This window comes from Novosphingobium clariflavum (genome assembly GCF_026420865.1).
Lineage (GTDB): Bacteria > Pseudomonadota > Alphaproteobacteria > Sphingomonadales > Sphingomonadaceae > Novosphingobium > Novosphingobium clariflavum.
In genome coordinates this window covers 1-57671 of the sequence record NZ_JAPCWC010000019.1, presented here as the reverse complement: position 1 = coordinate 57671, position 57671 = coordinate 1, and the positions used below count along the sequence as shown (strand labels likewise).

At 65.5% G+C, this 57671-nt stretch carries 51 protein-coding genes and 1 tRNA gene (1 of these 52 running past the window's edge); 28 read left to right on the top strand and 24 right to left on the bottom strand.

Annotated features, from left to right (window positions below):
* Nucleotides 1-579, bottom strand: the beginning of a protein-coding gene (locus tag OKA11_RS18520; RefSeq protein ID WP_267223031.1) for an O-antigen ligase family protein. Its footprint begins 741 nt before the window's first position; the window shows 579 of its 1320 coding nt (coding positions 1-579); its start codon is at nucleotides 577-579; its stop codon lies beyond the left edge, outside the window.
* 366 nt (nucleotides 580-945) lie between these two features.
* On the bottom strand, nucleotides 946-1209 hold the full coding sequence (locus OKA11_RS18515; protein ID WP_267223029.1) for a hypothetical protein: 264 nt from the start codon (nucleotides 1207-1209) through the stop codon (nucleotides 946-948).
* Nucleotides 1210-1271: 62 nt separating this feature from the next.
* Between OKA11_RS18515 and OKA11_RS18510 the strand changes: the two genes are divergently transcribed.
* Both OKA11_RS18510 and OKA11_RS18505 read left to right on the top strand, forming a co-directional pair.
* Nucleotides 1272-2231 carry a M48 family metallopeptidase gene (locus OKA11_RS18510; protein ID WP_267223027.1) on the top strand — a complete coding sequence of 320 codons (960 nt, stop codon included), beginning with the start codon at nucleotides 1272-1274 and terminating at the stop codon, nucleotides 2229-2231.
* A 148-nt stretch (nucleotides 2232-2379) separates the two neighbouring features.
* Entirely contained in the window at nucleotides 2380-3087 is a 708-nt protein-coding gene (locus tag OKA11_RS18505) for a polysaccharide biosynthesis/export family protein (RefSeq protein ID WP_267223025.1), read from the top strand.
* 272 nt (nucleotides 3088-3359) lie between these two features.
* Here the strand turns inward: OKA11_RS18505 and OKA11_RS18500 are convergent, their stop codons facing one another.
* Entirely contained in the window at nucleotides 3360-4367 is a 1008-nt protein-coding gene (locus OKA11_RS18500; protein ID WP_267223024.1) for an SDR family NAD(P)-dependent oxidoreductase, read from the bottom strand.
* A 278-nt stretch (nucleotides 4368-4645) separates the two neighbouring features.
* On the opposite strand from OKA11_RS18500, the gene galE reads away from it, so the two are divergent.
* Nucleotides 4646-5656, top strand: coding sequence for a UDP-glucose 4-epimerase GalE (gene galE / locus OKA11_RS18495; RefSeq protein ID WP_267223023.1), 1011 nt, complete (start codon nucleotides 4646-4648; stop codon nucleotides 5654-5656).
* Nucleotides 5657-5768: 112 nt separating this feature from the next.
* On the opposite strand, the gene OKA11_RS18490 is transcribed toward galE, so the two are convergent.
* The 3 genes from OKA11_RS18490 to OKA11_RS18480 form a co-directional block, all read right to left on the bottom strand.
* Nucleotides 5769-8903 (bottom strand): autotransporter outer membrane beta-barrel domain-containing protein, encoded by a 3135-nt coding sequence (locus OKA11_RS18490; RefSeq protein WP_267223022.1) that lies wholly within the window; start codon nucleotides 8901-8903, stop codon nucleotides 5769-5771.
* A 50-nt stretch (nucleotides 8904-8953) separates the two neighbouring features.
* Nucleotides 8954-9919, bottom strand: a complete 966-nt coding sequence (locus tag OKA11_RS18485; protein WP_323748331.1) for an intradiol ring-cleavage dioxygenase — start codon at nucleotides 9917-9919, stop codon at nucleotides 8954-8956.
* 136 nt (nucleotides 9920-10055) lie between these two features.
* On the bottom strand, nucleotides 10056-10850 hold the full coding sequence (locus OKA11_RS18480; RefSeq protein ID WP_267223019.1) for a response regulator: 795 nt from the start codon (nucleotides 10848-10850) through the stop codon (nucleotides 10056-10058).
* Between the two features lie 743 nt (nucleotides 10851-11593).
* On the opposite strand from OKA11_RS18480, the gene OKA11_RS18475 reads away from it, so the two are divergent.
* The 6 genes from OKA11_RS18475 to OKA11_RS18450 all read left to right on the top strand — a co-directional run bounded on the left by OKA11_RS18475 (nucleotide 11594) and on the right by OKA11_RS18450 (nucleotide 17934).
* A complete protein-coding gene (locus OKA11_RS18475) occupies nucleotides 11594-13741 on the top strand; it encodes an ATP-binding protein (RefSeq protein ID WP_267223017.1) in 2148 nt (715 codons plus the stop codon).
* Nucleotides 13741-14751, top strand: a complete 1011-nt coding sequence (locus tag OKA11_RS18470; protein ID WP_267223015.1) for an autotransporter domain-containing protein — start codon at nucleotides 13741-13743, stop codon at nucleotides 14749-14751. Before OKA11_RS18475 ends, OKA11_RS18470 begins: the two co-directional genes overlap by 1 nt.
* Before the next feature lie 95 nt (nucleotides 14752-14846).
* Nucleotides 14847-15821 (top strand): right-handed parallel beta-helix repeat-containing protein, encoded by a 975-nt coding sequence (locus OKA11_RS18465; protein ID WP_267223013.1) that lies wholly within the window; start codon nucleotides 14847-14849, stop codon nucleotides 15819-15821.
* 254 nt (nucleotides 15822-16075) lie between these two features.
* A complete protein-coding gene (locus tag OKA11_RS18460) occupies nucleotides 16076-17098 on the top strand; it encodes a zinc-dependent alcohol dehydrogenase (RefSeq protein ID WP_142632284.1) in 1023 nt (340 codons plus the stop codon).
* Between the two features lie 124 nt (nucleotides 17099-17222).
* Entirely contained in the window at nucleotides 17223-17582 is a 360-nt protein-coding gene (locus OKA11_RS18455) for a hypothetical protein (RefSeq protein ID WP_267223009.1), read from the top strand.
* A gap of 64 nt (nucleotides 17583-17646) precedes the next feature.
* The gene (locus tag OKA11_RS18450; protein ID WP_267223007.1) at nucleotides 17647-17934 is read left to right on the top strand and encodes a hypothetical protein; all 288 of its coding nucleotides are present in this window, start codon (nucleotides 17647-17649) and stop codon (nucleotides 17932-17934) included.
* A 58-nt stretch (nucleotides 17935-17992) separates the two neighbouring features.
* Here the strand turns inward: OKA11_RS18450 and ribA are convergent, their stop codons facing one another.
* The 6 genes from ribA to OKA11_RS18420 form a co-directional block, all read right to left on the bottom strand.
* A complete protein-coding gene (ribA, locus tag OKA11_RS18445; RefSeq protein WP_267223005.1) occupies nucleotides 17993-19027 on the bottom strand; it encodes a GTP cyclohydrolase II in 1035 nt (344 codons plus the stop codon).
* A gap of 23 nt (nucleotides 19028-19050) precedes the next feature.
* A complete protein-coding gene (gene xth / locus OKA11_RS18440; RefSeq protein ID WP_267223003.1) occupies nucleotides 19051-19839 on the bottom strand; it encodes an exodeoxyribonuclease III in 789 nt (262 codons plus the stop codon).
* Between the two features lie 611 nt (nucleotides 19840-20450).
* On the bottom strand, nucleotides 20451-21122 hold the full coding sequence (locus OKA11_RS18435; RefSeq protein WP_267223001.1) for a LolA family protein: 672 nt from the start codon (nucleotides 21120-21122) through the stop codon (nucleotides 20451-20453).
* Nucleotides 21123-21197: 75 nt separating this feature from the next.
* Nucleotides 21198-21365 carry a 50S ribosomal protein L33 gene (rpmG, locus tag OKA11_RS18430; protein ID WP_021232219.1) on the bottom strand — a complete coding sequence of 56 codons (168 nt, stop codon included), beginning with the start codon at nucleotides 21363-21365 and terminating at the stop codon, nucleotides 21198-21200.
* Between the two features lie 145 nt (nucleotides 21366-21510).
* Complete coding sequence (ppk2, locus tag OKA11_RS18425) at nucleotides 21511-22308, bottom strand: polyphosphate kinase 2 (protein ID WP_267222998.1); 798 nt, start codon at nucleotides 22306-22308, stop codon at nucleotides 21511-21513.
* 17 nt (nucleotides 22309-22325) lie between these two features.
* On the bottom strand, nucleotides 22326-23138 hold the full coding sequence (locus tag OKA11_RS18420; RefSeq protein WP_267222996.1) for an undecaprenyl-diphosphate phosphatase: 813 nt from the start codon (nucleotides 23136-23138) through the stop codon (nucleotides 22326-22328).
* Nucleotides 23139-23625: 487 nt separating this feature from the next.
* Between OKA11_RS18420 and OKA11_RS18415 the strand changes: the two genes are divergently transcribed.
* Entirely contained in the window at nucleotides 23626-24213 is a 588-nt protein-coding gene (locus OKA11_RS18415) for a lipid-binding SYLF domain-containing protein (protein WP_267222994.1), read from the top strand.
* A gap of 219 nt (nucleotides 24214-24432) precedes the next feature.
* Here the strand turns inward: OKA11_RS18415 and OKA11_RS18410 are convergent, their stop codons facing one another.
* The gene (locus tag OKA11_RS18410; protein WP_267222992.1) at nucleotides 24433-26589 is read right to left on the bottom strand and encodes a M13 family metallopeptidase; all 2157 of its coding nucleotides are present in this window, start codon (nucleotides 26587-26589) and stop codon (nucleotides 24433-24435) included.
* Between the two features lie 167 nt (nucleotides 26590-26756).
* Nucleotides 26757-28553, bottom strand: a complete 1797-nt coding sequence (locus tag OKA11_RS18405) for an ABC transporter transmembrane domain-containing protein (RefSeq protein ID WP_267223056.1) — start codon at nucleotides 28551-28553, stop codon at nucleotides 26757-26759.
* A 287-nt stretch (nucleotides 28554-28840) separates the two neighbouring features.
* On the opposite strand from OKA11_RS18405, the gene OKA11_RS18400 reads away from it, so the two are divergent.
* The 5 genes from OKA11_RS18400 (at nucleotide 28841) to OKA11_RS18380 (ending at nucleotide 33344) form a co-directional block, all read left to right on the top strand.
* Nucleotides 28841-30085: a polyhydroxyalkanoate depolymerase gene (locus OKA11_RS18400; protein WP_267222990.1), complete on the top strand. Its 1245-nt coding sequence runs from the start codon at nucleotides 28841-28843 to the stop codon at nucleotides 30083-30085.
* Nucleotides 30086-30310: 225 nt separating this feature from the next.
* Entirely contained in the window at nucleotides 30311-30970 is a 660-nt protein-coding gene (locus OKA11_RS18395; RefSeq protein ID WP_267222988.1) for a murein L,D-transpeptidase catalytic domain-containing protein, read from the top strand.
* 142 nt (nucleotides 30971-31112) lie between these two features.
* Nucleotides 31113-31721, top strand: a complete 609-nt coding sequence (locus OKA11_RS18390; RefSeq protein ID WP_267222986.1) for a TetR/AcrR family transcriptional regulator — start codon at nucleotides 31113-31115, stop codon at nucleotides 31719-31721.
* The gene (locus tag OKA11_RS18385; RefSeq protein WP_267222984.1) at nucleotides 31711-32775 is read left to right on the top strand and encodes an XdhC family protein; all 1065 of its coding nucleotides are present in this window, start codon (nucleotides 31711-31713) and stop codon (nucleotides 32773-32775) included. The genes OKA11_RS18390 and OKA11_RS18385 overlap by 11 nt, the downstream gene beginning before the upstream one ends.
* Nucleotides 32772-33344 carry a nucleotidyltransferase family protein gene (locus tag OKA11_RS18380; protein WP_267222982.1) on the top strand — a complete coding sequence of 191 codons (573 nt, stop codon included), beginning with the start codon at nucleotides 32772-32774 and terminating at the stop codon, nucleotides 33342-33344. Before OKA11_RS18385 ends, OKA11_RS18380 begins: the two co-directional genes overlap by 4 nt.
* A 17-nt stretch (nucleotides 33345-33361) precedes the next feature.
* Here OKA11_RS18380 and OKA11_RS18375 read toward each other — a convergent pair whose 3' ends face one another.
* Nucleotides 33362-33961, bottom strand: a complete 600-nt coding sequence (locus tag OKA11_RS18375) for a YqgE/AlgH family protein (RefSeq protein WP_267223054.1) — start codon at nucleotides 33959-33961, stop codon at nucleotides 33362-33364.
* A 77-nt stretch (nucleotides 33962-34038) separates the two neighbouring features.
* Here OKA11_RS18375 and OKA11_RS18370 point away from each other — a divergent pair, with 77 nt between their 5' ends.
* The 5 genes from OKA11_RS18370 to OKA11_RS18350 all read left to right on the top strand — a co-directional run bounded on the left by OKA11_RS18370 (nucleotide 34039) and on the right by OKA11_RS18350 (nucleotide 38430).
* Complete coding sequence (locus OKA11_RS18370) at nucleotides 34039-34731, top strand: fumarylacetoacetate hydrolase family protein (protein ID WP_267222980.1); 693 nt, start codon at nucleotides 34039-34041, stop codon at nucleotides 34729-34731.
* Between the two features lie 4 nt (nucleotides 34732-34735).
* The gene (locus OKA11_RS18365) at nucleotides 34736-36736 is read left to right on the top strand and encodes a TonB-dependent receptor (RefSeq protein WP_267222978.1); all 2001 of its coding nucleotides are present in this window, start codon (nucleotides 34736-34738) and stop codon (nucleotides 36734-36736) included.
* 53 nt (nucleotides 36737-36789) lie between these two features.
* Complete coding sequence (locus OKA11_RS18360) at nucleotides 36790-37338, top strand: (2Fe-2S)-binding protein (RefSeq protein WP_267222976.1); 549 nt, start codon at nucleotides 36790-36792, stop codon at nucleotides 37336-37338.
* 12 nt (nucleotides 37339-37350) lie between these two features.
* Entirely contained in the window at nucleotides 37351-37695 is a 345-nt protein-coding gene (locus tag OKA11_RS18355) for an ArsC/Spx/MgsR family protein (RefSeq protein WP_267222974.1), read from the top strand.
* Between the two features lie 102 nt (nucleotides 37696-37797).
* On the top strand, nucleotides 37798-38430 hold the full coding sequence (locus tag OKA11_RS18350; protein ID WP_142632266.1) for a class I SAM-dependent methyltransferase: 633 nt from the start codon (nucleotides 37798-37800) through the stop codon (nucleotides 38428-38430).
* 142 nt (nucleotides 38431-38572) lie between these two features.
* On the opposite strand, the gene OKA11_RS18345 is transcribed toward OKA11_RS18350, so the two are convergent.
* Entirely contained in the window at nucleotides 38573-39385 is an 813-nt protein-coding gene (locus tag OKA11_RS18345; RefSeq protein ID WP_267222972.1) for a hypothetical protein, read from the bottom strand.
* An 82-nt stretch (nucleotides 39386-39467) separates the two neighbouring features.
* Here OKA11_RS18345 and lipB point away from each other — a divergent pair, with 82 nt between their 5' ends.
* Both lipB and OKA11_RS18335 read left to right on the top strand, forming a co-directional pair.
* Complete coding sequence (gene lipB / locus OKA11_RS18340) at nucleotides 39468-40166, top strand: lipoyl(octanoyl) transferase LipB (protein ID WP_267222970.1); 699 nt, start codon at nucleotides 39468-39470, stop codon at nucleotides 40164-40166.
* Entirely contained in the window at nucleotides 40163-40492 is a 330-nt protein-coding gene (locus OKA11_RS18335; protein WP_267222968.1) for a hypothetical protein, read from the top strand. The genes lipB and OKA11_RS18335 overlap by 4 nt, the downstream gene beginning before the upstream one ends.
* On the opposite strand, the gene OKA11_RS18330 is transcribed toward OKA11_RS18335, so the two are convergent.
* Together OKA11_RS18330 and OKA11_RS18325 are read right to left on the bottom strand one after the other, a co-directional pair.
* The gene (locus OKA11_RS18330; RefSeq protein ID WP_267222966.1) at nucleotides 40473-41411 is read right to left on the bottom strand and encodes an HpcH/HpaI aldolase/citrate lyase family protein; all 939 of its coding nucleotides are present in this window, start codon (nucleotides 41409-41411) and stop codon (nucleotides 40473-40475) included. The genes OKA11_RS18335 and OKA11_RS18330 overlap by 20 nt on opposite strands.
* Nucleotides 41412-41659: 248 nt before the next feature.
* Nucleotides 41660-42844 carry a GNAT family N-acetyltransferase gene (locus OKA11_RS18325; RefSeq protein WP_267222964.1) on the bottom strand — a complete coding sequence of 395 codons (1185 nt, stop codon included), beginning with the start codon at nucleotides 42842-42844 and terminating at the stop codon, nucleotides 41660-41662.
* Nucleotides 42845-42993: 149 nt separating this feature from the next.
* Between OKA11_RS18325 and OKA11_RS18320 the strand changes: the two genes are divergently transcribed.
* Entirely contained in the window at nucleotides 42994-44085 is a 1092-nt protein-coding gene (locus OKA11_RS18320; RefSeq protein WP_267222961.1) for a fatty acid desaturase family protein, read from the top strand.
* Nucleotides 44086-44193: 108 nt separating this feature from the next.
* Here the strand turns inward: OKA11_RS18320 and lptG are convergent, their stop codons facing one another.
* Both lptG and lptF read right to left on the bottom strand, forming a co-directional pair.
* Nucleotides 44194-45291: an LPS export ABC transporter permease LptG gene (gene lptG / locus OKA11_RS18315; RefSeq protein WP_267223052.1), complete on the bottom strand. Its 1098-nt coding sequence runs from the start codon at nucleotides 45289-45291 to the stop codon at nucleotides 44194-44196.
* 6 nt (nucleotides 45292-45297) lie between these two features.
* The gene (lptF, locus tag OKA11_RS18310; RefSeq protein WP_142632258.1) at nucleotides 45298-46530 is read right to left on the bottom strand and encodes an LPS export ABC transporter permease LptF; all 1233 of its coding nucleotides are present in this window, start codon (nucleotides 46528-46530) and stop codon (nucleotides 45298-45300) included.
* A 292-nt stretch (nucleotides 46531-46822) separates the two neighbouring features.
* Between lptF and OKA11_RS18305 the strand changes: the two genes are divergently transcribed.
* Entirely contained in the window at nucleotides 46823-47410 is a 588-nt protein-coding gene (locus OKA11_RS18305) for a hypothetical protein (protein WP_267222957.1), read from the top strand.
* A 91-nt stretch (nucleotides 47411-47501) separates the two neighbouring features.
* Here OKA11_RS18305 and clpS read toward each other — a convergent pair whose 3' ends face one another.
* The 3 genes from clpS to OKA11_RS18290 form a co-directional block, all read right to left on the bottom strand.
* Complete coding sequence (clpS, locus tag OKA11_RS18300; RefSeq protein WP_267222954.1) at nucleotides 47502-47921, bottom strand: ATP-dependent Clp protease adapter ClpS; 420 nt, start codon at nucleotides 47919-47921, stop codon at nucleotides 47502-47504.
* A 378-nt stretch (nucleotides 47922-48299) separates the two neighbouring features.
* Entirely contained in the window at nucleotides 48300-49391 is a 1092-nt protein-coding gene (locus OKA11_RS18295; protein WP_267222952.1) for a phasin family protein, read from the bottom strand.
* 646 nt (nucleotides 49392-50037) lie between these two features.
* Nucleotides 50038-51945, bottom strand: a complete 1908-nt coding sequence (locus OKA11_RS18290; RefSeq protein ID WP_267222950.1) for a PHA/PHB synthase family protein — start codon at nucleotides 51943-51945, stop codon at nucleotides 50038-50040.
* A gap of 214 nt (nucleotides 51946-52159) precedes the next feature.
* On the opposite strand from OKA11_RS18290, the gene OKA11_RS18285 reads away from it, so the two are divergent.
* Nucleotides 52160-53359: an LL-diaminopimelate aminotransferase gene (locus OKA11_RS18285; RefSeq protein WP_142632254.1), complete on the top strand. Its 1200-nt coding sequence runs from the start codon at nucleotides 52160-52162 to the stop codon at nucleotides 53357-53359.
* Nucleotides 53360-53752: 393 nt separating this feature from the next.
* A complete protein-coding gene (locus OKA11_RS18280; protein ID WP_267222947.1) occupies nucleotides 53753-54337 on the top strand; it encodes a winged helix-turn-helix domain-containing protein in 585 nt (194 codons plus the stop codon).
* Nucleotides 54338-54399: 62 nt separating this feature from the next.
* Here OKA11_RS18280 and mobA read toward each other — a convergent pair whose 3' ends face one another.
* A complete protein-coding gene (gene mobA / locus OKA11_RS18275; RefSeq protein WP_267222945.1) occupies nucleotides 54400-54924 on the bottom strand; it encodes a molybdenum cofactor guanylyltransferase in 525 nt (174 codons plus the stop codon).
* A gap of 209 nt (nucleotides 54925-55133) precedes the next feature.
* Between mobA and OKA11_RS18270 the strand changes: the two genes are divergently transcribed.
* Nucleotides 55134-55207, top strand: a tRNA-Cys gene (locus OKA11_RS18270).
* A gap of 286 nt (nucleotides 55208-55493) precedes the next feature.
* A partial coding sequence (locus OKA11_RS18265) for a DNA-directed RNA polymerase (protein WP_267222943.1) occupies nucleotides 55494-57671 on the top strand: 2178 nt, incomplete at its 3' end.

The following is a 57671-nucleotide window of genomic DNA, read 5'->3' as shown; positions in this document are numbered from 1 at the left end:
AATAAGGGCAACCAAGGCAATGTCCAGGAACAGTCCGGTGGTGTTGTGATTTGCAAAGGTGCCCTGCAACTCACGCGACCCGGCCACCTCGGGGAACATCACGAAGAGGTTGTTGCCGGTAGCGAGTTGCGGCAACCCGATCAGCACGCTGAGCAGGCCGGCAAGCGCAATGAGCCACAGAAACAGCTGACGCTGCTTTGCCGAGGGACCGTGCGCAAGCACGATGATGGTCAAAGGCGGCAGCATCGCCAGGAAAGCCACGGCGGTCCGACGCATGTCGAGCGAGAACGGGAACCATTCATCCTGACGCCCGATCAGCGTCAGGGATTGCTCCACCATCTCGCGACCAGGCAGCGCCCGCCAGATCGACGGCGGCAGCGGTACGATCTGCAACAACGGCAGAAGCAAGGTCGCGGCCACCAGCACCACAAAATACCGTGGCGAACCGCGCAGAAAATCCACAAAAGCCGAAGCATTCACCGCGATCAACGCGATGGCAGCAAGCTGGACAAGGAGATTGTAAAGGCCTGCACCGCCGCCCCCGCCGCCAAAGATCACGCCCACCAGGACAAGCGCCATGGCCTGCGTTACGCGGCGCCCCTGCGCTTGCGACGACGCCCCCGCCAAGCCCGGAACGCGCCCGACAGCAGGACGGTTTTGCCTCCCACTAACAATTGGTGACCCGGACAGAGCTTCACCTCGAAAGTTGGAAAAATCGGCAGATCAGGGAGATCAGGTCGGAATCGCCACCATAACGGTTCCGACCTGATATCTCATCAACACGCGAAAGAAAAAATCTGGCTAAACCGAAGGAGCAAACAGGCAAGAGCCGAATGCACTTCAGAATAACGAAACACCCGATTCGCTCAGCAAATCCAAAGGCGTCATGTAAAAAGCCCTGCCCTCGAAAAATCGGGGGCAGGACCTTTCAAAAAGTCAAAGCGATCAGGCGCCGTTCGACTTGTTGTCGCTCTTGGTCGCCTCGACGATACCCCAGGTCGCAAGACCCACAGCAACCGCGCCGAGAACGAACACGCCCGGAGCAGCCTTCTGCTTGGCCTGAACCGGAGCCGAGCTACGCACGCCAACGCCCGAAAGGCTTGCAGCCTTGGGCAGCGCAGCCGAAGCAGCGGTACCGGCCTGAGCCGCGATCGGAGCAAAAAGGAGACCGGCAGCAGCCACTACCGGCATGACATTCTTGAGCTTCATGAAACCTCCATGACGTTACGTACTATAGACTAATAGCGTTTAATCCTATACCGCAGCGCACAATGCAACGCAATATAATACCGACATTATTCAAGACCTCAGCGACGTTGGTCGCATTCTTGGCGCTCTTCGTCGCACCGATCGCCGAGGCAGCCGAGTCCCACCCGTGGCCGGTCACGCTGCGCGAACAGATGGCTCGAATCGCCGATATCGGCTTTCGCCTCGACCTTGCGGCGGCCCCGCTATGTCACTCTACAATGTCGGGAATCGGCCTCACTCTCGACCATATCGGCGCTTATCAAAAGAGCGATCAAGTCGCCGTCGCACAATTGCTCGGAATGACCGATTCACCGCAGATTGCCGCCATCGCGAGCGGCAGCCCGGCGGATCTGGCCGGCCTGCGCGTCGGCGACGATCTTGTCGCTATCGATGGCGTGTCCACAGCGTCACTCTTCGCGGTCACGCCGAATCAATCTTTGTTTGCCGACGCCCTGGAAGAACGCCTCGGGGCCATGCCCCCCGGCCGCGCGATTCTTCTGCGCCTGCGCCGCGGCGGTCAGGAACGCGAGGCCACGGTACAGCCCATTCCGATCTGCAGCGCCCGCTTCCTGATAAAGACAAACAAGGGCATAGATGCCTTCAGCGACAGCAAGAACGTTGCCATTTCCAGTAGCCTGATAGAATTTGCACAAAACGACGACGAATTGGCCCTCGTTGCCGGGCATGAATTGGGACACGTCGTCAATCAGGATGGTGACGCAAAGGGACTGAGCGACCGCCGCCGCATGGAAGATCGTGCCGACCTGCTCGGCGCCGGACTGGCCCGCTGCGCGGGCTACAACCCCGCCCGCGGGGTCGAATTCTGGTTGCGCTACAATGCCCAGGACTGGCTGCGCCTGTTCCGATCCCCCAGTCATCGATCGCCGAAATCACGAGTGAAACTGATGCGCGAATATGCCCTGAACGGCCCCTGCCCTCCGACCGTCGGACTTGTCGGACAGGTCGCCGGTAACGGACGCTGACCGCTTGGCAGTCCTCGGCAAGATGTCTAGTCAGGGTATCCGACAAGTTCGGAAGCCGAATTGGACGCTCCCTCACACCTTTATCAACCGGGCACACCGTGGCAGCCCGGTTCCGAAAATCCGCTTACGGTCATGGAGACACCCGAAAGTGCACAGTTCACCCAAGTCCCTCGGCCTCGCCGTGCTGCTCGCCGGCACATTCCTGTCAGGCTGCACGTCAACAACACACAATGCGAACCTCCCCCGGGGCGCGGCGGCCTACGAGGTCATTCCGCCAACGCTCAGCCAGCCGACCACCTACAGCATCGTGCCGGCCGATACCCTGCAAGTGCGTGTTGTCGGCGAACCCGATCTTTCGGTCGAGAAGGCCCTGGTCGATGACGCCGGCTTCATCCACGTGCCCGTGGCCGGGGAAATCAAGGCAGCCGGACGAAGCGCCCCCGAAGTCGCCAACGACATCACCGAGCGACTGCGCCGCAAGTACTTGCGCGATCCGCAAGTCGCCGTTTCGGTCGATGAACTGGCACTGCGCTACGTCTCGGTGGAAGGCGAGGTCAACAAGCCCGGCGTCTATGAACTGTCGAAGAATGCCACATTGCTGTCGGCGATCGCACGAGCAGAAAGTCCGCTGGTCACCGCCAAGCTCGACGAAGTGGTGATTTTCCGCACGATCAACGGCCAGCGCATGGCCGCACGCTTCAACCTCAAGGACATCCGCACCGGCGTTGCGCCCGATCCCGTCATTCTGGATGGCGACGTCGTGATGATCGGCAACTCCGTCATCAAGGGCCTGTGGCAGGACTTCCTGAAGGCCGCGCCGGTGTTCAACGCCTTTGCGGTCATCAGCCGCAACTAAAGCCCTGTTCAAGCAGGTGCGATCACCTTGTGCTTCGGACAGCGTGCAAAGCCAGAGTCCCGAAGCCGTCGATCCGAGGACATGAGACCGTTGATCCGATGCGTTCGGATCAACGGTTTAGAGCGTTTTCCGATCTGATTGAATCAGATCGGGCTCTACAGATTCTTTGTTTTCCGCGTTTTTCCGAGTCACTGCGTGTTCCACTCCGTTCGAAAAACGCTCCAGCCTCCCTTACCCGGGCGGCGCCCCATTGCGCCGCAGGCGTTCGTCCTTCAGATGCCCGTGTAATCGCGATACCATGCCACGAACCGCGGCACTCCGATTTCGATGGGCGTTGACGGCGCATAGCCAGTGTCGTGCGTGAGCGCGGCAATGTCCGCAAATGTGGCATGAACGTCGCCCGGCTGCATCGGCAGCAGATCAAGCACGGCCTTCACGCCGCAGGCCTCCTCCAGCACTTCGATCAGCCGCATCAGATGCTCGCTGCGGTTGTTGCCGATGTTGTAAAGCGCATGCGGCTTGACGCTGCCGCCAGCCTTGGGCGCTCCATCATCGACGGGAGGCCGCTCCAGGCAGGCCAGCACGCCGGCCACGATGTCATCGATATAGGTGAAGTCCCGATACATCTCGCCGTTGTTGAAGATCTCGATCGGACGCGCGGACAGCATGCGCTCGGTAAACTTCCAAAGCGCCATGTCGGGCCGCCCCCAGGGGCCGTAGACCGTGAAGAAGCGAAGCCCCGTCAAGGGGATACGGAACAGGTGCGCATATGTCTCGCTCATCAGTTCATCGGCCTTCTTGGTGGCCGCATAGAGCGAAACCGGATGATCGGCCCGGTCCTCGACCGCAAAGGGCAGCTTTGCGTTGCCACCGTAGACCGAACTCGAACTGGCATAGACCATGTGCTCGACCTTTCGGGCGCGGGCGATCTCCAGCATATTGACATGGCCGGCCAGGTTCGACGCCACGTAGGCCTGCGGGTTTTCCAGCGAGTAGCGCACGCCCGCCTGCGCGCCGAGATGGACGATCCGGTCGAAGCGATGCGGCTCAAGCGCCCTTACCAGCGTGTCCATGTCGGCAAAATCGAGCGAGAGGAACGTGAACAGGTTGCCGTGACGGGCATGCAACCGGTCGCGCCGCGCTTCCTTGAGCGAGACCGCGTAGTAATCGTTCATCGAATCGATGCCGATCACCGGGATTCCCCGCGCCATCAGGGCATCGGCGACGGCCGCGCCGATAAAACCCGCAGCGCCGGTCACGATCGTCGGATAGTGGGACAAACTCGAATACTCCGGTCAGGTTCAGGCGTCGGCCGATCGCTTTTGCGCCAAGCGCCACCGGGCAGCAAGGCCATGCGACTGCGATACGCTATTGCGGCATACGACGGCAGAAATAGAAGCCGCCATTCGTGAATAAACGTTACGATTTCATGGCTATTGGCGCAGGCTTGAAGTATTTGACGCAGCGCAGCACGCTGGCATACCGCAAGGACAGGTACTCGTGGAAACCGGCGCGCGGACATCGGCCGCAAGATGCCGACAGGAGCGAACGGAGAAATATGAGCAGCAAGCTTCCCGTCCTCGTCACCGGTGGCGCCGGTTATATCGGCAGCCACGCGGTGCTCGCACTCAAGGACGCCGGCTGGCCGGTCACCGTCATCGACAATCTGGTCACCGGCTTCCGCTTCGCCGTGCCCGAAGGTGTCGCGCTCTACGAAGGCGATATCGAGGATGGCGCCCTTCTCGCGCGGATCTTCGCCGAACAGGGCATTCGCGCGATCATGCATTTCGCGGGCTCGGTCGTTGTCCCCGAATCGGTCGAGAACCCGCTGAAATATTATCACAACAATACGGCCAAGAGCCGCGCCCTGATCGAAGCGGCGGTCAAGGCCGGGGTGCCGCATTTCATCTTCAGCTCGACCGCGGCGACCTACGGCATACCCGAAGTCTCGCCGGTACAAGAGGACAGTCCCAGGCTTCCGATCAATCCCTACGGCATGTCCAAGCTGATGACCGAAATCATGCTGGGCGATGTCTCCCGCGCCCATCCGCTCAACTTCTGCGCACTGCGCTACTTCAACGTGGCCGGCGCCGATCCGCAGGCGCGCACCGGCCAGTCCACCGCTGGCGCCACGCATCTCATCAAGGTCGCCGTCGAGGCCGCGCTGGGCAAGCGCAGCCATGTCTCGGTGTTCGGCACCGATTTCGACACGCCCGACGGAACCGGCGTGCGTGACTACATTCATGTCTCCGACCTTGCCGCCGCGCATGTGCTGGCGCTTGAGGCCCTGATCGCCGAGCCAACCCAGTCACTGACGATGAATTGCGGCTACGGCCGCGGCTTCTCCGTGCTTGACGTGCTCGACGCGGTGGACCGGGTCACCAACCTCCAGATCGAGCGCCGCATCGAAGGCCGCCGCGCCGGCGATCCCGATGCGCTGATCTCTGACAACAGCCGGATCAAGGCCACCCTGCCCTGGCAGCCGCGCTACGCCGACCTCCCCACGATCGTCGAGCATGCTCTCGCGTGGGAGCGCAAGTTGAGCGAGATCCGCGCCGAGCCGGCCTGAGCAGGCACGCGCGCACCGGTAACCGAAAAGGCGTGGCGGGACCGAAGTCCGACCACGCCTTTTCTCTTGTTCGAACGTCCCCGGACGGCACCATGCCGTCCGAAGCACGCGATCAGAACGCGACGCTCAGCGAAGCACGCAGCGAGTAGGAGGTATTGGTGCTCGACTGCTCGGTCCGGGCCGCGATCTTCCACGTGAAGTCGTAGCCGCCCGCCAGCACCGCCGCTTCGCCGATCCATGCGCCCTTGAGGCTTTCCGGCGTGATCGTGAAGCTCTCACCCGCATCGTAGCTGTCGCCGCCGTTGAAATAGGCGGTCGTGCTGCCGAGGTTGCCGGCCAGGATCTCGCGGCGTCCAGCCTCGAACTGGAAGGTCAGCGGGTGCCAGTCGGGCGAGATCGAACCCAGCGAGTACGAGGCGGTCAGCGTCGGCGTGACAGTGGTCTCCTTGCTGGTCCGGCTCGCGACGGTCAGCGCCATGGCATCGCTGTCGGCGGTTTCGCTGTAGCCATTTTCCTTCAGCCAGTACTGCTCCAGTTCCAGCTTGGGCTTGAGGAACAGGCGGCGCGACATCTGGAACTTGTACGAAGCCCCGGCGAGGCCGGAGAGCAGCCAGCCATTCCACTTGCCGTCGGCATCATAGGTGAAATCGGTATCGTCGATGGTGCCAGTATAGGTGCGCGTCGAATCGATCGAGATGCGCGAGGCCCCAAGACGTGCCCAAGCCATCAGCGGGCCCGAGGCGGTGCGCCAGAACACGCCGAAATCATGCTGGCCGACGTCGAGATTGCCGGTGCCGCCGTTGTCCTTCACGTTGCCCTGAAGCCAGGCATAGGACACGCCGACATAGCCGATGCCGATATGGCGCTCGAACCCGGCCGAGATGCCCCAGCCGCTGCTCTTGTAGCCGGCAGTACTGCCCGCATCCTTGCTGTTGCGCCAGTAGAGCGGCTCCAGCCAGCCACCGACGTCTGAGATATCGAACATCGTCGTCTCGTCGGAAAGGTGGCGGGCGACAAGACGGTCGGCCGTGGTGACGGCGTCGAAGATCCCGCCAGCGTGGTCGGGCAGCAGCGCCGAGACCTGCTTCTGCAGGGTCGCCGAATCCTCCACCTGCAGCAGGCTTTCGGTGATCTCGTCGTCGTTCTGCGCGGTGGCGTAGATCGCGTTCCAGCCCGATGCCTCGCTCTTGGTGAGGCCGAGTTCGTCGGTCGTCTTGCGCTCGATGGTCAGGTAGATGTTGTTGGCGTCGCTGGTGACATCGCCGTTGTAGATGAACGGCAGGTCGGTGTCGGTCGAATCAAGCGAACCTTCCACGTTCAGGTTGTCGGCGGTCAGCACCGTGTAGGTTCCCTCGGCGGTGCCGAGATCGGACACCGTCGCGGTCACCTTTGCGCCGTCTTCCAGCGTGGCATTGGTGACGGTGAAGAGCGAACTCTTGCCGTCCTCCACATAGACGCCGAGCGATCCGCCGGACGCCACCGTCAGCGTGCCGAAGCTGCTGGTATCAGTATCGTCGGAGGTCAGTGTCGCACCGCTGTTGACGGTGACGGCGAGGTTGGCGGCATCCGAGAAGGTGCCCGAGTAGACCGACGAATCCGACAGCGTCAGCGTGCCGGTCTCGCCGGCAAAATCCATGTTGCCGGTGAAGGTCGACGTGCCGGACAGCGAAGCCGTGGCCGCGCCGCTGCCGAAATAGACGTCGCCGGTATAGGCGGCATTGCCCGACAAGGTGAGAGTGTCGTCACCCGCGCCGAAATAGGTATCGCCGACGATCGTGCCGGTCGAGGCGTTCAGCGTGTCGTTGCCCGAGCCCAGAAGGATGTTGCCCTTGATGCTGGCATAGACCGTCGGGTCGGTATCGGTGTCGTTGTCCTCGAGATATTCGGCGCTGGTCTCGGCATCGTCATCGTTGAGGTACTGATTGATCGTCACGCCAGTGGTGTTGGCGGACAGATCGAGGGCGGTCAGCGTGTCGGTGCTCGATCCGGTGGCCGAGATGTAGCCGGTGTTGTTGATCGTCGTCAGCGTGCCGGACAAGTCCTGGATCGCGGTCGCGACGCCTTCGCCGGGAGAGGAGATCACGGCAGCGATCGTGCCCGAGTTGTACAGGCTGGTGACCGAACTGCCCTCGTTGATGAGCAGCGCCGTGGCCTCCGAATCGTACGTGGTCGCGCTCAAGGTGCCGGTCACGCCGATGCCGTCCGTGAAAGTGACGTTGCCGCCCTGCCCGCCGATGACGACGCCGAAGGCATTCGTCTTCGAGTAGTAGGAATTGGCGCTTACGGTCCCGTCGATCGCCAGCGAATACGTACCCGAATTGCTGGAAACCCCGCCGATCGTGATGTCGCTGGTACCGCCGATCTGGATCGCGGGCGACGTGCCGTAGGACGTGATCGAGCCGGTGCCCGTGTCATCGTCATCATCGTCGGGATCGGGTGCGGTCACGTAGATGCCGCCGGCCACGTTGCCGTTGATCTCCACCGCAGCCGCGCCCGTTCGCAGCGCGGCGCGGGACAGCACGAGGGTGTCGCCGTCGTCATCGGTGAAGGACGTGGCCTGGGAAACGGCGCCCTCGATGATCACCGAGCCCGAGACATCGCCATTGACGACCAGGTCCTGCGCGCCTGCCCCCACCACGGTGACGGTGCCGTCGAGCGTGATGTCGCCGTCGACCGCCTGGGTGGAGATGCCGACCGAATTGTCACCGAGGACCTTGATCGTCCCGGTATTGGTGATGTCGCCGACATAGTCCGAATCGACGACGATGCCGCCCGAGTTCAACCCTTCGACCGTGATCACCCCGGCATTGCTGATGGAGCCGCTGGTCGTTGCCCCCGACAAGACGTGGATGCCGTAGCGGTTGCTGGCCGATGCGATAGAACCGTCCGCGTAGCCGTCGCTGTTGTCGTCGTCCGGGACGAAACTTTCCTTCACCGCGATCGTCGCGTCCTCGCCCACGGTCACGGTCGAGGTGGTGCCGGCATTGACGGCGATCCCGGTCGCGCCGTCGGCCCCTCCCAGCGCGAGGCCGCCTTCGACGTCCACGGCATTGTTGCTGTCGACGGTAATGGCACTGCCGCTCGACAGCGTGATCGTACCGGCATCGGTGACAGTGACGTCCCCTGCGGTCGAGGTCACCTGCGCGGTGGTCGTATCGGTCTTGACGGTGGTGGCAGCCAGGGTCGGGCTGGCGACAAGCGCCAGGACCAGCGCCCCGAGGCTGGTCGAGGAATGAAGCGAATTCATAGCGTCTATCGCACTCTTGCTGGAAAGGATCGGAAGGTCTGGAAACAGGCTCAGGTGGCGATGCCGATCAGCGCGCTGCCGGTGTATCCGGCCGATACGCTGCCGGTGAGGCTCGGGGTCATCTGGGAGAGCTGCGCCGAGGTGTTGTCGCCGAACACGTTATCGGACGAGAGCGAGATCGCGTTGTAGTTGGCGATGCTCGAGGTGTAGCGCGTATCGCCCGAATAGATCGCGGTGTTGACCGCTGCGGGCATCGCCAGCTGCGAGATCAGGCTCGCAGTCCGGCCGGTGCTGGTGCTGGCAAGCCCGTCGGTGAAGATCTCGAAGTGGATGTGCGGCCAGCGGCCCGAATAGCACCCGGGGTAGATCGTCGTGAACGTGACCTTGCCCTCGCTGTCGGTGATCTGCACGCCGCGAAGGTAGCTTTCGGTGGTTATACCGCTCGAATAGAGCGAATAGCGGCCATAGGCATCGCAGTGCCAGATGTAGATGGCCGCCCCTTCGATGGCCGAGCAGCCGTTGTTGACGTCGACCAGCTGCAGCGTGATGTCGAGCTGCACGCCGGTCGCCGTCGTGGTCGAATTGATGAAGCTGGAGCGGATGTCGGAGCGCTCGACACCGCTGACGGTCAGGACGTTCGAGGTCGAGCCGCTCGAAGAGTTGGTGCCATCGGCCGGATAGGGCCCATTGGTTTCGGAGGCGTCGGCGACACAGGAGGACGAGGTATCGCCTGAGGTCGACGAAGTGCTGCTCGTCGAACTGCCGGTGGTGGAGCCTGACGACGAGGAGGTCGACGTTGTCGATGAAGTGGAGCTCGAAGACCCGGAGCTCGAACCCGATGAATCGTCGCCGCCGCAGGCCGCCACCGTCACTGCCGTACCGGCGCTTGCCAGGAACGCCAGCGCGCGTCGCCGTCCCATCAGCCTTTCGCGAATTACGCCGAGATCGTGAACCAGTCCGCGGTCATGATCGTCAACGCCCTGCTCCCGGCCTTCCGGCCCCTGTCCGTGATGCACCAAGACAATCTCCCTCGCGTTCGCACCGCCCCGACCGGATTGGGTCGGGCCACGGGACACTCAGGAGCAGGACTGGAAGCCGGCCTTTGCGGCAAGATTTCACAAGAATTTCAACAGTATAACCAAATATTTCGGCCTACTGCCCATTCCCTCCGGGCACGACAGCAGGAATCACGGAAGGGACGAACAGATACCCTTCGTTGCGCACGGTGCGAATGATGTCGCCGCCGCCGTCGCCATCGGCGAGCTTGCGACGCAGGCGCGAGAGCTGGACATCGATCGCCCGGTCGTAAAGCTCGCTGTCCTCGCCGCGCGACCAGTCGAGCAATTGATCACGGGTCAGAACCCGGCGCGGATGCTCGGCAAACGCCCGCAGCAGGCGGAATTCGCCATCAGAAAGGGAAATGAGCTTGCCGGTCGGATCAAACAGCAGGCGCAGGCCCAGATCCATGCGCCAGCCGGCGAACCGCAAGACTTCTCCGGAATTCACGTCTTCGGCGACCGGGGCAAATTCGCTGCGGTCGGACACGATGGTGAGTACGGGAGCCGAAGCCCCCTGAACCGGGGCGCGGCGGCGCAGCACAGTGCGAATGCGCGCAAGAAGTTCCCTGGGGTTGCACGGCTTGGCCAGATAATCGTCCGCGCCCATCTCGAGCCCGACGATACGATCCACATCACTGCCCACCGCCGAAAGCATGATAACAGGCGGTGCATCAGGGCCGAGCTGGCGCAAGGCGGTCAGTCCATCCTCGCGCGGCATCATCACGTCGAGCACGATCAGGTCAAAGCGCTCCTGAGCGAGCAAGGCGCGCATGGCTTCGGGATCGGCCGCCGTTTCGGTTGCATATCCATGCTTGCCGAGAAACTCGCCGATCAGCGAACGAATGCCTTCATCGTCATCGACGATGAGAATGCGGGTCTGCAGGTCCATCGAGGGTTGTTCTAGGATCATTGCACCGCAATAGAAACCCCGTGTTCCAGCCGCATTTCAGCCGGACCGGCAAATTGCAACATGCTGCAACATGACTGCAACCACAGCGAAATCGCCGGGCAAACTCCAGCGGCGACCTAGTCCCCCATGAACTATCCAGTTCGCCAGGTCCTGGCCCTCGGGGCAGGCGGCCTCGGGTTACCGGCATCCCCCGCCGCCCCCGAACGCCACCAGCCTGCCTTTTGGGCAACCGGCAACGCCGTCCGTCACGCTACCGCCAAGGCGCCGGACGGTGCCGGGGCCACCGACGCCGCAGGTCACGTAGTCGCACCCGCCCTGCCCGTCGGTGGTCCCGGATTTTTCCGAGCCATATCGCACACGCTCGGTTCATCTTCATTGCTGCATGGGGGAAGCACGGTGGACGGTCCGCGAAATGTAACATCGCAGTGCTACGCGCCTCCGCAAGCCAGCCTTGGTCCGCGCGCCTGCCGATCGGACCGGGGCGCACAGTATTGCCTTCCAGCCTCGGATCAGGGGACACGATTGCTGGAATGGACCCGGGGTGACCGTCTCCGCCACGCGGCTTCATGCCGCTGGGCGGGGACGCGGAGCGGGTTCGAAAGGGACGTGTCCCTCTCTTTCGAGCCCGCTCCGCAACTTGCATCGCCAGCCCGCAATGACGCAGCCAGCGATGATATGGCTTCGGCTCGAATTCGCAGCCAATCCGTGGCAAAGGCGCAGCCATGACGCTGCCACGCCTCACCAACCGAATCGGCCTTCCGTTGGCGATCCAGATGATCGCCATTCTCGTCTGTGCGCTGATCGGCGCCCAGTTCGTGACTCTGGGCCTGACGGTGATCCTTCCGCCCAGTCCGACCGCACGCTGGAACATCGACGACGTTGCCCATGCTCTACGTGGCAGCGACGCCGATGGCGAGGTGCTCGATCGCCTCGAGCGCAAGACGATGATCGGCCCGCCGGACGTCAGCGGACAGGGCTGGCTGGTATCCGAATCCTCGCGCGAGGCATTGGCGAACCGGCTCAACCGGCGCAGTGAAGACGTGGTTCTCGCCTTCTACACCCAGTTGCCGGTGGGCGGGGTCGCCGTCCCTGCCAAGTCCCGCTCGCCGCTGGCCATCCGTGACAATCCCGCCTCACCTTCGGCGCTGTCGACGATGCTGGTGGGCAAGGCCGACGCCCAATCGATCCCGGGCGGCCCGCCGGCCGGCGGCATGCCTGGCCCGGCCGGCATGCCCGGGGGGCATTTCCCCGGAGGACAGTTCCCCGGCGGCCGTCCCGGCGGTCAAATGCCCGGCGCCCAGTTGCCCGGCGGGCGCCTGCCGAGCGGCAGGCTCCCGGGCAACCATGCCCCCGGTGGGCAAATCGGCGGCGAAAGGCCGTCCGGCCAACCCGCGCCCAGCCAGGCTGGCGGAACACCGGCCGGCTCGCCCGGTGGGAGCCCGGGCGTGCCGGGCGGAACCAATGGCGGTAGTTCCGGCAGTGGCGCCGCTCCTGTCGGCAACTTCCCCGGAAACGGGCAAGGCCAGGGCATCGGTCAGGAAGGCGTCCGTCCAGGCGGTTTCGGCGGCATCGGCAATCACGGCATTGGCGGCATCGGCACCGGCGGCATTGGCCGCATCGGTGGCCAGGTGCCAGTGCTGCCCGGCATAGGCGAACTGCCCCGGACCACACAGGCGAGCTCCGAGCCGGCAACGACCGCAACAGCCACACCTCGCGCGCTCAGCGACGCGCCGCGCACGCCCGTCCCGGTAATCCCGGTGGCGGCACCCTCGCCGTTTGCCCGCGAAACCCTTCAGGCGCCGACGACGCCCCGCGCCGACCAGCCCGCACCGGCAGTGCCCGGAACGCCCCAGCCGATCCCGTTCCGCCATGCCGCCGGCACCCTGTTCGACCTCACTTCGCCCCCCTTCATCGAGGGTGACTTCGTGGCCGCGCTGCGCCGTCCCGATGGCCAGTGGGTCGCGGTCGCTCCGCGTGCCGAGCCCTTCCCCAACGCCTGGCAGAAGCGCGTGATGCTGTGGTTCGCACTCAGCCTCGCCATCGTCAGCCCGCTCGCATGGCTGTTCGCCCGTCGCATCGTCCTGCCGCTGCGTGATTTCGCGCGCGCTGCCGAACTGCTCGGCCGTGACCCTTCGGCAACGATCCTGCCGCTGTCGGGCCCTGCCGAAATCGGCCGCGCCGCCAATGCCTTCAACCAGATGCGCAATCGCCTGCGCGCCTTCGTGGACGACCGTACCGCCATGGTCGGTGCGATCAGCCACGACTTGCGCACCCCGCTCACCCGGCTGCGCTTCCGCATCGAGGACGTGCCGGATGAGCAACGCGACGGGCTGCTCAAGGAAGTGACCGAGATGGAAGCGATGATCAGCCAGGTCATCGGCTTCATCCGCGATGCCTCGACACCGGGCGCGCGCGAACGCACCGACTTTGCCGAACTGATCTCAAGCAGCGTCGCCGATGCACAGTTGGTCGGCGGCGACGTCACCATCGAACACAATACCCATATCCCGGTCGACGTCGATCCGGTCGGCATTCGCCGCCTGCTCGACAACCTGCTCGAGAACGCGATCAAGTACGGCGAACGCGCCCGCGTGCGCGTGAGCCTGAATGAAGGCGAGGCCGTAGCCGAGATCGTCGATACCGGCCCCGGTATCCCCGAAGAGGAATACGACCGCGCCTTCGAACCGTTCTATCGGACCGATTCCGCGCGTAAATCGGGCCAGAAAGGCTCCGGCCTCGGCCTGGCCGTGTGCCGTTCGATCGCCCGCGCCCACGGCGGCGACGTCAGCTTCGCCCATTCCGGCGACGGGTTCGTCGTGCGTGTCGCGGTGCCTGCCGCCTACGATCCGAGCCTGAAAGCCGTAGCCTGATGTTCGCCAGACTGGTGTACCGCCCGATGCTGGCGGGGATTATCACGGTGTGTGCGCCCGGCGCGGTCTCTGCCCAGGAAACGAGCGTGCCGGCCGCGCCGCCATCCGAACCCGCGGCCGACGTTACCTCCGCATCAGCGACCGAAGCGAGCGCCCCGGCCAGCGCTGCCGGCACGGATGCCCAAGACGGAGACACCGTCCCTCCTGGCGATTCCAAGCCGTGGAGTTTCGCGCTCGCCGCCGGAGCCAGCAACCGCGACCAGGGCTCCGACGGATCCTGGCAATCGCTGGCGCTGACGCGCCAGATCGGCCGTGGCTACCTGCGCGGTGCGCTGATGCGCTATCACGGCACGCTCCTTCAGGCGAACACCGCGTTGCCCTCGGACTATCTTGTCGGCACCATCGGCGCCGGCGGCAATTTCGACAACTGGGTGGTCGACGGCTGGATCAGCTATGGCCATCAGGATTACGGGCGCATCACCAGCGACAATGGCAGCGCTTCCCGCGACAGCACCGGTGCCTCGGGCAGCCGCTACTATTCTGTCGGCGGCGATTTCGGAAAGGTCATCCCGCTCGCCGCGCGCTGGTTCGCAACCCCGACAGCAACGGTATCTTACGCCCACGGCCGGTTGCTGCACCCTGCGCCGGACGGCACCGGCCTGGTCGACCTGGAAACCGACGAGCCGACCTGGAGTTCGGCCGCGACCTTGCGCGTCGATCACGCCTTCGGCCAGAACGCCAATCAGTACGTCGGCCTTTCGGTCGCACGTGCCTGGACCAGCAATGCGCTGTCCGAAGTCGTCGTGCGCGACTATCACGACGTCGCCTATGCGGCACGCACCGGCCTCCTGCCGGCACGCCACACCGCCGACGGCTGGTGGGAAGTCGGCGTCACTGCCAACATGCGGATAACCGATAGCCTGGGCATCGACCTCTATGCCACGCGCAGCATCGGCGCGATCGCCGGCAATACGACTTCGGCCGGAATTTCGCTGCGGCGCTCGTTCTAAGCCGTAACCTTTCCTGTCCCGCAAAGAGACGGTGGCCAGGAAGGTCGCGAAAGTGGCTTGCGCGATCGTCGGCCAGGGCCGCTAGTCTCGGCGCCATGAACCGCCTTGCCCGAATCGCCGTCGTCGTCATCGCCTCTGCGGCCCTTCCGGCCCCGCTGCTGCAGGCAGAGGCTGTGCCGCCCGCCTCGTCCGGTCCCTCGGCCACAGCGCCCTACACCGTGGTCGAGACCGGGCGCAGCTACAGCCGCCTGCAGGACGCGGTGGACGCCATCGGCGACGCGCACGGGACCATCCGCTTCGCCTCCATGCGATTTGCCGACTGCGCGGTGCAGAGCAAGGGGGAGGTGACCTATCAGGCCGCGAACCCGGGCCAGTCGATCCTCGACGGTGTCGCCTGCGAGGACAAGGCCGCGCTGGTGCTGCGCGGGCGCAGTGCCCACGTCGACGGCATGGTCTTTGCCAATATCCACGTCGGCGACAAGAACGGCGCGGGCATCCGCCTCGAGCACGGCAATCTCACCGTCACGCAGTCCTGGTTCCGCGACAGCGAGCAGGGCCTGCTGACCGGCGACGATTCGCTGGGCACGATCATCATCGACAAGTCCACGTTCAGCCGCCTCGGCACCTGCGAGGGTTCGGGCTGCGCGCATTCGATCTACGTCGGCAACTACGGCACGCTCACCGTCACCCGCACCCGTTTCGAGGCGGGCACCGGCGGGCACTACCTCAAGAGCCGTGCCTCCGGGATCGCGGTGGCCGATTGCAGCTTTGACGATTCGGCCGGGCGCGGCACCAACTACATGATCGACCTGGCCGACGGCGCGACCGGGCGGATCGTCGGCAACTGGTTCGTACAGGGGCGCGACAAGGAGAACTACTCCGCCTTCATCGCCGTCGCTGCCGAACACCGAAACCACACCTCGCAGGGCCTGCTGGTGGAGGCGAACGACGCACGCTTTGCCCCCGGAATCGACCGCAAGAGCGCCTTCGTCGCCGACTGGTCCGACGATCCGGTGAAACTGGGCGCCAATGCCCTCGGCCCCGGGCTGGTCCGTTACGAAAAGCGATGACGCCGCGGGTGCCCGCACTGCAGCCATGGCGGAAACTGTCGCAAGGTTGAAACACCCCGGGCCCCATAGTGCGCATCTGGAGCGGCCGTGCGGTTGCCTTGATTTTCGCGCCTGACCTAGACTTCCGGGCGCGGTGTCACAGCCCCGTGCGGACGCGATATTCTGCTTCGTTTTCAACAAGACGCGGCGTGTCCGGCCTATCCATAAGAAGTCCGCGAGTCCCCCACTCCCGGAACGCAGCAAGGAGAGATCCGATGCAGACCATGCGCGCAGCCGTTGCCCGCGAATACGGCGCCCCCCTGACCATCGAGCAAGTGCCGATCCCGACCCCCGGTCCCGGCGAAGTGCTGGTGAAGGTTGTCGCCAGCGGTGTCTGCCACACCGACCTTCACGCCATCGACGGCGACTGGCCGGTCAAGGCGCCGCTGCCGCTGATCCCGGGCCATGAAGGCGTTGGCCACGTCGTCGCGCTCGGTGCAGGCGTCACCGATCTCAAGGAAGGCGATGCCGTGGGCGTGCCCTGGCTCCACCATGCCTGCCGCGAATGCGAATATTGCGAGACCGGCTGGGAAACGCTCTGCGAAAAGCAGGCCAACACCGGCTACTCGGTCAACGGCGGTTATGCCGAATACGTGATCGCCGCCGCCCCCTTCGTCGGCCGCCTGCCTGCCGACGTTGACTTCGTGTCGATGGCACCGATCCTCTGCGCCGGCGTCACGGTCTACAAGGGCCTCAAGGAGACCGAGGCGCGCCCCGGACAGTGGGTGGTCTGCTCGGGCGTCGGCGGCCTCGGCCACGTCGCAGTGCAATATGCCAAGGCCATGGGCCTCAACGTGATCGGCATCGACATCGGCGAATCGAAGCTCAAGCTTGCCCGTGAACTCGGCGCCGAACTCGCCTTCGACGCCACCGATCCCGATCTGGTCGCCAAGGTCCAGAAGGAGACCGGTGGCGGCGCGCATGGCGTGATCGTCACCGCCGTCTCGCGCGCCGCCTTCTCGCAGGCCATCGCCTGCGCCCGCCGCCGCGCGACCGTCAGCCTGATCGGCCTGCCCCCGGGCGACTTCCCGACCCCGATCTTCGACGTGGTGCTCAAGCGCATCACCATTCGCGGCTCGATTGTCGGCACCCGCTACGATCTCGACGAGGCCATCGCCTTTGCCGCCCAAGGCAAGGTCAAGGCCAAGGTCGCCGCACGGCCGCTCGAAGAGGTCAACGAAGTGCTCGACGACCTGCGCCATGGCCGCATCGACGGCCGCGTCGCCCTCACCCTCTGAGGTCAGCGTACTGAAAGATCGAAGGGCGCAGAGGCCGGTCCTTTGCCCCCTTCGACTTTCCTGAACCCGGCCCGCACCGTCCGCGCCGCTTGCACGCGCGTCCCCGAGCGCCTAGCTGCACCCCATGGGAACGCTGCTTTCCTCTTTCCTGCGCTTCCGCCTCTGGGCGATGCTCCTGCTGGCGGCCATCGCGCTGCAGGCGGGAGAGCCGATTCGCGCGCCGCTTGAACGCCAGCAAGGTTCGGCCTTCAGCGCCGCGACCATCGACCTTGCCCTTGCCGCGCAGCGCCGCACTGACGCTGCGACCGCGCAGGCCCTGCCGCTCCCCTCGCTGCCGCCCTCCCCCACGATCGCGCCGGCCATGCCCCGGCTCGCATCGCTGGCCCCGGCCAGAGCCCCGCGCCTCCGCCCGGAAGCCCGAGGGCCGCCGCCGCGCGTCCATCCCGCGCGGCTGCCGGACAGCACCGCGCCGCCTTTCGCCTGATCCGCCTCTCGCCGGGCGCGCACGCGTGCGCCTGCCAGAAATGCCGTTTCAGGAAACGATTTCCATGTCCGATACCAATGTTCCGGCCCGCGATCGCATCGCGGCGCTGCTGAAGACCTATCCCGCACTCGACGAGGCCGAACTGACCGAGCTCCACCACCTGTTCACGCGCAAGGCCACCGCGCTCGACCTCGGCCTGCTCGCCGGCGACGCCGACATCGCCGCCCAGTTCCGCAGCTACCGCGAGGAACACCACGACCGCTTCAAGCCGAAAGACCTTGTCAACGTGGCGCTGTTCGTGGGCGCGGTGGCAGCCGTGGTCGGCGCCATCCTGTTCGTGATCCCGCAATGAGGTCGGCCCGGGGCGCGAGCGGCATCACCGCTCCGCCCCGGCGCCCCTGAAAGCGCGCCTAGAGAATATGCCCCGTACGGTCCCGCTTGGTATCGAGATAGCGGGCATTGTGCGGGTTAGCCGGCAGCTTGTGCGGCACCCGCTCGGCCACCGTCACCCCCACGCCCTCGAGCGCGGCGACCTTGGCCGGGTTGTTGGTCATGAGCCGGATCGCGTGAACGCCAAGCAGGTCGAGCATGCGCGCCGCCACGGGAAAATCGCGCGCCTCGGTCGGCAGGCCGAGGCGATTGTTGGCATCGACCGTGTCGAAACCCTGATCCTGCAACTGATAGGCGCGCAGCTTGTTGACGAGGCCGATGCCGCGCCCTTCCTGCCGCAGATAGAGCAGAACCCCCCAACCGCCGGCCGCCGCCTCCCCGGCCATCGCCCTCAGCGCCGCATCGAGCTGCGGACCGCAATCGCACTTGAGGCTGCCGAGGATATCACCGGTCAGGCATTCCGAATGGAGCCGGACCAGCGGCGCGCGGCCGCCATCCTGCGTGCCGATGACCAGGGCCACATGTTCGCGAAGGTCGTCGAGCGCGCGAAAGGCGACGATCTCCGCATTCTCCGCCGCTGCGACCGGCAGCCGTGCACGCGAGGCAATGACGAGATTGGAGACGTCCTTCCACGCCGCCAGATCCTCGGGCGTGACCGGCTGCGCCTCGCCCGCCGCATCCGGCGCGACGAGGAAGGCAGGCAGGATGCCGGCCAGCCGCGCCAGCTCCATTGCCGTGCGCGCAGCCTCTGCGTCATCGATGGGTTCGGCCGCGAAAGGGCCCTTCATCGGGTGAACCAGATCGAGCGCGGGATCGGCAATCGCGCGTGCGGCGGCAAGATCAAAAGGCTCGGCCGCGCGAATCAGCACCGGTGCTTCCGGCACGGCCGCCTCGCGCTGGTTGGCCAGCTTGAGGGTCACCGCGCGCGCAGCGGAAATCAGCATGCGCGGTCCCGTCACACCCGGCGCAAAGCCGGTTTCGGCAGGCAACAGTACCGAATGCTGGCCAATCCGGATCGGCCAGCCATGGCGCAGCGCATCGAGCGCCAGCGCCACGCGGCGGGAAGAGCCCTGCCCGGTCAGAGTTCGAACTCGCTGATCAGCGGCACGTGGTCGCTCGGCTGGTCCCAGCGGCGGGTTTCCTCGACAAAGCAATGCGCCCGCGCCTGCTTCGCAAGGTCGGGCGAGGCCCACATGTGGTCGAGGCGGCGCCCCTGGTCCTTCTGGCGCCAATAGCTGCGATAGGACCACCAGGAATAATTGCGCTCCGGCGCGGGAATGAACTGGCGGCCGAGATCGACCCAGCCATGCGCGTCCTGGAAACGCCCCAGCGTCTCGACCTCGATCGGCGTATGGCTGACGACCTTGAGCAGTGCCTTGTGGTCGTAGACGTCGGAAGGGAGCGGGGCGATGTTGAAATCGCCGACGATCAGCGTGGGGCGGTCGATCTTGTCCGCCCAGCGCGTCATGCGCTCAAGAAAGTCGAGCTTCTGGCCGAACTTGGGATTGACCGCACGGTCGGCGATGTCGCCGCCCGCAGGGATATAGACGTTCTCGAGGATCAGCCCCTGCCCGGCCCCCTGCAGCTCCACGCCGACATGCCGGGCCTCGCCATTGTCCTGCCAGTCATGGCGGCTGAATTCGGCAAAAGGCACTTTCGAGACGGTGGCGACGCCGTGATAGCCCTTCTGGCCATGAATCGCGCGGTGCGTGTAGCCTAGGCGTTCGAACATCTCGTGCGGGAAGAGATGCTCGGCAACCTTGATCTCCTGAAGGCAGAGGACGTCGGGGGCCTGTTCGGTGAGGAAACGCTCGACCTGATCGAGACGCAGGCGGACCGAATTGATGTTCCAGGTGGCAATCTTCATGGCTCAGGCTTTAGGGACGCCCCCCGCGAATTGCCAGAGGGGGCGCATGACGCGCCGACGGTCGGGCGAAGAAAAAGGAAGCGCCTCCCCCCGCCTGCCTGCCCTCCTGGCAGTTCATCCTGAACGGTCGTTCTGCCGACCAGCCGAAGGGCGGGGGCAACGGTGTTTTGATTCGACCGATTCCTTGCAAAATGTACGGAATGGCCCGGCGCTTGTGTGGCTGTGGTTTGGTTCAGGCCGGAGCGAGAATAGTGCCGTTCGAGAACCGGAGCGGAGCGGCCTTTCTGGCCGTGAGCACCGGAAGCGCAGAACGGTGCTGTTCGCAGCCCGGCATGAGCCGAACCACAGCCACACAAACAAAAACCCTCGGTCCGGGGGCAGAGGACCGAGGGTTCCTGTAAGCGTTCGTCACGCTAAATCAGAAGGGCTCTTTTGAGAGGCGTGGGCAACAGGGGGGAAACCCGCCTCGAACCGTTCTGACCATTCCTATCTAGGTGCTCCTGGCTTGCTGCCAAGTGAACGGATGGAAGGATTCGGTCGCATTTTGTCGCAGACCTGGGGTAAATCGCGACCAAGCGTTTCCCCTCATCGACAGCCCGTAGTGGGTCGCCTCAGCGACGGTTACGCGGCCGCGGATCGTTGAACCGGAAGTCGTTGTCGCTGACCGGAACCCCGTAGCGGTGTTTCGACAGCGTGATGGTGGTGCGCTGATTCTGCGAATCGAGTGCCACCCAATACGTCAGCTCCAGCCCGCCCGGCGCCGAAGCCTTGCGCGTGAAGATCAGCGTGATCACGCCGTATTCCGGGTGCGAGCGATCCCGCACTTCCACCGAGATGACATTGGGATTGCCGGTCGGACGCACGGTACCGAACTTGGCGACGTCGCGCTTGGGATCGAGCAGCGCGCCCAGCGGGCTGTTGCCGATCGGCCAGCGCTGCACCTGGTTGACCGCATAGTCGACCATCGTCAGCGCCTTGCCGTCACCGACAATGAGCATGCGCGCGCTCTTCTCGTACTGGAAGCGAATGCGCCCCGGGCGGGCGAGCGTCAGCTGGCCGGAGACGGAACCGCCATTGCGGTCGGTCTGCAGGAAGTCGGCCTTGAGCGTGGAGATTCCGCGCAAGGCAGCCACGGCGGCCGCCAATTGCTGCTGCTCGGCAGGCGATGCCGCAAGGGCAGGCGTTGCCGGAAGGAGGGCAGGAACGGAAAACGCGGCAGTCCCGAGCAAAATCGGGGCAGCCGCGCCTACGCAAGAGCGAAAGATCTTGAAGGTGCGGGTCATAAGCCTCCCATTGGGTTCACAGCCTTGAACCGCACCTGAAGCACTTGGTTCCGATTCGCACCGGAACCCAAGCGATTACTTGATCTTGGCTTCCTTGAAATCGACGTGCTTGCGCACGACCGGATCGTACTTGCGGAAGGTCATCTTCTCGGTCGTGTTGCGCGGGTTCTTCTTGGTGACGTAGAAGAAGCCGGTGTCGGCGGTCGAGACAAGACGGATCTTGACGGTTGCGGGCTTCGCCATGGCGGTTTCCTGTATCTCTCGTTTCAGCCGCCCTGGCAGGCCGGCATGTTCCGTTGAAAAATTTCAGGGCGGCAATCGAGCGCCGCCCTTCAAGGTTGCGGCCCATGCGATAGCGAGGGCCGAAAGTCAAGCGCGAGAGCCGCGATCACTCCGTATCGAAGGGCTTGATCGGCTTCAGAACGCCGAATTTCTCTCCATAAGGGGCATGATCGAGCCTTGCCATGCGAATCGGCTGCGGATCCACCTTGGTGTCGGGCAACCGGTCCAGCAGATCCCGTACGAGCGTGAGCCGTCCGATTCGCTGATCGTTGAAGTCCACGACCGTCCACGGCGCATGCTTCTTGTGCGTCGCCTTGAGCATGACTTCCCGCGCCTTGGTATAGTCCTCGTACTTCTCGCGCGCGGCGACATCGATCGGCGAGAGCTTCCAGCGCTTGAGGGGATCGTCGAGCCGCTCGCGCAGGCGCTCCTCCTGGCGTTCCTGATCACAGGACAGCCAGTACTTGTAGAGCAGGATGCCGTCGTCGACGAGCATGCGCTCGAACACCGGCACCTGCTTGAGAAAGCGCTTCACTTCGGACGCGGTGGCAAAGCCCATGACCTTTTCCACCCCGGCGCGGTTGTACCAGCTGCGGTCGAACAGCACGATCTCGCCGCGCGAGGGCAGATGCTCGATATAGCGCTGGAAATACCACTGGCCCTGCTCGCGCTCGCTCGGTGCGGAGAGGGCCACGGTGCGGCACTGGCGCGGATTGAGCTGGCCGCCGACAGCCTTGATCGCCCCGCCCTTGCCTGCGGTGTCGCGCCCTTCGAACAGGACGACGATCCGCTGTCCGGTCGACGCGGCCCAGCGGGCCATGCCGACCAGTTCCTCGAGCATCGGCTCGAGCAGCTTTTCATAGTCCTTGCGGCCGAGTTTCCTGTCGTTCTTGTCCTCGGCCATAGTCGGTCAGCCTTTTGTTAGACCTTCGAAAGCAGGAACAGCGCCACTGCGCCGGCAACGATACGATACCAGGCAAAAGGCGCAAAGCCGGAACGGCTGACATAGGCCATGAAGGCCTTGATGACGACCAGCGCCACCACGAACGAGACCACGAAGCCGATGCCGATCTCACCCCAGCCGACCGGCCCGGTGCCCGCCATCAGTTCGTGACGCGCGCCCAGCAGTTCCAGCGTAGTAGCGCCGACCATCGTCGGCACCGCGAGGAAGAAGCTGAACTCGGCCGCCGTGCGGCGCTCGACGCCCATCGCCAGCGCGCCCATGATCGTCGCGCCCGAGCGGCTGACGCCCGGGACCATGGCCAGGCACTGCGCCACGCCGACGCCAAGGCACTTGGCGGCGGGGAGCTGGGCCACGCCGGTCAGCGGCCCCTGTTTTGCCACCTTCTCGATGCCGAGGATGGCGATGCCGCCGATGATCAGCGCCCAGGCCACCACGCTCGGCTGCCCCAGCAGTCCATCGATGTAGTGCTTGAGCAGGAGCCCCAGCACGGCCGAGGGCAGGAAGGCCAGCAGCACGTTGCGCACGAAGCGGATCGAGACCGGGTCCAGCTTCAGCAGCCCCGCGCCCACGGCCCAGAAAGTGCGCCAGAACTGGACGATCACGGCCAGGATCGCGCCGAGCTGAATGACGATGTTGAACGTCGCCCATTGCGAGGCGTCGTAGCCGAACAGCTCGGTTGCCAGGATGAGATGGCCGGTCGAGGAGACCGGCAGAAACTCGGTGAGGCCCTCGACGATGCCGAGGAGGATTGCGGTAAGAGTCAGGTCCATCGGCGCAAGGTCATGCCGCACCTGCGAAACAAGTCAACCCGAAGCGGTGCAGGCGAGCCTCTATAATCGCTGGAAAAACGCGGCTCGGCGTATTTTGACGAAATGTGGCCGGAGACCGACAGGTTGACACAGTTGACACGGTCCAGGACAGCAACTGCAGCCCCCTTTGCGAAGTTGTCACCTTGCCGCATGTCGGGCGAGTGGACCGCGCGTGTCGAAAGACCCTGCCGGAGCACGGCCATGCCGCCCAGGCTACACGCCCCGCGCGGGGTAGGAAAGCGGAGCTGGTGGCGGCATCTCTCCATCGGGAATCTCGGGGTTATTCCCGATGGCCTGCCGCCGGGAGCTTGGTAACCTTGCCGTCATTGGTCGGAACCGATCGCGGCAAACCGAGCTGATCGCGCCCGCATGACGCCGAAGGGGGAACCGGGCGAGCTCCCTTCCACATGCCCCGTCATCCCCCCACGCGGCCCGAAAAGGACAAGTCATGACCATCGGCAATGGGATTACCGCGATGCACATCTCGCGCCGCGCCGTCATCGGCGGAGCGCTGGCGGGAACAATGGCGCTGGCTCTTCCGGAAGGCGTGCTGGCCGCCTCCTCGGCCGCGGAAATCGAGGCCAAGTCCCGCGCCGCACTGCGCCAACTCTATACCTCCAATTCCAAGGCTGCCACGGTGGGCCAGCGCGCCAAGGGCGTCCTGCTTTTCCCGCACATCATCAAGGGCGGGCTGGTGATTGCCGGAGCCTCCGGGGACGGCACCCTGTTCGTCAGCGGCAAGGCCTCCAAGTTCTTCAACATCTCCAGTGCCTCGGTCGGCTTCCAGGCCGGCGCGCAGGGCTTCGCCTATGCCCTCTTCATCATGACCGACCACAAGCTTGCCGAAGTGAGCGCAGGCACGAACTGGGATGTCGGCTCGGACACCGGGATCGTGGTGGTCGACAAGGGTGCCGCCGCGACGCTCGATACCAAGAGCCTCAACAAGGCGATCTATGCCTTTGCCTTCGGCCAGAAGGGATTGATGGGCGGGATCAGCCTCAAGGGCAGCCGGATCAAGGAAATCCATCCGAAGTAGGACCGCCAAGGATCGCGGCCCTATACCAAGCTGCAGCGATGCTCACGCATCAGCCGCCTGGAACGCTGAGGCCCGCGCGGGCTTGACCGACCGGCGATACGTCAGGCTCAACGCAGGTCGGTATTACCCGGAATGGGAACGGCCCGACCCGGAAGATGACCGGATCGGGCCGCCCCAATCATTCAAGCCGGTTCAGGGAACCGGATCAGCCGCTGTGCCTCACCAGATACGCACGCGCTCGGCAGGTGCCTGATAGAGCTTGTCACCCGGCTTCACGTCGAAGGCCTTGTACCACTCGTCGAAGTTACGGACGAGGCCGTTGATGCGGTAGTGCGCGGGCGAATGCGGGTCGGTCTTGAGCTGCTGGCGCACCGCTTCCTCGCGGTACTTGCTGCGCCAGACCTGCGCCCAGGCCATGAAGAAGCGCTGGTCGCCGGTCAGCCCGTCGATCACCGGCGCTTCCTTGCCGCCCAGCGAGAGCTTGTAGGCGCGGTAGGCGAGGCTGAGGCCGCCGAGGTCGCCGATGTTCTCGCCCATGGTCAGCTTGCCGTTCACGCAGGTCTTGCCCTCGTCGAACGGGCAGAAGCCGTTGTACTGGGCCTCGAGGCGGTCCTGAAGCTTCTGGAAGTTGGCCTTGTCGGCCGCCGTCCACCAGTCGCGCAGGTTGCCCTGACCGTCGAACTTGGCACCCTGGTCGTCGAAGCCGTGACCCATTTCATGGCCGATCACCGCGCCGATCGCACCGTAGTTCACCGCCGGGTCTGCCGAAACGTTGAAGAACGGCGGCTGCAGGATCGCGGCCGGGAACACGATCTCGTTGAACGAGGGGTTGTAGTAGGCGTTGATCGTCTCGGGCAGCATGAACCATTCGGCGCGGTCCACCGGCTGGCCGAGCCGGCGCATCTGGTCGCCATTGGCCCAGGTTTCGGCGGCCATCATGTTGCCGAGCGGATCGCTGGCCGAGAACTTCAGGCCCTCGTATTCCTTGAAGGTAGCGGGCATGCCGATCTTGGGGGTGAAGGCATCCAGCTTGGCGACGGCGGCCTTGCGGGTTTCCGGGCCCATCCACGAGAGGTCCGAAAGGTTCGCGGCCATTGCCTTGCGCAGATTGCCGACCAGCGATTCCATCGCGGCCTTCGCCTCGGGCGGATAGTACTTCTCGGCGTAGATCTTGCCGAGCAGTTCGCCCGACATGCCCTCGACCGCCGCAATGCCGCGCTTCCAGCGGGCGCGCTGCTCGGGCTGGCCGCTCATGACCTTGCCGTAGAAGGCGAAGTTGGCGTCATCGATGTCGGTGGGCAGGACCGCGGCATGGCTGCGCAGGAACTGCGCGGCGAGCCAGGCCTGCCAGGTGGCGACCGGCACCGTCTCGATCAGCTTGGCGACTTCGGGCACGCCGCCGCCGAACCAGGCCCCGGCCTGCGCCGCGTCGATGCGGGCTTCCTTGAGCTCGTCGGCCGAAGGCGGCATCTCGTCGACCAGCACGTAGGTCGCCTTGCCGGCGCCCATGGTGTCGACGAAGGTCTTCATCAGGCCGGGAGCGGCGAGCCCCTCGAACTCGGCCAGCGAGAGCTTGTTGTAGACGAGGTCGGGATTGCGGCTGGCGGCGCGGTCCCAGTCGGCCTGCGCCAGACGGGTTTCGAGCGAAAGCACCGCCTTGGCCGAAGCGGCAGGATCGGTGTAGCCCGCCTTGCCGAGCAGGAAGGTCAGGTAATCGAGGTACTTGCCGCGGATCTCCTGCGAGCGCGCATCGCTCTTCAGGTAATAGTCGCGGTCAGGCAGTCCAAGCCCGCCGATGCTCACCTGGAAGGCGTTGACGTCGCTCGCCTTGGCATCGGGACCGACATAGGCGCCGAGCGGCGAGGCATAGCCGGGCGAGGCGAACAGCTTCATCAGGTCGGCGGGCGTGGTTGCCGCGTAGATGCGCTGGAGGAACGGCTGCGCCGGGGCAAGACCCGCCTTGTTGATCGCATCCACGTCCATGAAGGCGCCGTAGGCCGCAGCAACGCGCGCGGCATCGCTGCCCGGGGCCGGGTTCGAGGCCAGCAGGTCGTTCATGATGCCGTGAAGGCGCTGTTCGGAAAGATCACGCAGCGCGGTGAACGAGCCCCAGTTGGTGCGGTCGCTGGGCAGCACGACCGCGTCCGACCACTTGCCGCTGACGAAGCGGTCGAAGTCGTCGCCCGGCTTCACGCTCTTGTCCTGCCACTGGGTCTGGATGCCCGCGCCGCCCCACGAGACCTTGGCCGGGTCGACTTCCATCGGGTTGCTGGCGGCGGCAGCGGGTGCCGCCTGCTGCGCGAATGCGGGAAACGACAGAACCGTTGCAGAGACGAGCGCCGTAGTGGCGAGCGCCCTCAGGAGAGTGCGAGGCATGAGCGAGCCTTTCCGAAAGATGTAACACGCATGGAATACGCACGGATCAGAACGACCCGCCATGCAGCGCAACATAATTGCCCGTGCGGGCAACGCCAGCCCCTCGTTGCAGTTCGTCGGCGTCCGTCAGCCGTTCGTCGATTGCGGCAAAACGATCGAGGCCCGGATTATCCCGTCAGCCCTGTCGCCATATCGAACTGCAAGGCCGCCAACCGCGCGTAGAGGCCGCCGGAGCGCGTCAGGCTCTCGTGATTGCCTTCCTCGACGATGCGGCCGCCGTCCATGACGATGATCCGGTCCGCCTGCCGCACGGTGGCAAGGCGGTGCGCGATCACCAGCGTGGTGCGGCTCGCCATCAGGCGGTCGAGCGCGTCCTGCACCAGCCGTTCGCTTTCGGCGTCGAGCGCGCTGGTCGCCTCGTCGAGCAGCAGGATCGGCGCCTCGCGCAGCAGCGCGCGGGCAATGGCGAGGCGCTGGCGCTGGCCGCCGGAAAGGCGCGCACCGTCCTCGCCAAGGAACGTATCGAGCCCCTCGGGCAGCGCACGCAGGAACTGCTCGGCATTGGCGGCGCGGGCGGCTTCCCAGATTGCCTCGTCGCCGGCTCCGGGGTTGCCATAGCGCAAGTTGTCGCGCGCGGAGGCGGCAAACAGCACGCCTTCCTGCGGCACCAGCGCGATGCGGCGGCGCACTTCGGAGGGATCGGCAGACGTCAGCGGCACCCCGTCGATCTTCACGACGCCGCTCTGCGGATCGTAGAAGCGCTCGGCCAGCTGGAACAGCGTGGACTTGCCCGCGCCCGAGGGGCCGACGATGGCGACCGTCTCGCCCGGCTCCACGGTCAGGCTGAAATCATGGAGCGCGGCCGTGTCGGGCCGCGCCGGATAGCGGAAGGTCACGCGCTCAAAGGCGATCTTGCCGCGGGCCGGCTCGGGCAGGACCAGCGGACGGGCCGGCGCGGTGATGGCCGGACGCTCGCCCAGCAATTCGGCCAGACGGCTTGCGGCCCCGGCCCCGCGCACGAGGTCGCCGTAGACTTCAGTGAGCGAACCGAACGCGCCCGCGACGATACCCGCCGTCACCACGAAGGCGGCAATGGTGCCCCCGGTGATGGTGTGCTCGGCCACGCCGATGGCGCCGCGCCAGAGGATCACGGTGATCGCGCCGAAGATCAGGAACATGATCACCGCCGTCATCGCCGCGCGGATGACGATGCGGTTGCGCCCGGTCTCGAAGGTGCGCTCCACGGCGCCGGCAAAGCGCGTCATTTCATGGCCTTCCTGGTTGAAGGCCTGGACCACACGGAGGGCTCCGAAGACCTCGCCGGTGATGGCGCCAATGTCAGCGACGCGGTCCTGGCTCGACCGGGCGACCGCGCGCAGGCGGCGGCCGAACGCGGCGATCGGCAGGATCACCACGGGAATGGCGATGACGAGCCCCAGCGTGAGGTGCGGAGCCAGCATGAACAGGTAGGCGACGCCGCCCACCGCCATGATCGCGTTGCGCAGCGCGACCGAGACCGTGGTGCCCACCACCGTCTCGATGATCGCGGTATCCGCCGTCATGCGCGAGGCGATTTCCTTGGGGCTGTTTTCCTCGAAGAAACTGGGCGAGAGGGTGACAAGGTGGCGCTGGACGCGCAGGCGAATGTCGGCAACGACCCGCTCGCCCAGCCACGAGACCGAATAGAAGCGGATCGCCGTGGCGATGGAAAGCACGGTGACCACGCCCATCAGCATCACGAACCACCAGCGGATCGCCGAAGGATCGGCCCCTTGTGAAAAGCCCTGGTCGACGATCTGGCGGAAACCATAGGGAATCGCGAGGGTCGTGGTCGCCGTCGTCACCAGCGCCGCGCCGGCGATCGCCATGCGGCCGGGGTAGTGAAACAGCTCGCGCCAGACCATGCCGAGCGCGCCCAGGCTCCTGCGCCCGTCACCCTTGGCCGGCCTCCGGCTATCCTTCATCGCGGCGCCGATTTCCTGCGCCTCGCTCTGTTCCACATCGGCTTGCATGGCCTTGCGCATTATCCCTTTGCAGGCTCCGGGAAAAGACCCGGCAGGCAGGCGACTCGACGGATGTTCCACTTACAGTGATCGCCCAAGATCACCCTGGTGAAAGATGCCATTGGACTATTGCCGCATTGCGCAAATGGTCCGGCAGGCCCACATGGATGCCATAAAACCCCGACAAATGCGGTCCACAAGAGAGCTAATCAGAGACCGGGCGGGCATGTCGCGCAGGAGAAATTCACTTGCTTTACAACGCTTACGAACTGCAGCGCACCATGCTGAGCGGCGCCGCTGCCTGGGCATCGGTCGGCGCGGAGCTGCTGACGAATCCCTCGATGCCGTTCAGCCACTTCGGATTCGGTCCGGTCATGGCCTCGGCGCTCGACGTCTTTGCCCATGCCACGATGACCCGCGGCAAGCCCGAATTCGACATCCAGAGCGTGACCGTCGACGGCAAGACCTACCCGGTCACCGAAGCCATCGTCATGCACCGCCCTTACGGCAACCTGCTGCGCTTCGATCATCCGGGCCTGCCCAAGAATGCACCGAAGCTGCTGGTCGTCGCACCGATGAGCGGCCACTTCGCCACCCTGCTGCGCGGCACCGTGGCGCGCATGGTCGAGACCTGCGAGGTCTACATCACCGATTGGGCCGACGCCAAGATGGTGCCGCAGAGCGCGGGCCGCTTCGACCTTGACGACTATATCGACTACCTGATCGCCTTCCTCGAACACATCGGCCCGGGCACCCACATGCTCGCCGTGTGCCAGCCCTCGGTCCCGGCCTTTGCCGCCACCGCGATCATGGGCAAGCAGGAAAACCCCTGCCGCCCGGCCACGCTCACCGTGATGGGCGGTCCGATCGACACCCGCGAGGCGCCCACCAGCGTCAACGACGTGGCGATGAACCAGCCGCTGGCGTGGTTCGAGCAGAACGTCGTCACCACCGTGCCGCTGACCTACCCCGGCGGCGGCCGCAAGGTCTATCCCGGTTTCCTGCAGCTGGCCGGCTTCATGGCGATGAACCTGGGCAACCACATGATGAGCCACTACGGCATGTTCAAGCACCTCGTCGAAGGCGACGACGAGAGCGCGGCGGCGACCAAGGCCTTCTATGACGAATACCGCGCGGTCTGCGACATGACCGCCGAATACTACCTGCAGACCGTGGAGCACGTGTTCCAGAAGCATTCGCTGCCCAATGGCGAGTTCGTCCATCGCGGCGAGCGCATCGACCTTGGCGCGATCCGCGACACCGCCATCCTCGCCGTCGAGGGCGAACGGGACGACATCTCGGGCCTCGGCCAGACCAAGGCGGCGCTGCACCTTGCCGCCAACCTGCCCGAGGACCGCAAGAAGTACCTCCTGGCCGAAGGCGTCGGGCACTATGGCATCTTCAACGGCAGCAAATGGCGCGGCCGTATCGCCCCTGTCGTCGAGGCGTGGATTCGCCAGCACCAGAAAAAGCCGCTGAAGGCGGTGGCCTGAGGGCCGACCACCGGTTCTGCCGCGCATTGGAGCGCAGCACGGAACGACGTGAAACGATGACGATCCGAAACCGGCGTTGCGGATCAAAGGCTTGATCAACGGCTTGCTGCATTGCGGCAAGCCGTTTTCATCATGCGGCGAACCGACCGCCTTCCGGGAACCAGTGAGCAAGACCTTCTGGCGCTGTTAACCGAAATCGGTTAGTCTCAAGCCATGGAAAACACGTTGGGTCGACGTGCTGTCCTCATGGGCGGATTGGCGGCGGGGGCAAGCCTCGCGCTTCCCTCCCGGGTGCTGGCAGCCGAAATTTCTTCCGTTAACACGCCTTCCTCGGGCGGCATCAGCGCGGCGCCTTACAGCCGCACGCCCTATGAACGGCGCATCCTCGATGCGGCGGCCCGGCAGGTGCAGCGCGTGCAGTCGCACTTGTGGCGCACCGACGTTGTCGGCATTGCCGACTTCGCACAGCCCTCGTCCCAGCCGCGCCTGCATTTCGCCAACCTCGAAAACGGCACGGTACGCTCGTTCCTGCTGGCGCACGGTCGCGGTTCGGACCCGGCGCACAGCGGCTGGCTGCAGTCGTTCTCGAACATGTACGGTTCGGAAGCCACCTCGCGCGGGGCCTATCTCACGTGCGAGTGGTATCAGGGCAAGTACGGGACCTCGATCCGCCTCAAGGGCCTCGACGCCGACAATTCGGCCGCGCTCGAACGGGCCATCGTCATGCATCCGGCCTGGTACGTCGATGCCTCGATGATCTCCAAATGGGGCAAGATCGGCCGCAGCGAAGGCTGCTTCGCGATGGCGCCGACCGACTTCGGCGACGCCCTCATGCACCTGTCGGGCGGGCGCCTGCTGTTTGCGGACCGTATCGGCGAGGGCTGAGAGCGCCGACACAAGCGGGAAGCATACGCTGAAGGCGGGGCCAAGAACGCCTTCCCACTTTCATTTTTGTCACGACGTCGATGAATCCCATTCATCACTGGCGCGTTAGACAGTGCGACAACGTCCTGTTACGAAAACCGGCATGGACGGAAAACTCACCGGGTTCAGGAAGGACGCGCCCACCGACGCGCGGCAGGTCCGTTCGCGCAAGGCGCTGAACGCGACGATGCTCGCGCTGCTGGAGCAGCGCCCGTTCGACCAGATCACCATCCGCGCGATCGCCGGCCATGCCGGGATCGGTTATGCCACCTTTTTCCGCCATTATCCGACCAAGGAAGCCCTGCTCGGCGACGTCGCCTCGGATGAAATCGCCAATCTGCTGGCAATGACGATCCCGGTGCTGCGCGATGCCGACAGTTTCGAATCCACGCTGGCGCTGTGCCGCTACGTCGAGCAGCACCGCGCCTTGTGGTCGGCCCTGCTGGCCGGCGGCGCGGCGGCGATCGTGCGCAACGAGTTCATCCGCCAGGCACGCGGGCTGGTGGGCCAGGTCGAAACCCCGGTGACCTGGCTTCCCGCCGACCTCGGCGTCGTCCACGGCACCGGCGCCACGTTCGATCTCCTGGCCTGGTGGCTGGGCCACGCGCCGGAAATGGCACCCGACGCCGTCGCCCCCCTGCTCCACCGGCTGATCATCGCCCCGCTGATCGGGGACCGCTCCGCGGTCACGGCTAGTGCCCTTGCCGGCTGAGACGCCGGCTGACACGCCGGCTGAGACGCAGGCTGACACGCAGGCCGAGACGATCGGCGCGGACCTACCCGGCGAAATCGCGCATGCCGACTGGCCGCTGTTCGGCTGGATCGACGACATTCGCGCGCCCCTCGCCGCCGCGCGGGCCAGTGGCCGCGCTGGCGTGCTGGCAACGCTCTACCGCGTGGCCGGCAGCGCCCCGCGCGGCCCGGGCGCACAGATGCTATTCGCAGCCCGCGCCGATGGCACATTGGAAGCCAGCGGCTATTTCTCGGGCGATTGCATCGAAGGCGACGTCGCGCACCACGCCGCGCAAGTCCTCGCCGATGGCCAGCCGCGCTGGCTCCACTACGGACAGGGCAGCCCGTGGATCGACCTGCGCCTGCGCTGCGGCGGCGCGCTCCACGTGATGGTAGAGCGACTGGCGGCCGACTGCCCGGCCGCCGCCGACCTGCTGCGTCATGCCGAAGAGCGCCGCCCCTGCCGCTGGCACAGCGATGGACTGACCCGGCGCGTGACGCGCGACGACGGCCCCCTTCTCGCCTTTTGCGAAGCGCCGTTCACGCTCGCCCGCCGCCACGACCCACCACGCCGCCTGATCGTCTCCGGCGGCGATCCGGGCGCGCTGGCCGCCGCCCGGCTGGCCGCGATGACCGGGTTCGAGACGGTGCTGGTGCGTCCGGACGGCCCCCATTCGCCGCCGCCCTTCGCGGTCTCGCGCTACTTGCGCAGCGCGCCGGAACAGGCCGTTAGCGACCTCGGGATGGACCGCTGGACCGCCTATCTCGGCGCCACCCACGAGGACGGGCACGATCTCGGCGGCTGCCTCGCCGCCCTGCGCGGCCAGGCGGCCTGGGTCGGCATGATCGGCGCCAGATCGCGGGCCGATGGGCGGCTGGCAGCCCTCCGCGCCCTCGGGGCAAGCGAGGCGGAGTTGGTCCGCCTCAACCTCTCGCCCGGCGTCACCGGGCTTGGCAAATCCCCCTTCGAAGTGGCCACCGGCATCCTCGCACAGATCATGCAGGCGATGAACCCGGCGGCCGAGCGGGCATGACCCTCACCGCGCTGGTACTGGCGGCGGGGCACTCCAGCCGGTTCGGCAGCGACAAGCTCTCTGCCCTGCTCGATGGCGAGCCGCTGCTGTTTCATGCGATCCGCGCAGCGCGGGCCGCGCCGGTTTCCCGGGTGATCGTGGTGGCAAGGCCCGGGCTCGACCTCGGCGAATGGCCAGGCGAACCGCCGGTCGCTGCCTTGCGGATCGACAGCGCGGCATTGTCGCAGTCCCTGAAAGCCGGGATCGCGGCGGCAGCCGGAGCGGACGGTGTGTTTGTGTTCCTCGGCGACATGCCCCGGGTGCCGCATGGGGAAGCGGCAAGGCTGGCGGCGATCATCGGGAACAACATCGCCGCGCTGCCCCGTTACCGGGGAAGCCCCGGTCACCCCGCGCTACTCTGCGCACGTCTGTTCCCGCAGATCGCCGGGCTGGAGGGCGATGAAGGCGCAGGCCGATTGCTGCGTTCACGCGAAGAGGTGGTTTTCGACGAGGTGGATGATCCGGCGGTCCTGCTCGACGTGGACCGGGCCGAGGACTTGCAGGCGCTTCAGGCGCCCGACTTGTCCTGAGCCGCCCGTCAGGCCCGTCAGGCCCGACCGGTCTCGCTCGCCAGCAAGGCGGGATCGATGCCTTCCGCCCGCCATGTCGCGCCCCAGCGGGCATCGACCGGGGTTTCGAACAGGATCTCGGGATGCGGGTCGGCGGCGTACCAGCCGTGCTGGCGCATCTCGCTCTCGAGCTGGCCCGCCCCCCAGCCGGCATAACCCAGTGCCATCAGCCAGCGGCTCGGCCCGCGGCCTTCGGCGATGGCACGCAGCACGTCCATCGACGCGGTCAGCGCGCAGAGCGGCTGGACCTGCAAGGTGTCCGCGCCGCCCCAGTCGGTGGAATGGAGGATGAAGCCGCGCCCCGGCTCCACCGGCCCGCCTTCGTGCACGTGACAATTGGGGGTATCGCCGGGATCGATATCGAGTTCGTCGAGAATATCGTGGAAGCGAACACCTTCACGCAGCCGGCCGATGCCGATGCCCAGCGCGCCGTTCTCGTCATGCACGCACATCACGCTGACGGTGCGCTCGAAGCGGGGATCGAACATGCCCGGCATGGCCAGCAGCAGCCTTCCGGAGAGGTATTGTTTCTCGGTCACGGTGCGATTGTAGGCGCTTGGGCCATAACGGCAAGGCATCATGCCCGCCATCTAACGTCTTTTCGCACCGATCCGGGCACTCTATGCGAACGCGAAACCTCAGGAGATTTTCACCCGTGAGCCTGCTTTTCGAACTGCCCGCAACGCCATCGGTCGCCGTGATCGGCGAAACGGCGCGCTATCCGGTGCGGCGCGTGTTCTGCGTGGGCCGCAACTACGCAGCGCACGCCCGCGAACTGGGCAACGCGGTCGACCGCGAGGCGCCGATCTGGTTCAACAAGGCCCCCGCCGCGATCTGCAATTCCCCGGCGGCGATACCCTATCCGCCGGGCACGCAGGATTGCCATTACGAGATGGAACTGGTCGTCGCCATTGGCGCCGAAGGCTTCGAGGTCTCCATCGATGACGCGATGAGCCTCGTCTACGGCTATGCCTGCGGGATCGACCTCACCCGCCGCGATCTCCAGAACGCCGCGAAGGCCAAGGGCTATCCCTGGGACACCGCCAAGGACTTCGAGAACGCCGCTGTCATCGCCCCGATCACCCGCGCCGCCGCCTTCGGCGAACCTTCCGAGCAGCGCATTGCGCTGACGAAGAACGGTGAGACGAAACAGGACGCCCCGCTCAGCGACATGATCTGGTCGATCCCCGAACTGATCGCCGACCTTTCGCGCCTGTATCACCTCGCCCCCGGCGACCTGATCTACACCGGCACCCCGGCCGGCGTCGGCTCCGTTGCCTCGGGCGACAGGCTGGAAGGCCGCGTGGACGGCCTCGAACCGCTGGTGCTGGAAATCGCGGCGGCCTGATTCCATGCGCAAGACTCTGAAAATTGCCCTGCTGGCGAGTGTCTCCCTCGCCGCGCCCGCACTGGCGGACGAGCCTGCAAGTCCCATCATCGTCACCGGCCACGGCCTCGACGACGGTCCGGCGACGCCTGCCTACGATGTCGAGATCATAGGCCGCGACACGATCACCTCCAGCGCCTCGGGCCGGATCGAGGACGTGCTCTCTTCCGTCGCCGGCTTCTCGCAGTTCCGCCGTTCGGACAGCCGCTCGGCCAACCCATCGGCGCAAGGCGCGAACTTGCGCGCGCTCGGCGGCAACGCGGCCAGCCGCACCCTCGTGCTGCTCGACGGCGTGCCGGTGGCCAACCCGTTCTTCGGCTACATCCCCTACAGCGCCATCGCCCCCGAACGCATCGGTTCGGTGCGGGTGACACGCGGCGGCGGATCGGGCGCATTCGGATCGGGCGCGGTGGCGGGCACCATCGAGATGACGAGTGCCGGCCCCGACCAGATCGGCCTGCTGCAAGGCGAGGCACTGGTGAACGATCGGGGCGAGACGCAGGCCTCGCTCACCGCCGCGCCGAAGCTGGGCAGCGGCTTCCTCGTCGCCAGCGTCCAGTGGGACCGCGGTGACGGCTTCTGGACGACGCCGAAGGACCAGCGCGTCGCCGCCTCCGCCCGCGCCGCGTACGAGACACTTTCAGGAAGCCTGCGCGCCGTGGCGCCGATCTCGGGCGATGTCGAAGTGCAGGCCACCGTGCTGGCCTACGGCGATTCGCGCAGCTTGCGGTTCAAGGGCGCGGATTCGACGTCCGAGGGCCAGCAGGCCTCGCTGCGCGTGGTCGGCCGGGGCCAGTGGCAGTTCGACGTGCTCGGCTATGTGCAGGCGCAGGACTTCTCGAACGTGGTCATCAGTTCGACCAGCTACAGGAAAACGCTCGACCAGCACCGCACGCCGACCACGGCGATCGGCGGCAAGGCCGAACTGCGCCCGCCCGTGGGCGGGGGCCACGTGCTGCGCCTCGGCACCGATGTGAAGCTGGCCACCGGGCGCCTCCTCGAAATGCCCTATTCCGCCACGACCGGCCTTGCGACCGCCGTGCGCCGGGCGGGCGGCGACCAGTCCGACCTCGGCTTCTACCTTCAGGACGACTGGACCATCGGCAAGGTCGTGCTCACCGCCGGGGGCCGCGCCGATCGCTGGACGATCCGCAATGGCTTCTACCGCTCGGTCTCGCCCACCAGCGGCGCGGTGACACAGGACAGCGCTTATGCCGATCGCTCGGGCTGGGAGGGCAATGCGCGCGGCGGGATCGTGTGGAAGGCCGCCGAGGCGGTCAGCCTGCGCGCCGCCGCCTATACCGGCATGCGGCTGCCGACGCTGAACGAGCTGTACCGGCCCTACGTGGTGTTCCCGGTGACGACCAACGCCAATCCGAACCTCAAGCCCGAACGCCTGCGTGGGTATGAGGCCGGGATCGATGTCACGCCGATCACACCGCTGACGCTCTCGCTCACCGCTTTCGACAACCGGCTGAAGAACGCCATCGCCAACGTCACTGTCGCCACCAATACCCAGCAGCGCCAGAACGTTGATGCGATCCGGGCCAAGGGGATCGAGGCGAGCGCCGCGCTCGATCTCGGCACGGTCAGGCTCGACGGATCGCTTGCGTGGACCGATTCCAAGGTGAAAGCCGAAGGACTGGCGCTTGACGGCATGCGCCCGGCGCAAGTGCCCAGGCTCTCCGCCACCGCGACGCTGGCATGGATACCGCGCGAAGGCTGGCGCTTCGCCGCGACGGTCCGCCACACCGGCGCGCAGTTCGAGGACGATCGGGAGCAGTACGTGCTGCCCGCCGCCACGACGCTGGACGCCTATGTCCAGCTGCCCGTCGCGGGCCCGGTCTCGCTGGTGCTGCGCGCCGAGAACCTGACCGACGAGACCATCGTCACGCGCAACCAGGACGGATCGATGGACCTTGGCGTACCGCGCACGATCTGGGCGGGCATGAAAGTAATGCTCTGATATCGATGGATCCCGCACTGGAAACGCGCCGCCGCGATGGTTAAGGAATGCCGATGGCGCGCCTGACCCTCAACGACCACCCGGTCGAGATCCGCATGGATCCGCAGACACCGCTACTCTGGGGCTTGCGTGACGGTGCCAATCTCACCGGCACCAAGTACGGCTGCGGCACCGGTGACTGCGGAGCCTGCACGGTCATGGTCGACGGCGCCGCGCTGCGCTCCTGCCTCGTCACGCTGGGCGAGTGCGAGGGGCGCTTCGTGACCACCATCGAAGGACTCTCGCAGGACCGCTCGCATCCGGTGCAGCAGGCCATGGTGGCCGAACAGGCGATCCAGTGCGGCTTCTGCACGCCGGGCGTGGTCATCGCCGCTGCCGCGCTGCTGGCACGCAATGCCAACCCCAGCGAGGCCGAGATCGGCGCCGCCCTTCCCAATCTCTGCCGCTGCGGCGTCCACCCGCGCCTGCTCGCCGCCGTGCAGCGCGCGGGCCGCGTGCTCCGCCGCGAGGAAACCATCAGCGCCGCGCCCGCTCCCGGCATCGCGCCCGAGGACGCCGCCCGCGCGGTTCCGGCGCTGAACCCGACTTCATCCGAACACTGAAGGACAGCTTCCATGAAAGCCACGATCTGGCACAATCCCAAGTGCGGCACCTCGCGCAAGACGCTCGCCGTGCTGGAAGAGACCCCCGGCGTGGACGTGACGGTGATCGAATACCTCAAGACCCCGCCGAGCGCCGAAAAGCTGGCGCAGCTCTACAAGGACGCGGGCCTCACCCCGCAGCAGGGCCTGCGCCTGCGCGGTACCGACGCCCAGGAGCGCGGCCTTCCCGATGCCGACGATGCCGCGGTGCTTGCCGCGATGGCCGCAGAGCCGATCCTGATCGAACGCCCTCTGGTCGAGACCGACAGCGGCGTGCGGCTCTGCCGCCCCATGGAAAAGGTCCACGAGATTTTGTAATCGCCCTGCAACATAGCCACCCGGCTTGCTTGCAATGTGCCCCCCGATCTGCCACGCCTTCGCCCTCCGCAGGACGACAACAACGCGAGAGTTTTCGCCAGCATGACCAGTACCGAGCTTGCCCGAGAGGCGCTCCCCCAGCGAATCAAGCGAAAGATCAAGCACAGCCTCGGACCATGGGGCGTGTTCATCGAAGGATTTCTGCGCAATCCGGTGATGGTCGGCTCGATCGTCCCCTCGTCGCGCTTCGTGATCAATCGCATGCTGGCGCCCGTCGATTGGGCGAACACCAAGCTCTTTGTCGAGTATGGCCCCGGCGTCGGCACGTTCTGCCGCCCGGTGCTGGACCGCATGAGCCGCGATGCACAGCTGATCGTGATCGACACGAACCCGCTGTTCATCGACTATCTGCGCCGCACGATCACCGACAGCCGCTTCATCCCGGTGCTCGGCTCGGCGGCCGACGTCGAGGAGATCGTGCGCGCGCACGGCCATGAGAAAGCCGACTACGTGCTTTCGGGCCTGCCCTTCTCGACCCTGCCCGAAGGCGTCGGCCCGGCCATCGCCGCGGCCACCTACCGCGTGATCCGCAAGGGCGGCGCGTTCCTGGTCTACCAGTTCACGCCCAAGGCCAAGAGCTTCATGGCCCGCCACTTCAAGCGCATCGACGACAAGATCGAACCGATCAACGTCCCCCCCTGCTTCATGTGGTGGGGCTGGAAGGACGAGGACTGAAAAACCGGGGACCGGGACAGTCCCGCCATCGGCAAGACAAAAAAGGCCGGCGTTCCCGAACGCCGGCCTTTTTGCATGCAGGTGAAGGCAAGAGCGCTTTCCAGTCAGGTGCAATCACCGGATGAACGGAAGGCGCGGCCCGTCACTCGAACGGGCTTGTCAGCACCTCTGGCGATCCGCCGGAAAGCTGGCGGTGGATCTGGCCGATCACCGCCACGAAATAGGCCGCCATCAGCGCCGCGACGAGCGACTGGATGCCCGCGCCGACCGGCACCGCGATGTCCTTGGGCGCCAGCAGGCCGATCGGCAGCGTGACGATGCCCGAAACCAGCATCAGCACCATCATCGCCACGAACAGGAGCGCATAGAAGCCGAAGATCCGCGCCGTGTTGCCCTTGGTCAGCCGCCAGGAAACGATCAGCGCGGCGATCGGATTGCGCAGCTTGTCCACCGCGATCACCGGCGCCACCAGCGACAGCCGCACGCCGATCGGCACCACCAGCACAAAACCGATGGCAAGGCCGACGATCACGCCCACCTTGCCGCCCGCCGCCGCGAAGACCGTCGCCACGGCGAGGCCGATGCTCATCAATGCAAAGCCCATCACCAGCTGGGCCAGCAGGTAGGGCAACAGCGCCTTGAGGCCATTGCCGATCGCCTCGCCCACGGTCGGACGGCGATCGGTATCGAGCACGCCGAGCAGCGCCAGAGTGCCCAGCGCCTGGCAGAGGGCGACGGGAATCATCACCGGGAGAATCGAGGCGTAATACGCGCTCGCCGCATCCAGCACCTGCTGCTCGGTCCCGCCGCTCGCCATTTCCGGCGCCGGAAAGAAGATCGAGAAGATCAGCTGCGGCAACAGGAAAAAGACCCCCGCGATGGCCAGAACCACTTCCTTGTTGGCGGAAACCGCGCGGCTGGCCTCGTTCCAGGCCCGGTTGCTGTCGAACGTCATTGCTGCTCCTGCCGCCGCCAGGATAGGGCGGTCATCTCAAAGTGGCTTGATAACCGCAGGGAATGACGCCACGCAACGAAACATGACTTTCCCCACGACTTTGGCCGGTGATATCGAACTGCGCGTCAGCACCGAACAAGTGCCCTATCGCGCCGCCCTCGAGGAAATGACAGCCCGCAATGCCGCGATCGCGGCAGGCGAGGCGCGTGAACTGATCTGGCTGCTCGAACACCCCCCCGTCTACACCGCCGGCACCAGCGCCGACCGCACCGAACTGCTCGACCCGCGCTTCGAAGTGGTCGAGGCCGGGCGCGGCGGCCGCTACACCTACCACGGCCCCGGACAGCGCGTGGCCTATGTGCTGCTGGACCTGCGCAAGCGCGCCCGCGATGCGCGCGGCTTTGTCCACGGCCTCGAAGGCTGGGTGATCGAGACGCTCAAGGACTTCGGCGTCGAGAGCTTCCGCAGCGAAGGCCGCATCGGCATCTGGACCCGCGACGTCGACGGGCGTGAGGCCAAGATCGGCGCCATCGGCGTGCGCATCCGCAAGTGGGTGACGATGCACGGCTTCGCGGTGAACATTCACCCCGACCTTGCCCATTTCACCGGCATCGTGCCTTGCGGCATCGACGAGTTCGGTGTCACCAGCATGAAGCGGCTTGGCCACGACATCGACTTCAACCACTGGGACGCAGCATTGCTGTCCCATGCCGATGCCTTCCTCTCCGCGCTCGACCGCCCCTGCCCGCCCGCCGCCCCCGCTCCGGAGACGCCCGCATGAGCCTGACGTTCCGTTCCGCTGCCATTCTGGCAGCGCTCGCGCTGGCCGGCTGCAACAAGCAGGAGGCGGCCAGCGACAAGGCCGCTGCCGGTGCACAGTTGCAGCAGCGCTCGGTCACCGACGACATGCCGGCTTACGACACGGTGCGTTCGCAAAGTCCGCACATGGCGCCGGAGGCAAGCGGCTCGTCCGCACGCAGGCCGACAAGCGATGCCAGCGCCTCGACCGGCGACAGCAACGCCGATGCGGCGGCAGCCGCCGCCGCCGATGTCGAAGCGGCTGCTGCGGCAGACAGCACCGCTGCGATCAAGCCGGGCGGAGAATAGCCGCCCGGCGCAGTTCCTCGCCGACATCGACGACAAGATCCGCCTGCGCCAGCGTGTGACGGGCAAGCGCAAGATGCGCGCGGTCGACCATCCGGCCGCCCACCGCCATCGTGCCGAGATGCGGATTGGCGGCAAAGGCCGCAACGATCTCGCGCGCGGCGCCGAGTTCCTGCGGCCGCGGCGCGAAAGCCCGGTTGATGACGGCGACTTGCGCCGGATGCACCGCAAACATGCCTGAAAAACCGTCGGCGCGGGCCTGCAGCGCGGCGCGCTCCAACCCGGCCTCGTCCTCGAAGTCCTCGAACGGAGCCTCGAGCGCGCGCATCGCCCCGGCATGGGCAGTCAGCAGCACTTGTGCACGGACATGGGCCGCGACACCGCCCCAGCCACCCTGTCGGTCGCGGCCCTGGCCGACACCGAGCGCCATGCCGAGCGCACTGGCGCTCCAGGCCAGCCCGTCCAGCCGCTGGTGCGCGGAATCGAGATAACGCCCCACATGCAGCGCGGCCCGCGCGCTGGCACCAAGCACCGGCATGATGCGGGTGGCGCTGGCAGCGATGCCGTTGCGCTCCTCATGACCGTAGATTTCGCTGGCCAGTTCGCGCACCGCCTCGGGCCCGGCGGCCGCCGGCAGGATGATGCCTTCGGGCGCCGCGGGCATCACCGCAGCCAGATCCTCCCGCCAGAGCCCCGATTCGAAACTGTTGATGCGCACCCAGCGCGCCTGGTGACGTGCGCCTCCCGCGGCATGGCGGCCCGCCATGAGCCACTGCGCCGCCGAGCGATGCCCGATCTCTCGCCCTTCGCCCGGAACCGTATCCGCAAGGTCGACCACGATCACGTCCGCCCCCACGCCATGCGACAGCGCCAGACGCTTCTCGCTGTTTCCCGGAACGATCAGCCAGGATCTGTACTTCATCTGCGCGCCCCTGTTTCCCTATCGCAAATCCACTAGAAGGCCGCGATTAACACCAGGTTGCAGTGATGCTGACGCATCAGCCGCCTGGAACGCCCAGGCGCCGCGCGGGCTCAACGCAGGTGGGTACAAGAAAATGGATATGAGCCGCAAAGGCAGCGTCATGCGCCCAGCCACAAGAAAGGGCCCGCTGCGCACGCAGCGGGCCCTTTCTTGTGGCATGCCTGTAAAGGCAGCCCTTCATCCGGCCATCACAGCGCCTTTTCGTAAATCGCGTATTCGCGGTTCACCTTGCTGTCGATGGCCCCGGCAATGGCGACCATGCCCTGGTTGTCATCGAGCACCCAACCGATCTCCGCACGGCGCGCACCGAACTTGGCGGTGGCCGAACGGCGGATGTATTCGATCATCATGAAAGCCAGCTGGCTGGCAAGGCGCGAGGACTGCAGCTTCTTGCGCACGCCCATCAGCGGCACGCGCATGTCGGCCGGGTTGGGCTTGCGCAGCCACAGCAGCAGCTTGATCAGGCCGAAGATGCCCGGCTTGCCCTTGGGGCCGTTGAAGCGCTTCTGTGCCTGGTTGAGATCGGGCCAGGTCATCATGAAGGCCACCGGCTCGCCCTCGTATTCGGCGACGCGGATCAGTTCGGGATGGACCAGCGGCTTGAGCGCCTTGCCGGTATAGGCGATTTCCTTCTCGGTGAAAGGCACGAAGCCCCAGTTGTCCGACCAGGCGTCGTTGAGGATGTCGCAGATCAGCGCCGCTTCCTCGTCGAACCGCTTGGGATCGACTTCGCGGATGCGGATCTTGGCATTCTTCTCGCCCGAGGAAACGATGCGCTGGACCAGCGGCGGGAACGGCTTCGTCACGTCGAGATCGTAGGTGTAGAGCGTCTTCACCCGGTCGTAGCCGGCGCCCTCGATCCATGGCTGGTAGGCCGAATCGTGGTGTGCCATCATCACCATCGGCGGATGGTCGTGGCCCAGCACCTGGAGACCGGGCTCTTCCCAGACCGAGAGGTTCATCGGCGCCAGCACGCGGGTCATGCCCTCGGAGCGCAGCCAGTCCTCGGCCCGGGCGATGAGGGCCTTGGCAACCTCCTCGTCCTCGGCCTCGATCGCGCCCCAGTTGCCGGTGCCCGGGCCCATGCCCTGCTCCGCCGGCTGTTTCAGCGCCAGTTCATCGATATGCGCCGAAATGCGCCCGACCACCTCGCCGCCGCGCTTTGCCAGGAACAGCTGGCCGCGCGCATGGTCCCAGAACGGGTTCTTGCCGGGGGTGAACTTGGAGATTTCCTCCGAGCGCAGATTGGGGACCCAGTTTGGATCTGCCGCCCCATTTTGATCTGACGCATTGTGCCGATAAGCGTAATCGACAAAGGCAGCGCGGTCGGCCTTGCTGGAAACGGGTGTGATGACTAGTTCGGCTTTGGCCACGATCCTGCCTTTGTTCCGCATTATGGGGACTATCAGGATCGCGACCTGCGGCCGGTGCCCGCACCTTGTCAAGCATGAGCAAGGCACCGCCAGCCGCAAAAGTCCGTAACGGGCCGGCTTTTTGCCCGATGACTTTGGAATATGAACGTATGACTGCCCAGGAAGCCATCGACCTGTCTCCCAACGCGCCCACCGAGGCGGCAGAGCGCCTGCGCTCGTCGCAGATCCCGGACGACAAGGAGATGCTGCGCGCCGCCGTCGAACTGACGCGCGACATCGCCGCCGCGCGCCCCGAAATCTACTGGCCGGACATGCTGGCATCGACCCTGGTGGGCTACGGCGCGCTGGCCGGCGCGATCCTGGTGAGCAATCCCTGGGCAGCGCTGGCGCTGGGCCTGCTGGCCTCGCTGGCGCTCTACCGCGCGCTGCTGTTCATCCACGAACTGACCCACATCCACCGCGACGCCCTGCCCGGCTTCCGCTTCGTGTGGAACCTGATCGTCGGCATCCCGATGCTAATCCCCTCGTTCATGTACGAGGGCGTACACACGATCCACCACACCCGCACCCGCTACGGCACCATCGAGGACCCGGAATACCTCCCGCTGGCGTTGATGAAGCCGTGGAGCCTGCCGGTCTTCGCGCTCACCGCAATCCTGCTGCCGCCCGCGCTGCTGATCCGCTCGGCGGTGCTGACGCCGCTCGGCGTGGTGATCCCTCCCTTGCGCAAGCTGGTCTGGGGCCGTGCCTCGGCGCTGGCCATCAACCCGCGCTTCGACCGCCGCGCGCCCGAAGGGAAGTTCGCGCAGATGGTGTTCTGGCAGGAACTGGGCTGCTCGGTCTGGGCCATCGCCGTGCTCGCCGCTAGCTATGCCTATGGCTGGCGCCCACTGGTGATCGCGCTCTGCGTCATGTCGCTCACGGCCTTCCTCAACCAGGTCCGCACGCTGGTCGCGCACTTGTGGGAGAACGATGGCGAGGCGATGACCGTCACCGCGCAGTACCTCGATTCGGTGAACGTGCCGCCGCCGGCGAAGTTCTCCGAACTCTGGGCGCCGGTCGGCCTGCGCTATCACGCGCTGCACCACCTGCTGCCCTCGATGCCCTACCATTCGCTGGCCGAGGCGCATCGCCGTCTTGCCCGCCAGTTCGGCGCGGGCACGACTTATGCCAAAGCGAACTACCCCGGGCTGATGCCGCTGCTGGAACGCCTCGCCCGCAGCACCATGCGGGCGCATTGATCAACCCGCACGTTACGGACACAAAAAAAGGCCTCGCGAAATGCGGGGCCTTTTTTTGTGTGGGGAGAGGAGCAGAACAGGGCGGGTCGTCGCCCCATCCCCCTTGTCCTACTCTTCGGTGCGGATCAGCACCGTCTCGCCGATGAAGGCAAACAGCACGAAGGGCGCCCAGGCCGCGATGAGCGGCGGATAACCGCCGAAATTGCCCATAGCCAGAGCCGCGTTGTCGAGCACGAAGTAGGCAAAGCCCAGCGCCATGCCGATCACCGCGCGGATCAGCAACTGGCCGGAACGGGCCAGACCGAAGGCCGTGACGGCGCCCAGGAGCGGCATCAGCACCGATGAGAAGGGCCCCGAAAGCTTGTGCCACCAGGCCGCATCGAGTTCGCTGGTACGGCGTCCGGCAACCTTCATCGCCTCGATCGACCGGGTGAGTTCGAAGATGTCCTGCGAATCCGCATCGACCTTGGAGAGCATGATCTTGGCAGGGGTGATCCCCGGCGCCACGGTCACTGTAGCGACCCGGCTCGTCGTCGTCTTGGCGACATCGAAGCTGGTGGGGTTTTCGAAGCGCCAGCCGGGATTGGCAAACGTCGCCTTGTCGGCGCGCAGCGTGCGGGTGATGATGCCGTTTTCGTCACGGTTGTAGAACGTCACGCCGTTGAGGACCATGGCATTGCCGTCGCCCTCGATGCTGGAGGCCATCATCAGGTCCCGGCCATCGGCAAGGTAGAGATTGGCGCGGGCGCTCGCAGTCCTGGGGATCGGCCCGTACTTGGCGCCCTGCCAGGCGCTGAGCATCGCGGTAGAACGGGTGACGATGCGCTCGTTGAACGCCAGGCTGCCGACGGAAATCAGCAAGGCCGACAAGAGCAGCGGCGCCAGCACCTGATGGGCCGACAGTCCCGCCGCCTTCATCGAGATGACCTCGCTGTTCTGGTTCAGCGTGGCCAGGGTGATGATCGTGGCCAGCAGCACCGAATAGGGCAGGAACCGCGCGATCAGCTGCGGGATACGCAGCGTCACGTAGTAGAGCAGCTGCGATTCGCCGTTGCCCTTGTAGGCCAGGATGTCACCGCTCTCGCCCAGCAGGTCGAGCACCTGGAGCACCAGTACCAGCATCAGCAGCACGGCAAAGATGCGCACGACAAACAGCCGCGCGAGGTACCAGGTCAATGTGCGTGAAGGGAAGAATTCCATCTCGATCCCAGGTCAGGCCGCGTCTTCGGACGCGATTTCGGGCAATACGGGCCCATGGCGCCGCCGCTTGAGCAGCGACTTGAGCCACTTGACGACGATCTCCGAGCCCTTTTCAAGCCAGCCGAGCGGCTGCCCGCCGGGCACGTAGGCGACCCGCCAGTACATCCACACGATCAATGCCGCGAACAGGGCAAACGGCCCCCAGAGGCCGAGAATCGGGTTCATCTTGCCAAGCGCGGCAACGTCGGCGGCATATTGGTTGACCTTGTGATAGGCCACGACCAGCACGATCGACACGAACAGGCCAAGCGCCGATGTCGAACGCTTGGGCGGGATCGCCAGCGCCACCGCCAGCAGCGGCAGCAGCAGCATCATGATCACCTCGACCATGCGGTAGTTGAAGTTGGCCTGGCTGGAGACCCGCTCTTCCTCGGGCACGCCCTTGTTCCAGCCGAGGTGCATCAGTTCCGGCAGGAGGTACTCGCGGTCCTGGCCGCCACGCTTGCGGAACTTCTCGATCTGCGGAAGCTCGACCGGCAGGTCATGGCGGGTGAAGGTCAGCACGCGCGGGTCCTTGCCCGGCACGTCCTGGATGATCTGCCCGTTGTCGAGCCGCAGGATGATCGTGTCAGGCGCGCCCTTGAGCGCGAGGAACTGGCCTTCGCGCGCGGAGATAGACAGCACCTGGCCCTTGTCGTTGGCCACGCGCGCGAAGATGCCGATCAGGCGGCGGCCCTCGTCGCGGCTCTCGTCGATGCGCAAGGCCACGCGGTCCTTGAGCGTGGTGAACTCGCCGACCTTGATCGAGGCACCCAGTGCGCCCGACTTCAGCTCGTAGTTCAGCTCTTCATAGTAGTAGCGCGAAAGCGGCTGGAGATAGCCGACGATGGCGAAGTTCAGGCCCGCCAGCAGGATCGTCAGGATATAAGGCACCCTGAGCAGCCGCGTGTAGCTGAGGCCGACCGCACGCATGACGTCCAGCTCGCTCGACGTCGCGAGCTTGCGGAAGGCCAGCAGGATGCCCAGCATCAGCCCCAGCGGGATCGCGAGGCTTGCATATTCCGGCAGGAGATTCGCGAGCATCTTGAAGACGACGCCGATCGGCCCGCCTTCCGTCGCGACAAAATCGAAAAGCCGCAACATCTTGTCGAGCACCAGCAGCGAGGCTGCCAGCAGGAAGATGCCGAACATCGGCATCAGCACCAGGCGCAGGATGTAGCGGTCTATGGCGTTTAGGAATTTCACGCTGTGGGGTTCACCGGGACTTCGTCATAATACCGTGCTTCAAAGGCCCTTAAACGCTTGGCGCAGGTGGGCAAAGCGAATTGTCCACGGCCATGCGAAGAACGCCCCCGCGCAGGCCTCCCACGGCGCCGAAAAGGCCCGGGATCGCGACGGGTGGAGCGCCGGCGAGGTATTGGTCCGGCGCCGGGATTCGCTGCGTTTCACTGTTACATCCCCCCTTTTCACGATTGCCTACCCGTCCCCGACTGCGAAGAGCGCCAGCCCCCCCCGATAGGACAAGACTGCTCGCGCCATGCCCTCGCCTCGAACCGACCTGCTGCCGACCCATTTCGATACGCGCCGCTTCTTCCTGCACGAAAGCGGCCCATGCATGTCCGCAGCGCAGCGCCACAAGTTTGCCCGCGACCTCGAGCGGTTTGCCCGGCGCACCGAAGCGGCAGGCCGGCACGATGCCGCCGCCATGATCTTCGAAATGCTGGTGATCTTCGGCAAGGCAGGACGGGACATCGACGCCGCGCGCTGGACGGCTCTGGCGCTGGATGTCACCGCCCAGGTCCGCCGCGGCGACGTCGAAGGCGCAGCCGCCCGCCTGATGCCCCAAGGCGCCGACATCACCCACGAAAGCAGCGATGACGGGCACAGAATCGCGCAGCTGACGATCCGGGACGACAAGATCACCCTTGAGGCCGAAGCGGCCGCATGGTCGCCTGCCGCAGCCATGGTTGCGGTGCTGTTCCGCGCGCTGGCCTGCCATTTCGCGGAAACGCCGGATAGCCCGGCGGATGCCGCGGGACATGGTGACGCAGGCACCGATGCTTGCATGCTGAACGCGGTGATCGGCGAAAACGCCTGCTCTGCCGGGGGTAGTGGCGGGGCCTGACTGCGGCTCGAAGGACACACGTACGGTCCTTCCGAGCGCGATTGCCTGCCATTGAAGGCAAACGGCGCCCCGACGCGTTACGGCCTGTCGCTCAGGCCTTTTCGAGCGTGCATTGCAGCGGGTGCTGGTTCTGCCGCGCGAAATCCATCACCTGGTTCACCTTGGTTTCGGCGATCTCGTAAGGGAAAATCCCGCAGACGCCGACGCCCTTCTGGTGAACATGCAGCATCACCCGCGTCGCCTGCTCCAGATCCATATGGAAAAAGCGCTTGAGGACCATCACCACGAATTCCATCGGGGTGTAGTCATCATTGAGCATCAGCACCTTGAACTGGCTGGGCTTTTTCGGCTTGGCGCGGGTCTTGGTGGCGATGCCGACTTGTTCGCTGCCGTCGCTGTCGCCATTCTCCCCGTCCGGTCCGGATACGACAGGAGCCCCATCATGCACGGCTTCGGCAAGCGTCATGGCGGCGCGCGAAGACGCAGGAAGGCTCGAGCAGGAATCGGACATCGGGGAAATCATCGGGAGAGAATATCGTATCGCCCACCCGAGAAACAAGGCCTGCATCGCGGTTTGTCGCAAAGGCCGGCGCTGAAACGCCCCGAGACCGCCCTGAAACGCACCGACAGTGCCCAGAGCTTACCGCGGAGCGAGATTTACCGGATACAAAATGCCGGAAGCGGATCCGGACAGGTACTGCAGCGGCGCAGCCGCCCCCAAGCGGCGACCGGACGGAATTCCATCCGGCCGCTGGACCGACATGCGAAGAGCGCTCCGGAACGCCCCCTCTTTGCGACAGGCCGGCAACAGGCGCCGGCCAATTCGGCAGAGGGACGGTTCCGGAAGCAGCCCGGTCAACCCCGAGGGCAACCGGGCCGGATCGCCGGATCAGACCGCCGCGTGGCGGGCCTTTTCCATCGCGATGCTGACGCGGCCCGAAAGCGGGGCCATCACATCGCTCATCAGCTTCAGCATGGCTTCGCTGTTCTTCGAGCTGTAGGCGACCGCGCTGTCGAAGTTCTTGCGGGCGATGTCGCCCTGGAGCTTGAAGAAGTCAGTCGGCGACTTGACGGCGGCGAGTTCCTTGATGTCGCCGGTCATGGTGGCGAACGAGGTGCGGCCTTCGCTGACCAGTTCCGAACCCAGGCCCTGCAGGCCTTCGGCAAGGATCTTGCCCGATTCGACGACGGCTTCGAGGTTGCCCTTGGTGAAGTCACCCAGTTCGCCGAGCGCGCCGGTGCCCTTTTCGAATGCGGCCTTGGCCTTGGTCTGGGCGTCGGCAACCGCGTCCTGGAAAGCAGAGAGATTAGCGCTCATGTCCATCGTCGTATCCTCGAGCATGAAGTTGGAGATCAGTCCTGCGAAACTTGAAACGCCCGGCTTTGCCGGTGCGGGCTTGGTGGCCCCGGCCTTTGCCGGAGCTATCTTCGCCGGAGCCGGCCTAGCCGCCGCAGCGGCCTTGGGCGTTGCCGCGAGAGGCGTGGTAACCGCCGGCTTGGCGATGATCCTGGTCTTGCCTGCCTTCGGTGCGGCGGCAGGCTTGGTCGCCTTTGCGGCGACGGGCTTGGGCGCCAGCTTCGGCGCCGGAACCTTGGGAGCGGGAACCTTGGCAGCGGAAACCTTGACGGTCGGCTTGGCCGCGACCTTTACCTTCGCCGCCGGCTTTGCCTTCGCGATCGGTTTTGCCTTGGCTTCCGGTTTTGCGGGGGCCTTGGGGGCAGACGCCTCCTTGGGCGCGGCCGCGACAACCGGTGCCGGCGTGGCGGCAGCAGGCGGTGCCGGCGTGGCCGCCGCCACCGCGGGCCTGGCCGCTTCGACCGGCTTGTCCGCCGCTACAGCCGCCCCGGTGGCGGCCTTGGAATCTGTAGAGGAAGCATCCATCACGGGTTCTGCCTTCTTCACGTCAGGCACTTGTTCCGCCGCGGCTGCATAAGCCTTTTCGGCAAGTGCCTCATCCTTTGCATCGTCCTTCCCGGCCATCTGACTGTTCCTGCGCTCTTGCCGAAAAATCGTACCGATAGGTCTGGACGGAACCGCAGTCGCCCTGGGACCACATCAAGGACCGTGCCGCTCGCCATGAGGGACAAGCCGGGACATCCACGTGATCGAAGCGCCATGCCGGCCCGCGTTCACTGCAACTGAGTCAATTCCTGCGATTCGAAATCTTGTTTTGTTGCAATGCACAATATGGCCTCCACAGCGTGAAGTCAATCTCCCTATGTTGCAGTGCAGCATAAGCGAGTCCGGTCAAGAGCATGCACGGGATCGGCGACCGGCCAGCCGCGTGCCCGGCGCATTCCGCCATGCGAACGACTGCCGAGAGCATCCTGCTAAGCGCCTCATAACGCCGCGAATCTCGCACCGACAGCGCGACTGCAACGAAAATGGAGCAAGCCGCCGCGGCTGTGTCCGCAGCGGCGGGCTTCGCGGTGCAGCGAGAAGTGAACCGGCGTCAGGCGGCGTGAGGCGACCGCAGCCCGCGCCCGCGTGCGGCGCGCTGCGACACGGCGCGCCGCACGCGGGGCGAATCGTTGATGCGCATGGCGGCAGGATCAGGCTGGCCGCCTCAGGCCCTCATCTAATCGAACTCGCATCGAGCGCCCGTGCAGCGCCTGAGGTCAGCCGCCTAGCGCTGGGTGACGTAGCGCCCGGGCGCGTCCTCGATCACCTTGTCGCCGCGCCCGCCCGGACGGCGCTTGCCGCGCGCCGCCACTTGCACGGGATCGAGCGCCTGCAACCACGCCGCCCAGTGCGGCCACCAGCTGCCGGGATGCTCGCTCGCCCCTTCGACAAAGGCGTCGAGCGTCTCGGCACCGGCGTCGTTGGTCCAGTACTGGTACTTGCCCGCCGACGGCGGATTGACCACGCCGGCAATGTGCCCCGACCCCGCCAGCACGAATGTCGAGGGGCCCGCCAGATAGTGCGTCAGCTTCCAGACGCTGCGCGCCGGCGCGATGTGATCCTCGCGCCCGGCCTGGATATAGGTGGGCGTGGTGATGCGATGGAGGTCGATCGGCACCCCGCCGGCCTGCAGCGAATCCGCCACCACCAGCCGGTTGTCACGGTAGAGATCGCGCAAGTAGCTGCGGTGCCAGCGGGCCGGCAGGTTGGTGACGTCGCCGTTCCAGTGAAGCAGGTCGAAGGCCGGATAGTCCTCGCCCAGCAGGTAGTTCTTCTCGACCGTGCTCCAGATCAGGTCGTTGCCGCGCAGGATATTGAAGGTGGCGGCGAGATAGCGGCCGTCGAGATACCCTTCGGGCGAGAGCTTGCCGATCGTCTCGATCTGCTGGTCGTCGATGAAGTTGCGCAGGTCCCCCGCATCCTCGAAATCGACTTGCGCGGTGAAGAAGGTGGCGCTGGCGACCTTGTCCGCCTCGCCCTTGCGCGCCAGCACCGCCAGCGTCGCGGCCAGCGTGGTCCCGGCGACGCAGTAGCCGATGGTGTGGACCGAGGGCACGCCGAGCCGGCCGCGCACGGCGTCGATCGCCTCGATCTGGGCGGCGATATAGTCATCCCAGACCAGATCGGCCATCGAGGCATCGGCCGACTTCCACGAGACCATGAACACAGTCACGCCCTGCTCCACCGCCCAACGCACGAAGCTTTTCTTGGCGTTGAGATCGAGGATGTAGAAGCGGTTGATCCACGGCGGGAAGATCAGCAAGGGCGTCTTGAGCACCTTGTCCGTGGTCGGCGTGTACTGGATCAGCTGGTAGAGCGGCGTCTCGAACACGACCTTGCCCGGCGTCACCGCGATGTTCTCGCCCAGCACGAAGGCACCGGGGCGGACATGGGTGAGCTGGCCCTTGCGCATGTCGTCGAGCAGGTTCTCGAAACCGCGGATCAGGCTTTCCCCCTGCGAGCGGCGCGCGGCCTCCAGCGCGACCGGATTGGTCATCGGGAAGTTTGCGGGGCTCAGCGCATCGACGATCGCGCGGGTGGCGAAGAGCAGCTGGGCCTTGCGCGCCGGCTCCAGCCCTTCGGCCTTCTCGGCGAGGCCGACCAGCTGCTCGCTGAGCATGAGGTAGAGCTGGTGAATCACCGCGAAGAACGGCTGGCGGCGCCATTCGGGGTCGGCAAAGCGGCGGTCGGCACGCGGCAGCACCGGATCGGCGGAGGCACCTTCCCCCGCGTCCTGGCCCGCCCCCTGGCCTGCGCCCTGGCCTGCGGCTGCCGCCGCCGGGCCGAGGCCGTACTGGCCGAGCACCCCGTTGATGAGCTGCGCCGCCTCGTTCCACAGCCGCTGCTGCACGTCGGGATCGGCGAGCGGCAACTGGCGTACGACGGCCTCGGCGGTCGCCACCCACTTGACCGGATCGGACCAATGCCCGGTACCGTCCTTTGCCTTGCCGAGCTGCTCGACCTGGAAATCGGTCCAGATCGAATGCATGCGCCCGGCGATCTCGGCCCAGTGGACCGCGCTCTCCGCCTCGGGAGAACCCTCCTTGGGAACGAGGCCGCCGAAAAGGCCGGTCACCTGACTAGCATGATCCTGGAAAATTCGGGTCATCAGATCGGTGGCGTCGGTCGCCATGTGCGGTCGAACTCCGGCTGGGCGGGACCCGCTGCGAATCCCCTCTGCCTCATTCCTATCCACTGCATCGCCCGCCGCCAACCGGCCAAAACTTGCGCGATCCCCGGAATTCCGATCACACGATTGCGCAAGCACCATTTGCGCGGAGGGTTTATTCCCCTACAGGGGCCGGCACGGCACTTTTCGCCGTGTGTTTTATGGATTCTCAGAGGTCATGGAAGACGAGTTCTACCGCATCAAGCGCCTGCCGCCCTACGTTATCGCCGAAGTCAACGCGATGCGTCATGCGGCACGCCAGGCCGGTAGGGACATCATCGACCTCGGCATGGGCAACCCCGACCTGCCGCCGCCCGCCCACGTGATCGAGAAACTGTGCGAAGTCGCCCAGAAGGAAGACGCGCACGGCTATTCGGCCTCCTCGGGCATTCCCGGCATCCGCCGCGCCCAGGCCAACTACTACGGCCGCCGCTTCAACGTCGATCTCGATCCCGAGACCGAAGTGGTGATGACGATGGGTTCGAAGGAAGGCCTCGCCAGCCTCGCCACCGCGATCACCGCGCCGGGCGACGTGGTGCTCGCGCCCAACCCCAGCTACCCGATCCACACGTTCGGCTTCATCATCGCCGGGGCGACGATCCGCTCGGTGCCGACCACGCCGGACGAGCGCTACTGGGAATCGCTGAACCGCGCGATGGCCTTCACGGTGCCGCGCCCCTCGATCCTGATCGTCAACTACCCCTCGAACCCGACCGCCGAGACGGTGGACCTCGCCTTCTACGAGCGCCTGGTCGCCTGGGCGAAGGAGAACAAGGTCTGGATCCTCTCCGACCTTGCCTATTCCGAACTCTATTTCGACGGCAACCCCACGCGCTCGATCCTCGAAGTGCCCGGCGCCAAGGACGTGGCGGTGGAATTCACCTCGATGTCGAAGACCTTCTCGATGGCGGGCTGGCGCGTCGGCTTCGCGGTGGGCAACCCCAAGCTGATCGCGGCGCTCAAGCGCGTGAAGTCCTACCTCGACTACGGCGCCTTCACGCCGATCCAGGCCGCAGCCTGCGCTGCGCTCAACGGCCCGCAGGACATCGTCGAGAAGAACCGCAATCTCTACCAGAAGCGCCGCGACGTCATGGTCGAGGCGTTCGGCCGCGCCGGCTGGGACATCCCCAGCCCCAAGGCCTCGATGTTCGCCTGGGCGCCGCTGCCGCCCGCCCTCAAGGAAATGGGCAGCCTGGAATTCTCCAAGCAGCTGCTGACCCATGCCGAAGTCGCGGTGGCGCCGGGCGTGGGGTACGGCGAGGACGGCGAAGGCTTCGTGCGCATCGCCATGGTCGAGAACGAGCAGCGGCTGCGCCAGGCCGCGCGCAACATCAAGCGCTACCTCGTCTCGATGGGCGTCAACACCCCGGCAGCCTGATGGAACGCGGCACGGTTCGCCCGCCCGGCGAACCGTGCCGCCCCCCTCGCACACACGGTGCCGTCGCATCGAAACAGATAGCCGGGGGCAAAAGCCAAGTTACCGTTACAGGCACCTTGCCATTGTCCGGGTTTTGCCCGAACAGCCCTGCAATTTTGTACTACTGTAAAATAATAGGTATTGTTACCGGAGCGCCCCTCCCCCCAAAAAGCGCTCATCGGTTACATCTGCCATAGCGGGATTGGGGGGCCAATGACCTATCTGGGCAAGAGCGAATGTCACGCGCCACGCTTTCGCTGGCTGGCGAACAGGGCAATCCCGACGCAGCTTGACCTGCGTCGATGCGGCTGGATCCTGGAGCCCGAGATACAACCATCGCCGGACTGCATCGGCATGATCGACGCCTGCGGCATGGAAACCGGGCAATGGCTGCCCGTGCTGGAGACGCTTCGGCCGGACGTGCGGCGCACCGTGCTGGTATCCGGGGTCAGCGACCCTTCGGAGCGCACCGCGCTGCTGCATGTCGGCTTCGGCGATGTCCTCGCGGCAACGACCGACATTGACGAGCTGGAGGCCCGGGCCAATCGCCTGGCCCAGTTTGCGCAGTGCCTGCCGCGCCGCCGCCGGATCGGCCGCCTCACGCTCGACCTGCTGGCCCGCGAAGCCTTCGGCGACGGCGAGCCGCTGAACCTCAACCCGCGCGAATTCGCGCTGATCTGGCGTCTTGCGGATTCGCTGGGCGAGACGGTCAGCAAGGAATCGCTGATCTACGATGTCTGGCGGATGGGCTTTGTCCCGGAAACCAACAGCGTGGCCGTCCACATGTCGCGCCTGCGCCGCAAGCTGGCCTTTGTCGGCCTGTCCGGGATCATCGAAACGTCACCCAACGGCGGCTACCGCCTGAACGCGCCAGGGACCGAGACCGGCTTTCACGAAGCGCGGACATCGGCGCGCTCCGCCGCGTTCGCGGGCCTGTAAGCAGCGCCCAGCCGCCGCCCAGCAGCGCTCCGCCATGCGCCGGCCCCACCCCGGCGCATGGCTCATCCCTTGCGGGCGAGCGCGGCGAGATCCTCCGGCGTGTTGACGTTGGGGATCGCGATCCCCGCCTCGACCAGACGTGCACCGGCAAGATCGGCAAAGCGCCGCATCGAGTGACGGTCCTCGCTGTGCAGCAGGGCCTCCAGCACCGCCGTCGCCGAAGTCGGCCAGAGGCCGATGACCGGCTGCGCGGCAAGGCATGCGGGGGCCGGGCCCAGCCGCTCCAGCAGGTCGTCCGGCAGGAACGCAGCATCGACACTGCAACTCAGGACATGGTCATACCCCTCGTCCTGCGCATGACGCATGGCGGCGGCAAGCCCGCCCAGAGGCCCCATGTCCGCGCGCGGCCAGTCCGGCAGGGTCGGCGCCGGGGCGGTTTCCCGTCCGGTTACGACGACATGCTCGCACCACCCCGACAGGGCATCCACCGCCAGCGCCAGAAGACTGTGGCCGTCCAGTTCGGCCAACGCCTTGTCGCTGCCGAACCGGCTCGACCGGCCACCTGCAAGAACCGCTCCGAGAATCATGAAAAGATGCTCCGTGAAGGCAAGGACCAGCCCTCTCAAGACCATCTAGCGCGAACTTCGGGGCAGGCGGAAGTGCCGATTGCAACCGCCGGTGCGCTTCCCGCCGGCGATATTGATGCGGACGGCGACAAGGAAATCCACCGAACAAGCGAATCCCCGGTTGCGCCCGACGGATTCCGTTGTTAGGGGCGCACTCCTCCACACCGGATGGCCCGATGGCGGAGTGGTGACGCAGCGGACTGCAAATCCGTGCACGCCGGTTCGATTCCGGCTCGGGCCTCCAAGGTTTCCCTAGGGTTTCGACCCAAGGAAGCCAGAAGTTGAAAGGTGCGGGCAAATTCTGCGGGCAAATCGCTACCCGCACAGGCAGAATTTGACCCCAAAGCAATAGGCTCCGAAGCGTTCGCTTCAGGGGCCTTTTCGCTTTTCCACAGCTAACTTCCCGCCTCCGAAAGTTTCCTGTTGCCCCTTCGGGATCGGTGACACATAGACGCTCCACGATCTGAGACAGTCCACGTTTCAGAATAAAAGGCCACCATACCCTGAGACACCAAACGGGAGCTGCCACGATGCACACTCAAGCCCTTACGACCCTTACGACCCACGACACTCCGACCCTCATCGAAGCCCAGCGCCGCATTGAAACCCGTTCCTCGAAGGAAGGGTATGAGCGCTACATCAAGCAGCAGCAGTCCACCGCCGACAACCTTGGAGGCCAATCTACTGCGGAAGCGGTGAAGATGATCCGTGGGAGCATCCCGCTTGTGTCCGAACAGGTTTCGCTGTGGATCGCGGAGAATGATTACGAAGGACCCGGAAAGCGCCATGCGGCCCTTTCGGTCCTCAAGCGCTTTGACCCCGACCTTCTGGCGTTTATCGCCCTCAACGCCATCTTCTCGGGTATCACTGCCCAGCACCCTGCTGTGACCGTCCAGACGGCTCTCGGGGGGCAGATCGAAGCTGAAGTCATCGCCCTCGACATTGAGGAAGCTGCTGGTCGCAAGGCCACCAAGCGCATGAAGGCTGTGATCGAGAAGAACGGCAGCGCTCGTCAGCGTAAGAAAATCTTCAACAAGCTCGCCTCGGAGCATCTGCCTGAGCATGAGGCTTGGACGCAGGACGTAAAGGTCCGTGTTGGGGAGCCTCTCGTCAGTGCTGTGCTTCAGGCCATGCCCGACATGTTTGAGCTGATGACCCTCCCTCGGGGAGTCAACAAAAGTGAGACGGTCATTCGCCTTACGGACGAAGGGGTCGCCATGTTCGGTAGCCTCCGCGAGAGCATGGCTTGGATGCAGCCGATCCATCGCCCGATGGTCGTCCCTCCGCGCCCTTGGACCGACATGGACACTGGCGCCTACTACGAGGAACGCACTTCCCGCACCGTGAAGCTGGTCCGCACCTTCAACAAGGACCACAAGCGCCTGATCCGCGAGTCCATCGCCGCTGGCCGTATGGACTACGTGCTGAAGGCTGTGAACGTCGCACAGGAAACCTCGTGGGCGATCAACAAGCCCCTGCTCGACCTTGTGCATTGGGTCTTCGAGGAAGGCATCAATGACCTCGGCGTAGCCTCCAACCAGCTCCTGCCGATCCCTGCGAAGCTCGAAGCCTCCGAGTGGGACGCAATGACCCCTGAGCAGCGCAAGGGCCACCGTATGAGCCTTGCTGGTATCCATGAGCGTAACCGGGGCATCGTCTCCGATCAGGCCGTGCTGCTGCGAGACCTTGAGACGGCGAACGAGCTTTCGGGCTTCTACAGCTTCTGGCTCCCTCACAACCTCGATTTCCGGGGTCGTGTGTACCCTGTGCCGCACTTCAACCACCAGCGGGCAGACCACATCAAGTCCATGTTCCGCTTTGCCGAGGGTTGCCCTCTCGGTGAGTACGGCGCTGGCTGGCTGTCGGTCCACCTTGCGAACTGTGGTGACTTCATGACCCCTTCGGGCCGTAAGGCATCGAAGGCATCCTTCGACGACCGCATTCAGTGGGTCGAGGACAACGAGTTCATGATCCTCTCGGTCGGAAAGGACCCGAAGGCCACCGTCGATCTTTGGAAGGAAGCGGATAGCCCCTTCATGTTCGTCGCTGCCTGCATCGAATATTATCAGTGGGTCCAGTCAGGCCGCTCGGAGGCTTTCGTCTCCTACCTGCCTGTCGCTCTGGACGGCTCCAATTCAGGCCTTCAGCACTACTCGGCAGCTATGCGCTCGAAAGAGGAAGCGGCTTACGTCTCCCTTCTCACCAGCGACATTCCTGCGGACCTCTACCAGACCATCGCAGACAAGGCGGTGGCTGAAATCGAGAAGGACGCATCGGAAGGCAACAGCCTCGCCTACACCATCCTTCAGGCAGGCGTTGGCCGCTCGACCGTGAAGCGCAACGTGATGACCTTCGCCTACTCAAGTGAGCAGTTCGGCTTCCGCCAGCAGCTCATGGACGACCTGATGAAGCCCCTGAACGAAGCTGTCTTCCTCGGAAAGCTCGACCGCAACCCCTACGCAATCAACCGCGTCAACAAGGACACCGGAGAAGTCCTCGACGAACTGGACGGAGGCTTTTCGGCAGCAGGCTACCTCGCTGCGAAGGTCTGGCAGGCTGTCACTCAGACTGTCACCAAGGCAACCGAAGGCATGGAGTTCTTCAAGAAAGTGGCGGCTACCCTCGCTCACGAGAAGCTGCCTCTCGTCTGGACGACCCCTCTCGGCCTGCCTGTCGTCCACCGCTACAGCGTGTGGGAGACGAAGACC

Coding starts and splice junctions, on each gene's coding strand:
- OKA11_RS18515 (WP_267223029.1), bottom strand. CDS start 1,209: ATGAAGCTCAAGAATGTCATGCCGGTAGTGGCTGCTGCCGGTCTCCTT.
- OKA11_RS18510 (WP_267223027.1), top strand. CDS start 1,272: ATGCAACGCAATATAATACCGACATTATTCAAGACCTCAGCGACGTTG.
- galE (WP_267223023.1), top strand. CDS start 4,646: ATGAGCAGCAAGCTTCCCGTCCTCGTCACCGGTGGCGCCGGTTATATC.
- OKA11_RS18490 (WP_267223022.1), bottom strand. CDS start 8,903: ATGAATTCGCTTCATTCCTCGACCAGCCTCGGGGCGCTGGTCCTGGCG.
- OKA11_RS18480 (WP_267223019.1), bottom strand. CDS start 10,850: ATGGACCTGCAGACCCGCATTCTCATCGTCGATGACGATGAAGGCATT.
- OKA11_RS18475 (WP_267223017.1), top strand. CDS start 11,594: ATGACGCTGCCACGCCTCACCAACCGAATCGGCCTTCCGTTGGCGATC.
- OKA11_RS18470 (WP_267223015.1), top strand. CDS start 13,741: ATGTTCGCCAGACTGGTGTACCGCCCGATGCTGGCGGGGATTATCACG.
- OKA11_RS18465 (WP_267223013.1), top strand. CDS start 14,847: ATGAACCGCCTTGCCCGAATCGCCGTCGTCGTCATCGCCTCTGCGGCC.
- OKA11_RS18460 (WP_142632284.1), top strand. CDS start 16,076: ATGCAGACCATGCGCGCAGCCGTTGCCCGCGAATACGGCGCCCCCCTG.
- OKA11_RS18455 (WP_267223009.1), top strand. CDS start 17,223: ATGGGAACGCTGCTTTCCTCTTTCCTGCGCTTCCGCCTCTGGGCGATG.
- OKA11_RS18450 (WP_267223007.1), top strand. CDS start 17,647: ATGTCCGATACCAATGTTCCGGCCCGCGATCGCATCGCGGCGCTGCTG.
- xth (WP_267223003.1), bottom strand. CDS start 19,839: ATGAAGATTGCCACCTGGAACATCAATTCGGTCCGCCTGCGTCTCGAT.
- OKA11_RS18435 (WP_267223001.1), bottom strand. CDS start 21,122: ATGACCCGCACCTTCAAGATCTTTCGCTCTTGCGTAGGCGCGGCTGCC.
- rpmG (WP_021232219.1), bottom strand. CDS start 21,365: ATGGCGAAGCCCGCAACCGTCAAGATCCGTCTTGTCTCGACCGCCGAC.
- ppk2 (WP_267222998.1), bottom strand. CDS start 22,308: ATGGCCGAGGACAAGAACGACAGGAAACTCGGCCGCAAGGACTATGAA.
- OKA11_RS18420 (WP_267222996.1), bottom strand. CDS start 23,138: ATGGACCTGACTCTTACCGCAATCCTCCTCGGCATCGTCGAGGGCCTC.
- OKA11_RS18415 (WP_267222994.1), top strand. CDS start 23,626: ATGACCATCGGCAATGGGATTACCGCGATGCACATCTCGCGCCGCGCC.
- OKA11_RS18410 (WP_267222992.1), bottom strand. CDS start 26,589: ATGCCTCGCACTCTCCTGAGGGCGCTCGCCACTACGGCGCTCGTCTCT.
- OKA11_RS18405 (WP_267223056.1), bottom strand. CDS start 28,553: ATGAAGGATAGCCGGAGGCCGGCCAAGGGTGACGGGCGCAGGAGCCTG.
- OKA11_RS18390 (WP_267222986.1), top strand. CDS start 31,113: ATGGACGGAAAACTCACCGGGTTCAGGAAGGACGCGCCCACCGACGCG.
- OKA11_RS18380 (WP_267222982.1), top strand. CDS start 32,772: ATGACCCTCACCGCGCTGGTACTGGCGGCGGGGCACTCCAGCCGGTTC.
- OKA11_RS18375 (WP_267223054.1), bottom strand. CDS start 33,961: ATGCCTTGCCGTTATGGCCCAAGCGCCTACAATCGCACCGTGACCGAG.
- OKA11_RS18365 (WP_267222978.1), top strand. CDS start 34,736: ATGCGCAAGACTCTGAAAATTGCCCTGCTGGCGAGTGTCTCCCTCGCC.
- OKA11_RS18360 (WP_267222976.1), top strand. CDS start 36,790: ATGGCGCGCCTGACCCTCAACGACCACCCGGTCGAGATCCGCATGGAT.
- OKA11_RS18355 (WP_267222974.1), top strand. CDS start 37,351: ATGAAAGCCACGATCTGGCACAATCCCAAGTGCGGCACCTCGCGCAAG.
- OKA11_RS18350 (WP_142632266.1), top strand. CDS start 37,798: ATGACCAGTACCGAGCTTGCCCGAGAGGCGCTCCCCCAGCGAATCAAG.
- OKA11_RS18345 (WP_267222972.1), bottom strand. CDS start 39,385: ATGACGTTCGACAGCAACCGGGCCTGGAACGAGGCCAGCCGCGCGGTT.
- lipB (WP_267222970.1), top strand. CDS start 39,468: ATGACTTTCCCCACGACTTTGGCCGGTGATATCGAACTGCGCGTCAGC.
- OKA11_RS18335 (WP_267222968.1), top strand. CDS start 40,163: ATGAGCCTGACGTTCCGTTCCGCTGCCATTCTGGCAGCGCTCGCGCTG.
- OKA11_RS18330 (WP_267222966.1), bottom strand. CDS start 41,411: ATGAAGTACAGATCCTGGCTGATCGTTCCGGGAAACAGCGAGAAGCGT.
- OKA11_RS18320 (WP_267222961.1), top strand. CDS start 42,994: ATGACTGCCCAGGAAGCCATCGACCTGTCTCCCAACGCGCCCACCGAG.
- OKA11_RS18305 (WP_267222957.1), top strand. CDS start 46,823: ATGCCCTCGCCTCGAACCGACCTGCTGCCGACCCATTTCGATACGCGC.
- clpS (WP_267222954.1), bottom strand. CDS start 47,921: ATGTCCGATTCCTGCTCGAGCCTTCCTGCGTCTTCGCGCGCCGCCATG.
- OKA11_RS18295 (WP_267222952.1), bottom strand. CDS start 49,391: ATGGCCGGGAAGGACGATGCAAAGGATGAGGCACTTGCCGAAAAGGCT.
- OKA11_RS18290 (WP_267222950.1), bottom strand. CDS start 51,945: ATGGCGACCGACGCCACCGATCTGATGACCCGAATTTTCCAGGATCAT.
- OKA11_RS18285 (WP_142632254.1), top strand. CDS start 52,160: ATGGAAGACGAGTTCTACCGCATCAAGCGCCTGCCGCCCTACGTTATC.
- OKA11_RS18280 (WP_267222947.1), top strand. CDS start 53,753: ATGATCGACGCCTGCGGCATGGAAACCGGGCAATGGCTGCCCGTGCTG.
- mobA (WP_267222945.1), bottom strand. CDS start 54,924: ATGATTCTCGGAGCGGTTCTTGCAGGTGGCCGGTCGAGCCGGTTCGGC.